The organism is Mangrovicoccus sp. HB161399 (genome assembly GCF_013184745.1).
Classification (GTDB): domain Bacteria; phylum Pseudomonadota; class Alphaproteobacteria; order Rhodobacterales; family Rhodobacteraceae; genus Mangrovicoccus.
This window is the reverse complement of sequence record NZ_JAATVU010000036.1, coordinates 1-56,018: the sequence shown is the minus strand read 5'-3', so window position 1 is coordinate 56,018 and position 56,018 is coordinate 1. Positions and strand designations below refer to the sequence as shown.

General features: G+C 68.5%; 50 protein-coding genes, 3 tRNA genes and 1 pseudogene. 35 read left to right on the top strand and 19 right to left on the bottom strand.

Annotation, left to right across the window (positions count from 1 at the left end; translation table 11 throughout):
* The 3 genes and pseudogenes from HCC78_RS34895 to HCC78_RS19175 all read right to left on the bottom strand — a co-directional run.
* Positions 1–328: pseudogene (locus HCC78_RS34895) on the bottom strand (transposase); the annotation flags it as partial.
* Between the two features lie 63 nt (positions 329–391).
* Complete coding sequence (locus tag HCC78_RS19180) at positions 392–1,294, bottom strand: bifunctional DNA primase/polymerase (RefSeq protein ID WP_172330399.1); 903 nt, start codon at positions 1,292–1,294, stop codon at positions 392–394.
* Positions 1,295–1,594: 300 nt separating this feature from the next.
* Positions 1,595–1,669, bottom strand: a tRNA-Glu gene (locus HCC78_RS19175).
* Between the two features lie 164 nt (positions 1,670–1,833).
* Here HCC78_RS19175 and HCC78_RS19170 point away from each other — a divergent pair.
* From HCC78_RS19170 to HCC78_RS19155, 4 genes are all read left to right on the top strand, one after another.
* Positions 1,834–2,313 (top strand): acyl-CoA thioesterase, encoded by a 480-nt coding sequence (locus HCC78_RS19170; protein WP_172330398.1) that lies wholly within the window; start codon positions 1,834–1,836, stop codon positions 2,311–2,313.
* A 124-nt stretch (positions 2,314–2,437) separates the two neighbouring features.
* On the top strand, positions 2,438–3,328 hold the full coding sequence (gene hemF, locus HCC78_RS19165; RefSeq protein ID WP_172330397.1) for an oxygen-dependent coproporphyrinogen oxidase: 891 nt from the start codon (positions 2,438–2,440) through the stop codon (positions 3,326–3,328).
* A gap of 84 nt (positions 3,329–3,412) precedes the next feature.
* Positions 3,413–4,114, top strand: a complete 702-nt coding sequence (locus tag HCC78_RS19160) for a GNAT family N-acetyltransferase (protein WP_172330396.1) — start codon at positions 3,413–3,415, stop codon at positions 4,112–4,114.
* A complete protein-coding gene (locus HCC78_RS19155) occupies positions 4,102–4,515 on the top strand; it encodes a gamma-glutamylcyclotransferase (protein WP_172330395.1) in 414 nt (137 codons plus the stop codon). Before HCC78_RS19160 ends, HCC78_RS19155 begins: the two co-directional genes overlap by 13 nt.
* 252 nt (positions 4,516–4,767) lie before the next feature.
* On the opposite strand, the gene tkt is transcribed toward HCC78_RS19155, so the two are convergent.
* Entirely contained in the window at positions 4,768–6,786 is a 2,019-nt protein-coding gene (tkt, locus tag HCC78_RS19150) for a transketolase (RefSeq protein ID WP_172330394.1), read from the bottom strand.
* 240 nt (positions 6,787–7,026) lie between these two features.
* Between tkt and HCC78_RS19145 the strand changes: the two genes are divergently transcribed.
* Together HCC78_RS19145 and HCC78_RS19140 are read left to right on the top strand one after the other, a co-directional pair.
* Positions 7,027–8,022: a hypothetical protein gene (locus HCC78_RS19145; RefSeq protein WP_172330393.1), complete on the top strand. Its 996-nt coding sequence runs from the start codon at positions 7,027–7,029 to the stop codon at positions 8,020–8,022.
* Positions 8,015–8,377, top strand: a complete 363-nt coding sequence (locus tag HCC78_RS19140; RefSeq protein WP_172330392.1) for a cell division protein ZapA — start codon at positions 8,015–8,017, stop codon at positions 8,375–8,377. The genes HCC78_RS19145 and HCC78_RS19140 overlap by 8 nt, the downstream gene beginning before the upstream one ends.
* A 492-nt stretch (positions 8,378–8,869) precedes the next feature.
* Here HCC78_RS19140 and hemE read toward each other — a convergent pair whose 3' ends face one another.
* The gene (hemE, locus tag HCC78_RS19135) at positions 8,870–9,910 is read right to left on the bottom strand and encodes a uroporphyrinogen decarboxylase (RefSeq protein WP_172330391.1); all 1,041 of its coding nucleotides are present in this window, start codon (positions 9,908–9,910) and stop codon (positions 8,870–8,872) included.
* Between the two features lie 134 nt (positions 9,911–10,044).
* Here hemE and hemC point away from each other — a divergent pair, with 134 nt between their 5' ends.
* The 3 genes from hemC (at position 10,045) to HCC78_RS19120 (ending at position 12,456) form a co-directional block, all read left to right on the top strand.
* Positions 10,045–11,004 (top strand): hydroxymethylbilane synthase, encoded by a 960-nt coding sequence (gene hemC, locus HCC78_RS19130; RefSeq protein WP_172330390.1) that lies wholly within the window; start codon positions 10,045–10,047, stop codon positions 11,002–11,004.
* Positions 11,005–11,097: 93 nt separating this feature from the next.
* Positions 11,098–11,610 carry a hypothetical protein gene (locus HCC78_RS19125; protein ID WP_172330389.1) on the top strand — a complete coding sequence of 171 codons (513 nt, stop codon included), beginning with the start codon at positions 11,098–11,100 and terminating at the stop codon, positions 11,608–11,610.
* 30 nt (positions 11,611–11,640) lie between these two features.
* Positions 11,641–12,456, top strand: coding sequence for an amidohydrolase family protein (locus tag HCC78_RS19120; RefSeq protein WP_172330388.1), 816 nt, complete (start codon positions 11,641–11,643; stop codon positions 12,454–12,456).
* Here the strand turns inward: HCC78_RS19120 and HCC78_RS19115 are convergent.
* The gene (locus tag HCC78_RS19115; RefSeq protein ID WP_305848697.1) at positions 12,429–12,959 is read right to left on the bottom strand and encodes a GNAT family N-acetyltransferase; all 531 of its coding nucleotides are present in this window, start codon (positions 12,957–12,959) and stop codon (positions 12,429–12,431) included. The genes HCC78_RS19120 and HCC78_RS19115 overlap by 28 nt on opposite strands.
* Positions 12,960–13,351: 392 nt before the next feature.
* Between HCC78_RS19115 and ppk2 the strand changes: the two genes are divergently transcribed.
* The 3 genes from ppk2 (at position 13,352) to HCC78_RS19100 (ending at position 15,214) form a co-directional block, all read left to right on the top strand.
* Positions 13,352–14,269, top strand: a complete 918-nt coding sequence (gene ppk2, locus HCC78_RS19110; RefSeq protein WP_172330403.1) for a polyphosphate kinase 2 — start codon at positions 13,352–13,354, stop codon at positions 14,267–14,269.
* Between the two features lie 108 nt (positions 14,270–14,377).
* The gene (locus HCC78_RS19105; protein ID WP_172330386.1) at positions 14,378–14,848 is read left to right on the top strand and encodes a GNAT family N-acetyltransferase; all 471 of its coding nucleotides are present in this window, start codon (positions 14,378–14,380) and stop codon (positions 14,846–14,848) included.
* Positions 14,849–14,923: 75 nt separating this feature from the next.
* Entirely contained in the window at positions 14,924–15,214 is a 291-nt protein-coding gene (locus HCC78_RS19100; RefSeq protein ID WP_172330385.1) for a putative quinol monooxygenase, read from the top strand.
* Here the strand turns inward: HCC78_RS19100 and HCC78_RS19095 are convergent.
* Genes HCC78_RS19095 through HCC78_RS19085 form a run of 3 tightly spaced genes read right to left on the bottom strand, consistent with a single transcriptional unit; the run spans position 15,189 to position 16,225 of the window.
* Complete coding sequence (locus tag HCC78_RS19095; RefSeq protein WP_172330384.1) at positions 15,189–15,638, bottom strand: DUF6314 family protein; 450 nt, start codon at positions 15,636–15,638, stop codon at positions 15,189–15,191. The two genes, HCC78_RS19100 and HCC78_RS19095, sit on opposite strands and share 26 nt — an antisense overlap.
* Entirely contained in the window at positions 15,635–15,805 is a 171-nt protein-coding gene (locus HCC78_RS19090; protein ID WP_172330383.1) for a hypothetical protein, read from the bottom strand. The genes HCC78_RS19095 and HCC78_RS19090 overlap by 4 nt, the downstream gene beginning before the upstream one ends.
* 3 nt (positions 15,806–15,808) lie before the next feature.
* Positions 15,809–16,225, bottom strand: a complete 417-nt coding sequence (locus HCC78_RS19085) for a hypothetical protein (RefSeq protein ID WP_172330382.1) — start codon at positions 16,223–16,225, stop codon at positions 15,809–15,811.
* Between the two features lie 106 nt (positions 16,226–16,331).
* Here HCC78_RS19085 and purB point away from each other — a divergent pair, with 106 nt between their 5' ends.
* The 3 genes from purB (at position 16,332) to HCC78_RS19070 (ending at position 19,877) form a co-directional block, all read left to right on the top strand.
* Complete coding sequence (purB, locus tag HCC78_RS19080) at positions 16,332–17,636, top strand: adenylosuccinate lyase (RefSeq protein ID WP_172330381.1); 1,305 nt, start codon at positions 16,332–16,334, stop codon at positions 17,634–17,636.
* 169 nt (positions 17,637–17,805) lie between these two features.
* Complete coding sequence (locus HCC78_RS19075) at positions 17,806–18,852, top strand: flagellar motor switch protein FliG (protein WP_253949259.1); 1,047 nt, start codon at positions 17,806–17,808, stop codon at positions 18,850–18,852.
* 98 nt (positions 18,853–18,950) lie between these two features.
* On the top strand, positions 18,951–19,877 hold the full coding sequence (locus HCC78_RS19070) for a lysophospholipid acyltransferase family protein (protein ID WP_172330380.1): 927 nt from the start codon (positions 18,951–18,953) through the stop codon (positions 19,875–19,877).
* A gap of 112 nt (positions 19,878–19,989) precedes the next feature.
* Here the strand turns inward: HCC78_RS19070 and HCC78_RS19065 are convergent, their stop codons facing one another.
* Positions 19,990–20,658 (bottom strand): thioredoxin family protein, encoded by a 669-nt coding sequence (locus tag HCC78_RS19065; protein WP_172330379.1) that lies wholly within the window; start codon positions 20,656–20,658, stop codon positions 19,990–19,992.
* 240 nt (positions 20,659–20,898) lie between these two features.
* Here HCC78_RS19065 and acnA point away from each other — a divergent pair, with 240 nt between their 5' ends.
* The 5 genes from acnA to HCC78_RS19040 all read left to right on the top strand — a co-directional run bounded on the left by acnA (position 20,899) and on the right by HCC78_RS19040 (position 29,258).
* Positions 20,899–23,649: an aconitate hydratase AcnA gene (gene acnA / locus HCC78_RS19060; RefSeq protein ID WP_172330378.1), complete on the top strand. Its 2,751-nt coding sequence runs from the start codon at positions 20,899–20,901 to the stop codon at positions 23,647–23,649.
* A 149-nt stretch (positions 23,650–23,798) separates the two neighbouring features.
* On the top strand, positions 23,799–24,149 hold the full coding sequence (locus tag HCC78_RS19055) for a hypothetical protein (RefSeq protein ID WP_172330377.1): 351 nt from the start codon (positions 23,799–23,801) through the stop codon (positions 24,147–24,149).
* Positions 24,150–24,489: 340 nt separating this feature from the next.
* Complete coding sequence (locus HCC78_RS19050; protein ID WP_172330376.1) at positions 24,490–25,272, top strand: peptidoglycan-binding protein; 783 nt, start codon at positions 24,490–24,492, stop codon at positions 25,270–25,272.
* A 149-nt stretch (positions 25,273–25,421) separates the two neighbouring features.
* Positions 25,422–28,298 carry an excinuclease ABC subunit UvrA gene (uvrA, locus tag HCC78_RS19045; protein ID WP_172330375.1) on the top strand — a complete coding sequence of 959 codons (2,877 nt, stop codon included), beginning with the start codon at positions 25,422–25,424 and terminating at the stop codon, positions 28,296–28,298.
* Positions 28,299–28,343: 45 nt separating this feature from the next.
* Positions 28,344–29,258 carry a patatin-like phospholipase family protein gene (locus tag HCC78_RS19040; protein ID WP_172330374.1) on the top strand — a complete coding sequence of 305 codons (915 nt, stop codon included), beginning with the start codon at positions 28,344–28,346 and terminating at the stop codon, positions 29,256–29,258.
* A 31-nt stretch (positions 29,259–29,289) separates the two neighbouring features.
* On the opposite strand, the gene HCC78_RS19035 is transcribed toward HCC78_RS19040, so the two are convergent.
* Positions 29,290–30,948: a BCCT family transporter gene (locus HCC78_RS19035; RefSeq protein WP_172330373.1), complete on the bottom strand. Its 1,659-nt coding sequence runs from the start codon at positions 30,946–30,948 to the stop codon at positions 29,290–29,292.
* Positions 30,945–31,394 carry a universal stress protein gene (locus HCC78_RS19030; protein ID WP_172330372.1) on the bottom strand — a complete coding sequence of 150 codons (450 nt, stop codon included), beginning with the start codon at positions 31,392–31,394 and terminating at the stop codon, positions 30,945–30,947. The genes HCC78_RS19035 and HCC78_RS19030 overlap by 4 nt, the downstream gene beginning before the upstream one ends.
* A 210-nt stretch (positions 31,395–31,604) precedes the next feature.
* Between HCC78_RS19030 and HCC78_RS19025 the strand changes: the two genes are divergently transcribed.
* From HCC78_RS19025 to HCC78_RS18985, 9 genes are all read left to right on the top strand, one after another.
* Positions 31,605–31,681 (top strand) — tRNA-Met (locus HCC78_RS19025).
* Positions 31,682–32,082: 401 nt separating this feature from the next.
* Positions 32,083–32,388 carry a hypothetical protein gene (locus HCC78_RS19020; RefSeq protein ID WP_172330371.1) on the top strand — a complete coding sequence of 102 codons (306 nt, stop codon included), beginning with the start codon at positions 32,083–32,085 and terminating at the stop codon, positions 32,386–32,388.
* Positions 32,388–32,855, top strand: a complete 468-nt coding sequence (locus HCC78_RS19015) for a hypothetical protein (RefSeq protein WP_172330370.1) — start codon at positions 32,388–32,390, stop codon at positions 32,853–32,855. Before HCC78_RS19020 ends, HCC78_RS19015 begins: the two co-directional genes overlap by 1 nt.
* A gap of 251 nt (positions 32,856–33,106) precedes the next feature.
* Positions 33,107–33,183, top strand: a tRNA-Met gene (locus HCC78_RS19010).
* Positions 33,184–33,430: 247 nt separating this feature from the next.
* Positions 33,431–34,918: a hypothetical protein gene (locus HCC78_RS19005; protein ID WP_172330369.1), complete on the top strand. Its 1,488-nt coding sequence runs from the start codon at positions 33,431–33,433 to the stop codon at positions 34,916–34,918.
* A gap of 187 nt (positions 34,919–35,105) precedes the next feature.
* Positions 35,106–36,185, top strand: a complete 1,080-nt coding sequence (gene recA / locus HCC78_RS19000) for a recombinase RecA (protein WP_172330368.1) — start codon at positions 35,106–35,108, stop codon at positions 36,183–36,185.
* Between the two features lie 135 nt (positions 36,186–36,320).
* Positions 36,321–38,981: an alanine--tRNA ligase gene (gene alaS, locus HCC78_RS18995; protein WP_172330367.1), complete on the top strand. Its 2,661-nt coding sequence runs from the start codon at positions 36,321–36,323 to the stop codon at positions 38,979–38,981.
* Positions 38,981–39,271 carry a DUF1330 domain-containing protein gene (locus HCC78_RS18990; RefSeq protein WP_172330366.1) on the top strand — a complete coding sequence of 97 codons (291 nt, stop codon included), beginning with the start codon at positions 38,981–38,983 and terminating at the stop codon, positions 39,269–39,271. Before alaS ends, HCC78_RS18990 begins: the two co-directional genes overlap by 1 nt.
* Positions 39,272–39,399: 128 nt before the next feature.
* Entirely contained in the window at positions 39,400–39,762 is a 363-nt protein-coding gene (locus HCC78_RS18985; RefSeq protein WP_172330365.1) for a DUF4345 family protein, read from the top strand.
* On the opposite strand, the gene HCC78_RS18980 is transcribed toward HCC78_RS18985, so the two are convergent.
* Positions 39,748–40,722 (bottom strand): hypothetical protein, encoded by a 975-nt coding sequence (locus HCC78_RS18980; protein ID WP_172330364.1) that lies wholly within the window; start codon positions 40,720–40,722, stop codon positions 39,748–39,750. The genes HCC78_RS18985 and HCC78_RS18980 overlap by 15 nt on opposite strands.
* 165 nt (positions 40,723–40,887) lie before the next feature.
* On the opposite strand from HCC78_RS18980, the gene HCC78_RS18975 reads away from it, so the two are divergent.
* The 6 genes from HCC78_RS18975 (at position 40,888) to HCC78_RS18950 (ending at position 48,652) form a co-directional block, all read left to right on the top strand.
* Positions 40,888–42,057, top strand: coding sequence for a substrate-binding domain-containing protein (locus tag HCC78_RS18975; protein WP_172330363.1), 1,170 nt, complete (start codon positions 40,888–40,890; stop codon positions 42,055–42,057).
* A gap of 46 nt (positions 42,058–42,103) precedes the next feature.
* Positions 42,104–42,883: an ATP-binding cassette domain-containing protein gene (locus tag HCC78_RS18970; protein WP_172330362.1), complete on the top strand. Its 780-nt coding sequence runs from the start codon at positions 42,104–42,106 to the stop codon at positions 42,881–42,883.
* A 1,567-nt stretch (positions 42,884–44,450) separates the two neighbouring features.
* Positions 44,451–45,212, top strand: a complete 762-nt coding sequence (locus tag HCC78_RS18965; protein ID WP_172330401.1) for an ABC transporter ATP-binding protein — start codon at positions 44,451–44,453, stop codon at positions 45,210–45,212.
* Positions 45,209–46,336 carry a branched-chain amino acid ABC transporter permease gene (locus tag HCC78_RS18960; RefSeq protein ID WP_172330361.1) on the top strand — a complete coding sequence of 376 codons (1,128 nt, stop codon included), beginning with the start codon at positions 45,209–45,211 and terminating at the stop codon, positions 46,334–46,336. The genes HCC78_RS18965 and HCC78_RS18960 overlap by 4 nt, the downstream gene beginning before the upstream one ends.
* Positions 46,333–47,439 (top strand): branched-chain amino acid ABC transporter permease, encoded by a 1,107-nt coding sequence (locus tag HCC78_RS18955; RefSeq protein ID WP_172330360.1) that lies wholly within the window; start codon positions 46,333–46,335, stop codon positions 47,437–47,439. Before HCC78_RS18960 ends, HCC78_RS18955 begins: the two co-directional genes overlap by 4 nt.
* Before the next feature lie 4 nt (positions 47,440–47,443).
* Positions 47,444–48,652 carry a hypothetical protein gene (locus HCC78_RS18950; RefSeq protein WP_172330359.1) on the top strand — a complete coding sequence of 403 codons (1,209 nt, stop codon included), beginning with the start codon at positions 47,444–47,446 and terminating at the stop codon, positions 48,650–48,652.
* Positions 48,653–48,655: 3 nt separating this feature from the next.
* On the opposite strand, the gene HCC78_RS18945 is transcribed toward HCC78_RS18950, so the two are convergent.
* The 6 genes from HCC78_RS18945 to HCC78_RS18920 form a co-directional block, all read right to left on the bottom strand.
* On the bottom strand, positions 48,656–50,758 hold the full coding sequence (locus HCC78_RS18945) for an exonuclease domain-containing protein (protein ID WP_172330358.1): 2,103 nt from the start codon (positions 50,756–50,758) through the stop codon (positions 48,656–48,658).
* Between the two features lies 1 nt (position 50,759).
* Positions 50,760–51,164: a response regulator transcription factor gene (locus tag HCC78_RS18940; RefSeq protein WP_172330357.1), complete on the bottom strand. Its 405-nt coding sequence runs from the start codon at positions 51,162–51,164 to the stop codon at positions 50,760–50,762.
* Between the two features lie 4 nt (positions 51,165–51,168).
* A complete protein-coding gene (locus HCC78_RS18935; RefSeq protein ID WP_172330356.1) occupies positions 51,169–51,690 on the bottom strand; it encodes a hypothetical protein in 522 nt (173 codons plus the stop codon).
* Positions 51,691–51,740: 50 nt separating this feature from the next.
* Positions 51,741–53,567, bottom strand: coding sequence for a DUF294 nucleotidyltransferase-like domain-containing protein (locus tag HCC78_RS18930; protein ID WP_172330355.1), 1,827 nt, complete (start codon positions 53,565–53,567; stop codon positions 51,741–51,743).
* Between the two features lie 120 nt (positions 53,568–53,687).
* Entirely contained in the window at positions 53,688–55,469 is a 1,782-nt protein-coding gene (locus HCC78_RS18925; protein ID WP_172330354.1) for a sodium:solute symporter family protein, read from the bottom strand.
* Positions 55,470–55,484: 15 nt separating this feature from the next.
* Complete coding sequence (locus HCC78_RS18920) at positions 55,485–55,739, bottom strand: DUF4212 domain-containing protein (RefSeq protein WP_172330353.1); 255 nt, start codon at positions 55,737–55,739, stop codon at positions 55,485–55,487.
* Between the last annotated feature and the right edge of the window lie 279 nt (positions 55,740–56,018).

Below are 56,018 nucleotides of genomic sequence, written 5' to 3'. Positions count from 1 at the left end.
TTCCACCACCAGCTGGCCGATCTTGGCGTGCGTTCGCCTGCTCCGCTCGGACCGGTGGCGCGGGCAGGCTCACTCTCGATCTCGCCCTCTTTCCCGGCGGCCTTCGCATCGGCCTTGCCAGAAATCACCCCGGTCATCCCCTCGATCGCCTGGGTTCGGGTCACGCCCTCGGACCGGTGGCGGGCGGACCCTCGCTCCAGGTGTTGACCACCGTCCGATGCACGCCATGCTTCGCCACCAGCTCGGCGACCGTCATCTCGCCCCTGATCGCCTCCACGGCCACCTTCGCCTTGAACTCCGCGCTGTAGTTCTTCCGTTTGCCAGCCAAGCTGTCAGTCCTCGTACTCGTTGGCGGCAAGCTTGGCAGGGTGTCCGGATTTTGGGAGCCACCTCAGTCGCGCGCCTCGGCGAATATGGTCCGCTCGGTTATCGGGTTCTCGACCGTCCCGAGTTTGCGGCAGTAGGAGTGCCATTTGCTGGTGACCTCCGAGATCGAGAAACCCTCGTATACAGCGGACCAGCCGAGGGCGAGACCCAGCCCGGTTTCGGAACCGCCGGTGGCATGGCAGAGACCGCGCAAAATAGAGCTCCAGTGGTGTTCGGAGCCGTCATGCGGTATGTAGCCGAGGGCGTCTTTCATCTCATCGATGTCCGCGTGACCGTGTGCCGACGCGACCGCGCCTTGCTTGCGTTCGGGCGCACGGAGCACCTTGGGAAAGCTCGGGAGCAAGTCCAGCATGATCCCCAGTTCCAGATCGCCGGAAAGGACCTTGTACTTGCCTCTGGCATCCATCGCTCCGGGAGCCACGATCCAGCCGCCTTCACCACGAATATCGCACCCCTCGGGCAGATGCATCGCCGAATTCGTCACGCCATTGGCATGTGCGAAGATCAGATGTCGACCGGTACTTGGCGTCTCGACCACCACTGCACCATCGGGCGGGGATTCGGCGTCGAGTCCGTGCGCCTCGCGGATCGCCGATACATCGTCCTTGCCACCCTTGCGGTCGAGGTCGAGACAGGCGAGTCCGCTGGCCGCTCCCATTGGCAGAGCAGGGACGGCAGAGGGGTGGCGTGTCCACCACCGCGAGATTTGCTCCTCGTCCATTGTGGCGTCGAGATGCCCGCGCTTGGTCCATGGCCGCCGGTCAGCCTTGCCGTTCCTGTCCTTGGTCGAGCCGTCCTTGGCGGGAAAGACCGGGATGCCCATCCTTGCATAGCTCAGGGCGAGGCCGAGATTGTTGGTTGGAACTTGCGATTGAGTCTCGAACCCGATGGCGCTATGATATGTCATAACGGCTGTCCTATTATTGATTGTGAGAATGGTCGTAGGTCGTCATGCGACCCCCCCCCTGCCGCTTGCCCTCGGCAGGGGGGTCTTGTTTCGGCGGATCGCCGCGCGGCAGCGGGATCAGGTACTCTGGCAGAGGGAAGGAGCTTGGCGAGCTCCGCCAGCACCAAGACATGCGAATCCCGGCTGCGGCAATCTCATCTGTGGGGTAGGCGAGTGGGACACTTCTCGCGAAAAGCATAGTGAACCGGCGGAAGACTGAGATGTCCCACCGGTGCGTAACGCATTGATATTCTGATATTTTGGCAGTCCGTAGGGGAATCGAACCCCTCTTTCCAGGTTGAAAACCTGGCGTCCTAACCGATAGACGAACGGACCGCGCTTGCGTAGGGCGGCTTCTAGAAAACCCGTGCCCCGGTTGCAAGCGGGAAATGCGTGGCTGCGCAAGATTTTTCGGCTGCCCGGCCCGCGGCCCCGCGGCGTCTTGCTCCCGGCGCGGAAGCGCCTAGATTGGCGGGGTTTCCGAGCCACGAGTGAGCCCCATGGACCCCCGCAAACTAGAAATGACCGTCCTCATGACCCCCGACATGGCCAATTTCAGCGGCAAGGTGCATGGCGGGGCGCTGCTGAACCTGCTCGACCGCGTGGCCTTTTCCTGCGCCTCGCGATTCTCCAAGCGCTACGCGGTGACGCTTTCGGTCGACCAGGTGACCTTCAAGCAGCCGATCAACGTCGGCGAGCTGGTGACCTTCAAGGCCAGCGTCAACCATGTCGGCCGCACCTCGATGGAGATCGGCATCCGTGTCGAGGCGCAGGACATCCGCTCGGGCGTGTCGCGCCACACCAATTCGTGCTACTTCACCATGGTCGCCGTGGATGAGGAGGGGAAATCCTCGCCCGTGCCCGAGCTGCAGGTCCTCACCGAGGAGGAACAGAAGCGCCACCGCGCCGCCGAAGTGCGCCGCGAGCTGCGCCGCCAGTTCCAGGCCGAGATGAAGAAGGCCTCCGAAGGCAAGCTCTGACGGCTTCCGGACCCGGTCCGCGGCGGCGCCCGCTGCCGCAATCGGGCGGGGCGGGCGGCGAAAGGTGATACACTCTCGGTCCGAAACGCTTTAGACCGAGCGGGCAGACGAGGAGTTGCCCGAGATGACCGAAGATTTCGCCCGCGAGAAAGCTGCCGCTTCCGCCTGGTTCCGCAGCCTGCGCGACAGCATCGTCGCGGCCTTCGAAGCACTGGAGGACAGCCAGGCCAGCGGCCCCTTCGCCGGCGAGCCCGCGGGCCGGTTCGAGGTGACCGAGACCCGCCGTGCCTCCGGCGACGGCTCGGATGCGGGCGGCGGGCTGATGTCGGTGATGCGCGGCGGCCGGGTCTTCGAGAAGGTCGGCGTCAATGTCTCCACCGTGCACGGGCATCTGGGCGAGAAGGCGCAGAAATCCATGGCGGCGCGAAAGGACCTGGACCTGTCGGAGGATCCCAGGTTCTGGGCTTCGGGCATCTCGCTGGTCGCCCACATGCAGAATCCGCACACTCCGGCCGTCCACATGAACACGCGGATGTTCTGGACGCCGAAGGCCTGGTGGTTCGGTGGCGGCGCCGACCTGAATCCCTGCCTCGAATACGGCGAGGACACCCAGCATTTCCACAAGTCGCTGGAAGCTGCCTGCAACCTGCACGACCCGGACTATTACGAGCGCTTCAAGCACTGGGCGGACGAGTATTTCTACATCCCCCACCGCAAGCGCGCCCGCGGCGTCGGCGGCATCTTCTACGACGACCTGAACACCGGAAACTGGGAAGCCGATTTCGCCTTCACGAAATCCGTGGGCGAGGCTTTCCTCCCGGCCTTCCTGCCGGTGACCGAGACCCGCCGCACCATGGCCTGGGGGCCCGCCGAGAAGGAGGCGCAGCTGGTGCATCGCGGCCTCTATGCGGAATACAACCTGGTCTATGACCGCGGCACCAAGTTCGGGCTGGAGACCGGCCATGATCCGAATGCCGTGCTGATGAGCCTGCCGCCGCTGGCCAAGTGGATCTGATCTGGCGCCATCTCTCCGGGCCTCTGGCTCTGTCCTTCCGGGCGGGGCCGTGCAGTCTGGTCCGGATGTGAAGGAGTGCGTGCGATGACGAGGATCAACGAATTCGGCCAGCCGGTCGGCGAGGACGTGGCGGTGGCGCTGCCCCGGCCGCGGCCGGAACCCATGGTGCTGGAGGGCCGCCATGTCCGGCTGGAGCCGCTGGCCATGGCCCATTCGGTGCCGCTCTTCGCCGAGGTCGGCGGGGCGGAGAACGCGGCGCTGTGGACCTACATGCCGCAGGGGCCCTTCGCCGATCCGGCCGGGCTGGAGGCCTGGATGGAAACTGCCGTAGCCAGCTGCGACCCGCTGTTTTCCGCCATCGTCGACCGCGCCACGGAGCGTCTGCTGGGCTTTGCCTCCTTCCTCAGGATTGCGCCGGAGGTTGGCTGCATCGAGGTGGGGTTCATCATGTTCTCCAAGGCCTTGCAGGGCACTGTTCATGCGACCGAGGCGATGGCGCTGATGATGTCCCACGTCTTCGACACGCTCGGCTACCGCCGCTACGAATGGAAATGCGACGCGCTGAACGCGCCGTCCCGGCGGGCAGCCGAGCGGCTGGGGTTCCGCTACGAGGGCATCTTCCGCCAGGCGACGGTGTACAAGGGCCGCAACCGCGACACCGCTTGGTTCGCCGCGACCGACGGCGACTGGCCCGCGCTGAAGGCGGGCTTCGCGGCCTGGCTCGCGCCCGAGAATTTCGATGCGGAGGGACGGCAGATCCGGAGCTTGGCGGCATGCCGCGGCTGAGCCGCGACCTTCCGGTCTTCGTCTACGGGACGCTGCGCCCGGCCGTCGCGCATGTCCCGGCGGCGAAGCGGCTGAAGCGCGAGGGCCGGCTGATCGGCCCCGCCACCTTCCCCGGGCGGCTCTACCTGATCCACTGGTATCCCGGGCTGGTCCCCAGCGCGGCGGCCGGCGAGCTGGTCCATGGCGAATTGTTCTCGCTGCCGCCGAAGCGCGGGCTGCTCGAGATGCTCGACGCCTATGAACGCTTCCGCCCCGCGCAGCCGAAGCGCTGCGACTTCCGCCGGGCGGAATGGACGGTGGAGGGTCCGGAGGGCGCGGTCCGGGCCTGGGTCTACACCTATCACGGCCCGCTGTCCGAAGACCGGCGCATCCGTTCGGGCGACTTCATCCGCGGCGAGTGAGGCAAGCCTCGGGCGGCGGGAATGTCTTGGGGAGAGGCTTGAGGTCCCGGGGCTCCGCGGCGTGGGGGCAATGAGGCTCGGCCCCGGGACCTGGTCGCTTGCTTGCGATGGAGAGGTTCTAGTCCCGCTGCGTGGCCGCAAGGAGGAGCTGAGGGGGCAGGTCCGGGATCATTTCGCGGCGGAAATGGGGCGGGAACGCAAAAGGCCCGGACGGGGGAACCGTCCGGGCCTTTCCATGCAGTCAGGGCGGCGTCAGGCCAGCAGGTCGCGCACCTTCTGGGCGGCTGCCTCGGCGGTGATGCCGAACTTCTCGTAGAGCACTTCGGCCGGGGCGGAGGCACCGAAGCCCTCCATTCCGACGAAGCCCGCCTTCTCGCGGCGGCCGCGCTCGTCGCAGAGCCAGCGGTCCCAGCCGAAGCGGACGCCTGCCTCGACGGCAACGCGGACCGGACCTGCGGGCAGGACCTTGCGGCGCCATGCTTCGTCCTGCTGCTCGAAGAGCTCCCAGCATGGCATGGAGACGACGCGGGTGCCGATGCCCTCGGCCTCGAGGATCTCGCGCGCCTTCATGGCGATGGCGACCTCGGTGCCCGTGGCCATCAGGATCGCCTGCCGCTTGCCGGTGGCTTCGGCCATGATGTAGCCGCCGCGGGCGGTCAGGTTCTTGGCCGAATAGCTGTCGCGCAGCGCGGGCGTGCCCTGGCGGGACAGCGCCAGCACCGACGGGGTGGCTTTCTGCTCCAGCGCGACTTCCCAGGCCTCTGCGGTCTCGGTGGCGTCGGCCGGGCGGAAGACCAGCGTGTTCGGCGTCGCACGCAGCATGGCCAGGTGCTCCACCGGCTGGTGGGTCGGGCCGTCCTCGCCGAGGCCGATCGAGTCATGGCTCAGCACATAGACCGCGGGAACGCCCATCAGGGCCGACAGGCGCATCGCGCCGCGGGCATAGTCGGCGAAGCACATGAAGGTGCCGCCATAGGGCTTCACGCCGCCATGCAGCGCTATGCCGTTCATCGCGGCGGCCATGCCGTGCTCGCGGATGCCGTAATGGATGTAGCGGCCCTTGCGGTTCGACGGATCGAAGACCTCGATGCCGCCCGCCTTGGTGTTGTTCGAGCCGGTCAGGTCGGCAGAGCCGCCGACGGTTTCCGGCGCGACCGGGTTGATCGCGTCCAGAGCCTTCTGGGAGGCGGCGCGGGTGGCGAGCTTCGGCATGTCCTCGACGAAGGACTTCTTCAGCGCGCGCACGGTGGCGCCGAGGCGCTTCGGCGGCTCGCCGGCCATGACGCGGGCGAACTCGGCCTGGCGGGCGGCGGAGGTGGCTTCGAGGCGCTCCGTCCACTCGGCACGGGCGGCGGCGCCTCGCGCGCCGATGGCTTCCCAGGCCGACTTGATGTCCGCGGGCACCTCGTAGGGGCCGTAGGTCCAGCCATAGGCCGCCTTGGCGTCGGCGACGACCTTCGGATCGGTCAGCGCGCCGTGGCCCTTGGGCGTGTCCTGCGCGGCGGAGCCGATGGCGATATGCGTCTTGCAGGCGATCATCGAGGGTTTCGAGGATTTCTTCGCGGCAGCAATCGCCTGGTCGATATCCTCGGGATCATGGCCGTCGCATTCGAAGACGGACCAGCCGGAGGCGCGGAAGCGGGCCATCTGGTCGGTCTTGTCGGCGATCTCGACGGTGCCGTCGATGGTGATGTTGTTGTTGTCCCACAGCACGATGAGCTTCGACAGCTCCTGCTTGCCTGCAAGGCCGATCGCCTCCTGGGAGACGCCTTCCATCAGGCAGCCGTCGCCGGCGATGCAGTAGGTGTAGTGGTCGACCAGCTTCCTGCCGAAGCGCGCGCGCAGGACTTCCTCGGCGATGGCGAAGCCCACGGCATTGGAGATGCCCTGGCCCAGCGGCCCGGTGGTGGTCTCGATCCCCGGCGCGTGGCCGTATTCGGGATGGCCCGCGGTCTTGGCGCCCCACTGGCGGAAATTCTTGATCTCCTCGATGGTCATCTCCGGCGCGCCGGTGAGATAGAGCAGCGAGTAGAGCAGCATGGAACCGTGGCCCGCCGACAGGATGAAGCGGTCGCGGTCGGCCCAGTCCGGCGCGGAGGCGTCGAATTTCAGGTGCTTCTCGTAGAGGACGGTGGCCACGTCGGCCATCCCCATCGGCATGCCGGAATGGCCGGAATTCGCGCCTGCAACGGCGTCGAGGGTCAGCGCGCGGATCGCGCTCGCCTTCTTCCAATGCTCGGGATGCGTCTCTTGCGCGGGCAAAATGGTCACGTGAGGTCTCCTCGTCCGGCAGTGTGGTTGGTCCGGCGGGGCGCGCGGCGCCCCGGGGCAGTTCGGACCGCCTCTTAGCAACACATCAGTAATGTGCAAGCGCTAACAAGGTCGGGATCGGGTGGTTGACGGCTGATTGCCGCCGCAACGCCGGGGCTCGGCCCTTGCTCCCCCCGGTCAAGTCTGTAGTCATGGGTGCAAGAATACGAAAACCGGGCGGCATCGCTACAGGACGGGCATATGAGCGATTTGGAGACTTTAGCCGGGCGTTTCGAGGCGGCCCTGGGGGCCATCGAACGGCGGCTGGCGGAAACCGCGGATGCGCTGGCGCAGGAACGCGCGCGGGCGGAGGCGGCCGAGGCGGCAGCCGCCGAGGCGCTGGACGCGCTGGAGGACGTCGCGCAGGACGGTGCGGCGGTTGCGGCGGCGGAAGCCCGCGCAGAGGCGGCCGAGGCGCGCGCCGCGGAACTCGAGGCCGAACTCGAGGCCGCTGCCGGGCAGGGCGGCGATCCCGAGGAGCTGGAGGCGGCACGGTCCGAGGCGGAGCGGCTGGCGGAGGACCTTGCCGCGGCACAGGAAGAGATCGCGCGGCTGTCGGCCGAGCTGGAGGCCGCCGGGGCGGCCGCGGCCGATCCCGAGGAGCTGGAGGCGGCACGGACCGAGGCGGAGCGGCTGGCAGCCGAGCTGGACGGCGCGCGGGCCCAGTCCGAGGGGCTGGCCAGCGAGGTCCAGCAATGGAGCGCCGAGGCGGAGCGCGTCACCGAGGAGCTGGAGCGGCGCCGCGGCGACGAGGAAGCCCTTGCGGCGGTGACCGGGGAACTCGAACAGCTGAAGCCGGAGCTCGGCTCCGCACGGGCGCGGGCGGAACAGGCCGAGGCCAACCTTGCGGCGGCACAGCAGGAATGCGCGGCCCTGGCCGCCCGGCTCGAGGAGCTGAAAAGCGGCGAGCGGGCGCTGACCATGGCTTCGCGCAACGAGGCGGAGGCGCTGCAGGCGGTGCTGAGCCGCTCCGAGGCGGCGGTGGCCGAACTGCAGCGGGTGAATGCCCAGCTCAGGACCAACAACGCGGCCCTGCGCGGCGCGATCGAGGCGGGGCTGTCCGAGGCCACGCTGGTCGACGAGGCGCTGAAGGCCGATCTGGCGGCGCTGGAGGCGGCCCGCGCGGCCGACCGCGCCGAACTCGACAGCATTCTCGCCGCGCTGGCCCCGGCGCTGAAGGAGGACGGACATGCCTGAAGTCACCATCAATATCGGCGGGCGCGGCTTCGACGTGGCCTGCCAGGAGGGCGAGCAGCCCTTTCTCGAAGCGGCGGCACGGCTGCTGGATGCCGAGGCGCAGATCCTGGCCGAGCAGATCGGCCGCATGCCGGAGCTGCGGATGCTGCTGATGGCCGGGCTGATGCTGGCCGACAAGACGGCAGGGCTGGAGGACCAGGTGGCCGAGCTGACCGGCCAGGTGGCGAGCCAGGAGGCGCTGATCGAGGAGCTGCGGGCGCGGGCGGCCGAGCCGTCGCCGTTGGGCGAGGACATGGCGGCACGGCTCGACGCGGCCGCCTCCCGCGCCGAGGCGCTGGCCGCTCCGGCGGAGTGAACGCGCCGGGACGGGCCGCGCGCCCGTCCCCTGCGTCTCCGGGCGCCTAGACCTGCCTGCCCGGCGGTGTCCCGCGCTCCGGTTTCGCGCCTGCCTCATTGGGCCGATGGCCGTGTGCCAGCCCTCAGCCCCTGCTGAATGCCGGGCAGATTTCCGCAAATGGTCGCTATGGCCCCGGCGGTTCTCCGGACCGCCTGCAAGGTCGGCATGTCCGTGACACGGGGGAAATGATCATCGGGCATGGTTGTCGGGCGGGCCGCGCCATCAGGCTCGCGCATGGTGCGTCCGGAAGCGGACGCAGGGCTGCGTGCCAAGAGGAAGTGCCGCGCGGCTCTCCCGTTGTCAGCGCCGGAGGGGGCGGGGCGCAAGCCATTTGGCCGGCCCCGGGGCTGGCGGCATGGACAGGCAGGCGGCGGCGCGGGGCGCGGCACCGGGGACCTGCGGGTCCCCGGGCCTTGCGGTATCCGGATGCGCCGGAGGCGCGGCGCCCTGTCAGAGGGTCTCGCGCAGGGTTTCGATCATCAGCGCGACATTCTCCGGATCCGCGTCCGGGGTGATGCCGTGGCCGAGATTGAAGATGTGCGGGCCGCCGGAGAAGGCGCTGCGTATGCGCCGCACGTCGTCGACCAGCGCCTGGCCGCCGGTGACCATGTGCCCGGGTGCGAGGTTGCCCTGCACGCAGACCAGCGGCTGCAGTTCCCTTGCTGCCCAGCCGGCATCGGCATGCTCGTCGATGGCGACGGCCTGCACGCCGGAATTCTTCGCGAAATTGACGTAGTTCTCGGGGCTGGTCCCGCGCGGGAAGGCGATGACCGGGATGCCGGGATGGCGGTCGTGCAGGGCGCGGGTGATGGCGCGGATCGGCGCGAGCGAATAGGCGGCGAAATCCGCGCCCTCCAGCGAGCCCGCCCAGCTGTCGAACAGCTTGATCACCTCGGCCCCGGCCTCGACCTGCGCCGAGAGATACTCGATCGTGGCCGCGGTCAGCCGCAGCATGAGCTGTTCGAAGAGCCCGCGGTTCTCGTCCTTGAGCTTGTGCGCCGGACCCTGGTCGGGCGTGCCGTGGCCCGCGATCATGTAGGTCGCCACCGTCCAGGGCGCGCCGGCAAAGCCGATCAGCGCGGTCTCGGAGGGAAGCTCCCGCTTTAGGATGCGCAGCGTCTCGTAGACCGGGGAAAGCGTTCCGTGGATGTCGCCGGGATCGCCGAGCTTCGCGAAATCGGCATCGCTGGTCACGGTCGACAGCTTCGGGCCCTCGCCCTTGACGAAGCCGACTTCGGCCCCGAGCGCATCGGGGATCAGCAGGATGTCGGCGAACAGGATCGCCGCGTCGAAGCCGTAGCGGCGGATCGGCTGGAGCGTCACTTCGGCGGCCAGCTCCGGCGTGTAGCAGAGGCTGAGGAAATCCCCGGCCTTCTCGCGGGTGGCCCGGTATTCGGGCAGATAGCGCCCGGCCTGCCGCATCATCCAGATCGGGGGCACGTCCAGGGTTTCGCCGTTCAGGCTGCGCAGCAGCTTCTTCATCTCTGCCATGGGGTCCTCTCGCTCGTCAGGGCGTGACTGCCGGGGCGGCGGGGCAAAGTCAATCCGTCCCGCCCGGCGGCCGCCCCGGTTCGGGCCCGCGCGGGCGATTGCCACCGATCGACGGGGGCGCTAAAGCGGGCGCCATGAAAAAGGACATGCCCACCCCCGCTGACCCCCTCAAACTCGGCACGCGAGGCTCGCCGCTGGCGCTGGCGCAGGCCAACGAGACCTGCGACCGGCTGGCCGCGGCGCACGGGCTGCCGCGGGAGGCCTTCGAGGTGGTGGTGATCCACACCACGGGCGACAACCGCGCGCTGATCGCCGCGGACCGGCCGCTCAAGGAGATCGGCAACAAGGGCCTGTTCACCCGCGAGATCGAGGAGGCGCTGAGCCGCGGCGACATCGACGTGGCGGTGCATTCGATGAAGGACATGCCGACCGAGCAGCCCGGGGGGCTGCTGCTGGATTGCTACCTGCCGCGCGAGGACGTGCGCGACGCCTTCGTCTCGCCGGCCGCGGCCTCGATTGCCGATCTGCCGGAAGGCGCGGTGGTGGGGTCGTCCTCGCTGCGACGCCGGGCGCAGCTGGCGAACCGCCGTCCGGACCTCAAGCTGGTGGAGTTCCGCGGCAACGTCCAGACGCGGATGCGCAAGCTGCAGGACGGGGTGGCACAAGCGACCTTCCTCGCCATGGCGGGGCTCAACCGGCTGGGCATGGAAGACGTCGCCCGCGGCGCAATCGACCCCGAGGAGATGCTGCCCGCCGTCGCGCAGGGCGCCATCGGGATCGAGCGGCGCAGCGCCGACATGGCCACGGCCGCGCTGCTGGAGGCGATCCATGACGGCCCCACGGCGGACCGGCTGGCGGCGGAGCGGGCCTTCCTCGCCGCGCTCGACGGCTCCTGCGAGACCCCGATCGCCGGGCTGGCGCTGCTGGAGGGCGGCGATGTCTGGCTGCGCGGCGAGATCCTGCGCCCCGACGGGTCGGAATCGATCTCCGGCGAGACGCGCGGACCGGTCGGCGATGCCGCGGATCTGGGCAGGGCGCTGGCGGCGGAGCTGCTGTCGCAGGCAGGGACCGGCTTCTTCGCCTGGAAGGGCTGACGGCCGGTCACGGAACCGGGAGGCCGGGGAACGCCCCGTGGGGACGCGCATTTCCGGACGAGCACCGGAACCGCGGCCCTGAAAGGACCTCTCTTGCGCTACCTTCCCCTCTTTCCCGCCATCGCCTTCCTGCCCGCCATGTCCGAAGCGCAGGAGGCCGATGCCCGCGCGGTCCTGCTGACCGGCTCCAGGGTCGTTACCATGCAGGGCGGCTGGACCGATCCCGAACCCATGGACATCCTGGTCGAGGACGGCCGCATTGCCGCGATGGACGAGGGGCTCGATGCAGGGGACGCCGAGGCGATCGACCTGTCGGACCACCTCATAGCGCCCGGCCTGGTCGACGGCCACTGGCACATGTGGAACTCCATCGCCCGCGGGCACGAACGGACCGATGACGGCGGCTTCGCCGACGCGATGAAGCCGCTCTCCGCCGCCTGGACGCCCGAGGCCTCGGCGCTGTCGGTGGAGCTGGCCGCCGCTTTGGCGGTCAATGGCGGCATCACCTGGGCGAACAACTGGGCGCACAACGTCAAGGCGCCGGAATTCGCCGAGGCCGGGATCGCCGCGATGGAGGCCTCCGGGCTGAAGGGACGGTTCAGCTAAGGCTATCCGCAGGCTGCTGCGGCGGACGAGATGATGGACCTCCCCCATCTGCAGGCGCTGGCCGCGCGCTGGGGCCGTGACCGGGTCGAGCTCGGCGTGGCGCTGCGCGGACCGGACCGGTCGGTGCGTGCGGTGTGGGAGGAGGAGATCGCCGCGGCCCGCAGACTCGGGCTGTCGGTCACCTTCCACATGGGCGGCAGCCGGGACGCGGCGGGGCAGGGCAATGTCGGGGTGCTGTCCGGCGCCGGGCTGCTCGGGCCGGACCTGCATGTCGTTCACATGACCTCGGCCTCGGAGGACGACCTGCGGCTGCTGGCCGAGGGCGGCGCGCCGCTGGTGATCTCGCCCTGGACCGAGATGGAGGTCGGCTACGGCGTGCCCGATCCCGGCAAGATGGCGGTGGCCGGGCTGAAGATGGGTCTGTCGGTCGACAACACGGTGCTGGCCGGGCAGGTCAACATGTTCGAGGTGATGCGCCTGGCCGCCGATCTGGCCGACGGCTTTGCGGAAGAGCGGCAGGCGCTGTCCGATGCCACGGTCTTCGACTGGGCGGCGCGGGCGGGGGCAGAGGCGATCGGCGCGCCCGAAGGCACCGGCACGCTGGCGGAAGGCGGCCCGGCCGACCTGATCGCGGTGGACATGGAAAGCCTCGGCACCCGGCCCGCGGTCGGCGCCGGTTTCGCGCTGACCCATGCTGCGGAGCCGCAGGACGTGTCCTTCGTCATGATCGACGGGGTCATCCACAAGCGGGACGGGGAGCTGACCCGCGTCGACCTGGACGATCTGCTGTCGCGGGCCGACGCGATGATCGGCGCGCTTCAGTCGGCAGCGGGCACCGAGGGCTGAGCCTCCGGGCCGCCGAGGACGCGCGTCATGAACACGAGGTCCAGCCAGCGGCCGAATTTCGTGCCGACCTGCGGCAGCCGCCCGGTCTCGGCAAAGCCGTGTCGGCGGTGGAGCGCGATGGAGGCGGCATTGCCCGCCTCGATCCCGCCGACCAGCACGCGGATGCCGCTGTCTTCCGCGATGCCGGTCAGCGCGGCCAGGAGGCGGCTGCCCGTGCCCTTGCCGCGCAGGCCGGAGCGGACATAGATCGACAGTTCGGCGGAATGGCGGTAGCCGTCATGCGGGCGGAACGGTCCGTAGGTGGCGTAGCCCATCAGGGTGTCGCCTTCGATGGCGACGAGAACCGGATAGCCCGCGCCCTGCCGCTCGGCCATCCAGGCGGCGCGCCCGGCCGCGTCCGAGACATGGTCGTTCCAGATCGCCGTCGTGTTCAGGACCGCGTCGTTGTAGATCTCGGCAATGGCGGCGGCATCCTCGGGCGTTGCGTTCCTGATCGTTTCCAATTCGCTCTCCATGTGCGGCTGGCCCGGCCCTTGCCGTCGGGACGGCGGGCCTGCGGGGGGAAGACAGGGCAGGGACCGGTCCAGGGAGGTTCCGGAACCCGATGCAGCGGAAATAGGCCGGCCGGCGGGGGGAACTCAACGGGGCATGCGCAGCGGCCCGGGTCAACTGGGTGGGGGTGGCGGACCGCTGCCGCTTGTCGCGCCGCATTCCGGGTCCGCGCCGCTTGGGCGCGCTTCTGCCCGGCGCTCCGGCCGGCGCCGCCGTTCGGGGGCGCCGGTTCTTGCCACCCAGCTGGCGCCGCGTCACAAATGTGTTGCAGAGCGCGCGCTATAGCGCGGCCTGAATCCCCTGCGCGCCCCGGTTGCGCGGGCCGAGCGGAGATGGATGGATGATGGACGGACAGAAGGACCCCAGGCAGATGGACTGGCTCGAGGCGGAACTCGCCGACACGCTGGACGAAGACTACGAGCTGGAGATGTCCGAACCGGCGCTGTCCCTGGAGATCCGCAAGATCTACGAGAAGGCGCATCCGCCGAGCCTGGAACGCAAGGACTATTTCCGCAAGCTGCTGTACCTGCAGTCCGAGCTGATCAAGATGCATGACTGGGTGCAGCACAAGGGCGAGAAGATCGTGGTGATCTTCGAGGGCCGCGACAGCGCCGGCAAGGGCGGGGTGATCAAGCGGATCACCCAGCGCCTGAACCCGCGCGTGTGCCGGACCGTGGCCCTGCCGGCGCCGTCCGAACGCGAGAAGAGCCAGTGGTACTTCCAGCGCTACGTGCCGCATCTGCCTGCCGCGGGCGAGATCGTCCTGTTCGACCGCTCCTGGTACAACCGCGCGGGGGTCGAGCGGGTGATGGGCTTCGCCGACGAGGACCAGGTGGAGCAGTTCTTCGAGGACGTGCCGGAATTCGAGAGAATGCTGGTGCGCTCGGGCATCCGGGTGGTCAAGTACTGGTTCTCGATCACCGACGAGGAGCAGCAGATGCGCTTCCTGATGCGGATCCACGATCCGCTGAAGCAGTGGAAGCTGAGCCCGATGGACCTGCAGTCGCGCGTGCGCTGGGAGGCCTATACCAAGGCCAAGGAAGAGATGATGGCGCGCACCAACATTCCCGAGGCGCCGTGGTACATCGTGCCGGGCAACGACAAGAAGCGCGCGCGGCTCAACTGCATCGACCACCTGCTGTCGATGATCCCCTACGAGCCTGTGCCGCACGAGGAGATTGCGCTGCCCGAGCGGAAGTACAACCCCGAATACGAGCGCGCGGTGCTGCCGCCCGAGCTCTACGTTCCGTCCAAGTACTGAATGTTACGGCTGCCCCGCGGGGACGTGATGCCGCGCGGGGTGCCGGGGGCTTGATCCGCGGCTGCGGGCGGGGATTGTGCAGGGCAATGCCGCTGCCGGAGCCTGCCGATGCCAGACCTCTCCTTTGACCGCCTCTCCGGGATCGATCCCGCCCTGATCGCCGCACATATGTCGGACCCGCGGATGGCAGAGCACATGCCGCTGCTGTCCGGCCCCTGGGACATCGGGGCCGCCCGGTCGTTCGTCGCCGCCAAGGAGGCCTGCTGGCACCGCGACGGGCTGGGCCATTGGGCCTTCCTTGCTGATGGCGCCTATTGCGGCTGGGGCGGTTTCCAGAAGGAGGGGGAGGAATGGGACTTCGGCCTGGTGCTGCGCCCCGACCGGTTCGGGCTCGGTCCGGCGATCGCGAGGAAGGCGCTGGCCTTCGCGCAGGCCGATCCGCGCATTCCCCGGGTCACCTTCCTGCTGCCGCCCTCGCGCCGCCATCTTGGCGCGCTCGCCCGGCTCGGCGCCCGGCCCGAGGGCGAGGTGGAACATTCGGGCGCACGGTTCCTGAAGTTCAGGCTCGAGACGGCGTGATCCCGTCCCGGGCGGTCCGGGACTTCACGCCCGCGGCCCCAGCCTGCTAGAGGAGGCCAAGAGGGAGACCTGCCGATGACCGCAATCCGCCTGACCGGCCGCCTGATCTGTTCCGGCGATGCCGAGGCTGCCGCCGTGCGGGCGCATCTGCCCGAGCATGTCCGCCTGACGCGGGCGGAGCCCGGCTGCCTGCGCTTCGAGGTCCTGCCGGCCGAGGACCCGCTGGCCTGGACGGTGGAAGAGCTGTTCCGCGACCGGGCTGCCTTCGAGGCGCACCAGGCGCGGGTAAGAGGCTCGGACTGGGGCCGGGCGACGGCCGGGATCGCGCGGGACTACGAGATCACAGAAGAACCCGGCGGTAGGTGATCAGGCTCTGCTGGTCCTTGCGCGGGCCCTTCACCCGCCATTCGGCCTCCCAGTGCTCCGCTGAGACACGGTAGCGCCCGCGGTAGAGGTCGCCGCCGCACAGATGCACGATCTCCGCCTCCGGTTCGGCGGGATCGAAGGCATGGAACAGCCGCCCATCCGCGAACAGCACCCGCGGCAGAGGATCGAAGCGCCAGAGATAGCTCTGCGCGGCGGCAAAGCTCTGCCCGGTCGGCAGGGTCAGCGTCCCGCTCTCCTCGTAGCGCAGGCCCTCGCCGTCGGGGGAGAAGACAGCCTCTCCTGCGAGCCGCGCCGTGCCGCCGGCCAGCGCGTCCTCGATCCGCCGCGTGACCTGCCATCGTCCCGCAAGCGCGCTGGGCGTGAAGAGTTCCGCCGCGGCGGGCAGGGCCTGGGCAAGGGTCATGGCATCGCGCCTTCCATGTAGCGGCGCAGCTTGGCGCGCGCGTCGTAGCCGGAGCTCAGGTCCACCGCGAATTCCGGGGTCCGCGCCGTCCCGTCGGGCGCGACCTGCACCGCCAGCAGGAACGGGCAGGGACGGACGAGATTCCATTGCAGCCCGCCGCCGCCCATCGGTTACTGCCCTGCCGCCGTCGGCCGGCCGTCATGGCGGATCTCGGGCAGCACCTTTGCCAGCCGGGCCGCGCCCGTCACTGCCTGCCTGGCCAGCGCGCCCTTCTGCAGGGCCACATAGGCGGGCCGGCCGCGCTCTTCGAGGATCAGGTCATGCACGCGGGGACGGGCGTCTTCGGCCGCGGCAGAGCGCTGCGGCAGCCCCAGCCTGCCGCCCGAGCGCAGCGTGGTGCCGTCGAACTCGAAATCCGCCGGGGTCGGCAGCACCGTCATCAGCGCGATCCAGTAGCCGCGCGCCAACCGCCCCTGCGCGTAGCCGAGGCAGGCCTCGGTATCGCGCTCGGCGCCGGGCTTGATCCAGTTGAGCGTGGTGACGTTGCCTGCAAGGTCCCGCATGCCGCCGAGGGCGAAGCCGCTCATGGCGCGGCTCCCTGCGCGCCGGAGAGGCGATCCGCCGCGGGCAGGCTTGCGTCGCCGCGCGCTTGCCCGTATGGGCGGGGCGCCAAGCCGCAGGAAAGGTCCGACGATGATCCCACGCTATTCCCGTCCCGACATGGTTGCCATCTGGTCCCCGGAGACCAAGTTCCGCATCTGGTACGAGATTGAAGCCCATGCCTGCGATGCGCAAGCCGAACTGGGCGTGATCCCGAAGGAAAACGCGGCGGCCGTCTGGAAGGCGAAGGACGTGGATTTCAACGTCGCCCGGATCGACGAGATCGAGGCCGTCACCAAGCATGACGTGATCGCCTTCCTGACCCACCTGGCCGAGATCATCGGCAATGACGAGGCGCGCTTCGTCCATCAGGGCATGACCTCCTCGGACGTGCTGGACACCACTTTCAACGTCCAGCTGGTGCGCGCCGCCGACATCCTGCTGGCCGACATGGACAAGCTGCTGGACGCGCTGAAGCGCCGTGCCTTCGAGCACAAGGACACCGTCCGCATCGGCCGCAGCCACGGCATCCATGCGGAACCCACCACGATGGGCCTGACCTTCGCGCGCTTCTACGCCGAGATGGACCGCAACAAGACCCGCCTCCAGGTGGCGCGCGACGAGATCGCCACCGGCGCGATCTCCGGCGCGGTCGGCACCTTCGCCAATATCGACCCGGCCGTCGAGGAGCATGTCTGCGCCAAGATGGGCCTGAAGCCCGAGCCGATCTCCACCCAGGTGATCCCGCGCGACCGCCATGCCGCCTTCTTCGCCGCGCTGGGCGTCGTGGCTTCGTCCATCGAGAACGTCGCCACCGAGATCCGCCACATGCAGCGCACCGAGGTGCTGGAAGCCGAGGAGTTCTTCTCCAAGGGCCAGAAGGGCAGCTCGGCCATGCCGCACAAGCGCAACCCGGTCCTGACCGAGAACCTCACCGGCCTGGCGCGGCTCGTGCGCATGGCCGTCGTTCCGGCGATGGAGAACGTGGCGCTGTGGCACGAGCGCGACATCTCGCACAGCTCGGTGGAGCGCAACATTGGCCCCGACACCACCGTGACGCTGGACTTCGCGCTGTCGCGCCTGACCACGGTGATCGACAAGCTGGTGGTCTATCCGGACAACATGCTGGCCAACATGAACAAGTTCCGCGGCCTGGTGATGTCGCAGCGCGTGCTCCTGGCACTGACCCAGGCGGGCGTGAGCCGCGAGGACGCCTATCGCCTGGTGCAGCGCAACGCGATGAAGGTCTGGGAAGAAGGCAAGGACTTCAAGACCGAGCTTCTCGGCGATGCAGAGGTGACTGCGGCGCTGAGCCCGGCCGAGATCGAGGAGAAATTCGACCTCGGCTACCACACCAAGCACGTCGACACGATCTTCGCGCGCGTCTTCGGCAGCTGAGCCGCCGCGCTGGTGCCGGGATTTCCGGCGCCGGTTCCGCGGGCCCTGTGCCGGGGCCCGCGCCGCTCCGGCGGCCGGTAACAATTCCTGATCGGGCGGAGTGCCGTAAACCCGCCCTTAAGCCCGCTCCATAAAGGTGGCCGCGTCGGCAGAAGTCGGAGGTCGTCCCATGAGCCAGATGCCATCTTTCGTCCGCTCCAGCAGCCCTGCGCCCGAGCTCACGCAGAAGCGCAAGGCGGCGATCATCGTGCGCGTGCTGATGCAGGAGGGCGCGGAGCTGCAGCTCGCCGAGCTGCCCGAATCGCTGCAGGAAGAGCTGACCCACGAGATGGGCGCCATCCGGCAGATCGACTCCGCCACGCTGGACGAGGTGATCGAGGAATTCCTCGAGGAGCTGGGCTCCGTCGGCATGACCTTTCCCGGCGGCCTGGCGGGCGCGCTCGACGCGCTCGACGGCATGATCAGCCCCTCGACGGCCGCGCGCATCCGCAAGCAGGCCGGCGTTCCGATCCACAAGGATCCCTGGGGCGCGATCCAGGGGCTGGAAACCGAGCGGCTGGTCGAGGTGATGGACGGCGAGGCCGAGGAAGTCGCGGCCGTGATCCTGTCGAAGCTGCCGGTGCCCAAGGCGGCGGAAATTCTCGGCAAGATGGAAGGTCCCAAGGCCAGGCGGATCGCCTTCGCCATTTCCCAGACCACCGGCATCGATCCCGAAACCGTTCAGACCATCGGCACGGCGATTGCCACCCAGCTGGCTTCGAAGCCGGCCATGGCCTTCAGCGACGGGCCGGTGCAGCGCGTCGGCGCGATCCTGAACTCGACCGCTGCGCTGACCCGCGACGACGTGCTCGAAGGGCTGGAGGAAAAGGACGCGGGTTTCGCCGAGGAGGTCCGCAAGGCGATCTTCACCTTCTCCAACATTCCCACCCGGATCGACCCGCGCGACATCCCGAAGATCACCCGCGCGGTCGACCAGTCGGTGCTGGTGACGGCGCTCGGCGGGGCGCAGGGCAACGACGCCAAGGCCGGGGAATTCATCCTCGACAACATGTCCCAGCGCATGGCCCAGGCGCTGCGCGACGAGGTCAACGAGCTCGGCAAGGTGAAGGCCAAGGACGCCGAGGAGGCGATGGGCAACATCGTCGCCGCCATCCGGGAGATGGAAGCGGCCGGAGAGCTGCTGCTGCTCGGCGACGAGGAGGATGACGAGGAATAGGCCTGTCCCCGCCGCCCGGCCGCCCCGCGATTGCCGGCCGGGGAGATCCCCGTTAAGACCTGCCCGGGACAGCCCCGCTGTCAGCACGGAGTAGGTCCATGGCGAAGAAGACGAAATCCGAAAGGCAGGCCGCACTCGAGGCGGCGGCGATCCGGGCGCTGACGACCTGGCCGCGCATCCTGCCGTTCCGGCTGCGCTGCCGCGTGGTGGCGGCGCTGATGGCCTGGGTCGTGGCGCCGGTCGCAGGCTACCGCGCGCGGATCCGCGCGAACCTCGCCCATGTCATGCCGGATCTGCCCGAAGCCGAGGTGAAGCGCCTGATGCGGCGCGTGCCCGCGAATGTCGGCCGGATGCTGACCGAGCTGGCGGCCGGGCAGGACTTTCTCGACCTGATCCGGGACGAGCCTTTCACAGGGCCGGGCGTGGCGGCACTGGACGCTGCCAGGGCGGAAGGACGGCCGGTCATCGTGGTTTCGGGCCATTTCGGCAATTTCGACGCGATGCGCGGGGCGATGGCGATGCGCGGCCACCAGATCGGCGCGATCTACCGGCCGCTGAACGACGAGGCGCTGGACGCCGATTTCCTTGCCATGCTGGAGGCCATCGCGGCGCCGATCTTCCCGCGCGGCCGCTCCGGTCTGGCGCGGATGATCCGCTTCCTTCGCCAGGGAAATGCGGTGGCGATCCTGCCCGACCAGTACGTCAACAAGGGCGAGATCCTGCAGTTCTTCGGCCAGCCCGCGCCGACGGCAATGTCGGCGGCGGAGATGGCGCTGAAATACCGCGCGCTTCTGGTGCCGGTCTACGGCATCCGCCGCGGCGACGGCGGTTTCGACCTGGTGGTCGAGGAGCCGGTGCCGCATTCCGATGCGAGGACCATGACCCAGGCGCTGAATGACAGCCTGGAGGCGCGGATCCGGCAGAACATGGACCAGTGGCTGTGGATCCACCGCCGCTGGAAGCCCGAGCGCCAGGCGAAGCGAGCGGCGCGCCAGCGGGCGAAGGCCGCCGCCGCGGACAGCTGACCGGCACAGGCCTGCGGGCAGGGGCCGATGCGGGGCGTTCAGCCGGGCCCGCCGTGCCGGTAGGGGAACCTGCAACGGCAGGCCGCCGGAAGATGGGGGATGGTGCCGCGGCTCAGCGGGCGAGGGCGGCGGCGACCACGGGGCCCTGGCCGCGCCTCTGCAGCAGCACGGCCACCGGCTGGTCGCCCATCACCGGCAGGTCGTATTCCTCGGGGCTGCTGCCGTCCCAGTACTCGGCCAGGTGCCAGTCGGTGACGATGTTCGAATAGGTGATCTCGCGCCCGGCATTCTCGCCCTTGCCGATCTTCACCGTCGCTTCGGGCTGGTAGCGCACCAGATAGAGCTCGGAAGCCGCCGCGGGCTGGGCGATCGGGGCTACGGTCACGCGCACCATGTCGCCGTCGCGCACCGCGTCGAGGCGCGCCTCGGGCTTGTGGCCGCGCAGCTTCTGGATCATCGCCTCGATTTTCTCGGCCTTGTGGCCGACCATCGCGGCCTGGCCCTGGATCACCAGCTGCGGGGTGTAGACCATCCGTTCGCCGAAGCCCTTGGCATAGACCTTCTGGCGCTGGCCGTTCTCGCGGCTGCCGAACGTGTCGGTCCAGCCGATATAGTCCCAGTAATCGACGTGGAAGGAGAAGGCGAGCACGCCGTCCTCGTCCGCCAGTTCGTTGAGCAGTTCGTCCGCCGGCGGGCAGGCCGAGCAGCCCTGCGAGGTGTAGAGTTCCAGAACCACCACCGGATCCGCGGCTGCAGGGAGTCCCGCAAGGGTCAAGCTCATGCAGGTCGCACCGATGATATGTCGCATCTCTGTCCCGTTCGTCCGCCAGTACAAGGAAGGGATAGGCCATCGACCTACGCCGCGCCAATCACCCTTTTGAGAGAGAAATTGCGAGTGTTGCGCGCGACGCAGTTTTTTTGCATGCAACGGTATGCAAAAGGCCGCACCCCCTTGCCGGACCGAGGTCAAAGGATACATACCGTCCGTGCATGGACCCACTTTATTGGAAGGCATGACCCCATGACCATTCAAGTTGGCAACGACAGCTCAAAGACCCGCAAGACCCTTGCGGTCGGCGGCAGCAGCATCGCCTATTATTCGATCCCCGCGGCAGAGGCGGCGGGGCTGGGCGATTTCTCCAAGCTTCCCGCGGCCCTGAAGGTGGTCCTCGAAAACATGCTGCGCTTCGAGGATGGCGGCCGCACCGTCTCCGTCGAGGACATCAAGGCCTTCGCGGAATGGGGCGCCAATGGCGGCCAGAACCCGCGCGAGATCGCCTACCGCCCGGCGCGCGTGCTGATGCAGGACTTCACCGGCGTTCCGGCCGTGGTCGACCTCGCGGCGATGCGCGACGGGATCGTGGCGCTCGGCGGCGATCCGGACAAGATCAACCCGCTGAACCCGGTCGACCTGGTGATCGACCACTCGGTGATGATCGACGAGTTCGGCAATCCGCGGGCCTTCCAGATGAACGTGGACCGCGAATACGAGCGCAACATGGAGCGCTATGTCTTCCTCAAATGGGGACAGAAGGCCTTCAACAACTTCCGCGTCGTTCCCCCGGGCACCGGCATCTGCCACCAGGTGAACCTCGAATACCTCGCCCAGACCGTCTGGACCGACGAGGACCAGAACGGCGAGACCGTCGCCTATCCCGACACGCTGGTCGGCACTGACAGCCACACGACCATGGTCAACGGCGCGGCCGTGCTGGGCTGGGGCGTGGGCGGCATCGAGGCCGAGGCGGCCATGCTGGGCCAGCCGATCTCGATGCTCATCCCCGAAGTCGTCGGCTTCAAGCTGACCGGAGCGATGGTCGAGGGCACCACCGGCACCGACTTGGTGCTGAAGGTCGTCGAGATGCTGCGCAAGCACGGCGTGGTGTCGAAATTCGTCGAATTCTATGGCCCCGGCCTCGACAACCTGCCGCTGGCGCAGCGCGCCACCATCGCCAACATGGCGCCTGAATACGGCGCGACCTGCGGCTTCTTCCCGATCGACGACGAGACCCTGCGCTACATGCGCACCACGGGCCGCGACGAGGAACGCATCGCGCTGGTCGAGGCCTATGCCAAGGAAAACGGCTTCTGGCGCGGTCCGGACTACGATCCGGTCTACACCTCGACGCTGGAACTCGACATGGGCACCATCGTTCCGGCGATTTCCGGTCCGAAGCGGCCGCAGGACTTCCTGCCGCTCGCCGGCGCGGGCTCCGCCTTCCGGAAGGTTGTCGCGGGCTTCCGCGGCATCGACATTTCCGGCGCGGCGGAGGAAATGGCGGCCGAGGGCGACACGATCGTCGCCGAGCGGCCGCTGATCAAGACCGCCAAGGTCGGGGGCGAGGAATACGAGCTGAAGGACGGCTCGGTCGTCATCGCCTCGATCACCTCCTGCACCAACACCTCGAACCCCTATGTGCTGATCGGCGCCGGTCTCGTCGCCCGCAAGGCGCGCGAACTCGGCCTGAACCGCAAGCCCTGGGTCAAGACCTCGCTGGCCCCCGGCTCGCAGGTCGTGACCGACTATCTGGAAGCGGCGGGCCTCCAGGAGGACCTCGACGCGGTCGGCTTCAACCTGGTGGGCTACGGCTGCACCACCTGCATCGGCAACTCGGGTCCGCTTCAGCCGGAGATCTCCAAGTCGATCAACGACAATGACCTGATCGCCACCGCGGTCCTGTCGGGCAACCGCAACTTCGAGGGCCGGATCTCCCCGGACGTGCGCGCCAACTACCTGGCTTCGCCGCCGCTTGTCGTCGCCTATGCTCTGGCGGGCGACATGAACATCGACCTCGTCAAGGATCCGATCGCCGAGACCCCGGACGGCAAGCCGGTCTATCTAAAGGATATCTGGCCGACCGACGCGGAAATCGCCGAACTGGTCGACAAGGTGGTCACCCGCGAGGCGTTCCAGTCGAAATACTCCGACGTGTTCAAGGGCGACGAGAAATGGCAGGCGGTGGAGACGACCGACGCCAAGACCTATGACTGGCCGCCGAGCTCGACCTACATCCAGAACCCGCCCTATTTCCAGGGCATGACCATGGAGACCCATCCGATCACCGATCTGGAGGGCGCCAAGGTCCTGGCGGTGCTGGGCGACATGATCACCACCGACCACATCTCGCCGGCGGGCTCCTTCAAGGAATCCACCCCGGCCGGCAAGTACCTGACCGAACGCCAGGTCGCCCCGCGGGAGTTCAACTCCTATGGCAGCCGCCGCGGCAACCACGAGGTCATGATGCGCGGCACCTTCGCCAACATCCGCATCAAGAACGAGATGCTGGACGGGGTCGAGGGCGGCTACACCAAGGGCCCCGACGGCGAGCAGACGTCGATCTTCGATGCGGCCATGGCCTATCAGGATGAGGGTACCCCGCTGGTGATCTTCGGCGGCGAGCAGTACGGCGCGGGTTCCTCGCGCGACTGGGCGGCCAAGGGCACGGCGCTGCTGGGCGTCAAGGCGGTGATCGCGGAGAGCTTCGAGCGCATCCACCGCTCCAACCTGGTCGGCATGGGCGTCATTCCCTTCGAGTTCACCGGCGGCGACACCCGCAAGACGCTGGGTCTCACCGGCGACGAGACGGTGTCGATCAAGGGGCTCGTCGGCGTGAAGCCGCTGCAGGAAGTGCCCTGCGAGATCACCTTCAAGGATGGCACGGCCAAGACGATCACGCTGAAATGCCGGATCGATACCGGGGTTGAGATCGAGTACATCGAGAATGGCGGCGTGCTGCACTACGTGCTGCGCAACCTCGCCAGGGCGTCGTGATCTCCGGGCGGACGCCCTGAAAAAGGACAGCGACAGGCCCGCCGGCACCGGCGGGCCTTTTCCGTCTCTGCGGCCTCACGGCAATTTCAGGGGAAATCCTCCGGGGAATCGGGCTAGGGTGTCTCCCGGATCAGACGGAGGACGGCGATATGCACCATGCCCGCCACAGCTTCGCGGACCTTGCCGCGACCCTTACCGGACGGCCCGCCCTGGACCGTCACGGCAGCCGCTGGAGAGAAGACGGACAATTCGAACTGACCGGCATCGTTGCCGATGCCCACCGGGTTGCCCCTGACGGCATCCTGAGCGTCGAGGCCGACGGCCAGATGTGGACGGCCGTGCTTGCCGGACCGCAGGGTCCGGCAAGCGACATGCTGGCCGAGGGCGCAGAAGTGACCCTGACCGGCAAGCGCTCGGCCAATGCGGAGCAGATGGAGATGCGCGCAGGGGCGGTGGAAATCAACGGCCGCCGCTACGTGGTCGATCCGGCTCTCGCATGAGGTGACGGCGGCCGGGAGGGGCAGGGCCGGGAAACGGCGCTGACCCGCGGCCGCACTTTTCGGTTGTCGAGATGCAGGGCCGGCCGGGCCCCTGCCGGCATTCGCATGTCCGGATCAGTGCGCTGACATGAGGGAAGGCGGATTGCAGGCATTGCCCGATGGTCCGGCTCCCGGCTTTCCTGCCGGATTTCGCCGGGCGCACCCGGGCGGCGGGAGCTATCATGCGGTCGGGTGGTCGGCCACGGCATGACGGCGCCGTCTTGATGCCAGATGATTTACCTGGCGTTAATGGCGTGGATGTGGTAGCTTCCGCGTATTTTGAAGACAGGAGATTTTTTCAATGCCTTTTGACAGCACAGTCCAATTCCGCGACCTGAGCATCGACCGCCGGACGATCAACGGCGACCTGCGCAGCGCGCGCAACTCCACCATGCTCCGGCTGATCGGCTCGCCCCGCGGGAATTACGGCTCCGATTGCCGCCATCCGACGAATTCGCGCATCCTTTCCCTGATCCGCACCGAAAGCGTCGGCCCGTTCCGCGTTACCGGGCTGATCCCGGCCATCGCCGTGCTGAAGACCGTCTTCGCCGAGATCGAGCGCGACAAGCCTGCGGTCGCGGCGGATGTCGGCACGGCGGGGATGCTCTGCTGCCGCAAGGTGCGCGGCTCCAGCACGGCGATTTCCAACCATTCCTGGGGCACGGCCATCGACCTGACCTTCGGCGGCGGCGTCGACGCGCGCGGCGACAACCGCGTTCAGAAGGGCCTGCTGGAGGTCTACGAGTATTTCATCCGCCACGGATTCTACTGGGGGGCGGCCTTCCGCACCGAGGATGCGATGCATTTCGAGGCCTCCGAGCAGCTGATCCGGAAATGGTCCGACGAGGGCCAGTTCGGCGGCGTCTCAGGTCCCGCCGCCAGCTCGGTTCTGGACTTCGGCGACCGCGGCCCGGAGGTCGAGGAGCTGCAATCCCGGCTCAGCCTGAAGCTCGGACTGGATCTCGACGTCGACGGCATCTTCGGCGGCGACACGCGGGCGGCGGTGATGGAATTCCAGCGCATGGCCGGGCTGAAGGTCGACGGCGTCGTCGGCCAGCACACCAGCAACGCGCTGATGGCCTGAGCCCCAGGCAGGCGCGGACCGGCCTTCTCCGGGCGGGCGGCATGCCAAGCCCGGAGAACCTTCGTGGGTTCACTTTTTGTTCGGCATTTCCCATTGGAGACTCAGCGCGACATGCCTATCTTACCGGGGTTGAAGCCGGAGGGTGTGGCATGGCCGAGTTGAAGAAGATCGAAGTCCGGGGCGCGCGGGAGCACAACCTCAAGGGCATCGACGTGGACATCCCCCGCGACGAGCTGGTGGTGATCACCGGCCTGTCGGGCTCGGGCAAGTCCAGCCTGGCCTTCGACACGATCTATGCCGAGGGCCAGCGCCGCTATGTCGAGAGCCTCTCGGCCTATGCGCGGCAGTTCCTCGACATGATGGAAAAGCCCGATGTCGACCACATCTCGGGCCTGAGCCCGGCGATCTCGATCGAGCAGAAGACCACCTCGAAGAACCCGCGCTCCACCGTCGGCACCGTCACCGAGATCTACGACTATCTACGCCTGCTCTTCGCCCGCGCGGGCACGCCCTATTCCCCGGCGACCGGGCTGCCGATCGAAGCGCAGCAGGTGCAGGACATGGTCGACCGCATCATGGAGATGGAGCAGGGCACCCGCGGCTACCTGCTGGCTCCCATCGTGCGCGACCGCAAGGGCGAGTACCGCAAGGAGATGCTGGAGCTGCGCAAGCAGGGCTTCCAGCGGGTCAAAATCGACGGCACCTTCCACGAGCTGGACGAGCCGCCGGCGCTGGACAAGAAGTTCCGCCACGACATCGACGTCGTGGTCGACCGGATCGTCGTGCGCGAGGGGATGGAGACGCGGCTGGCGGACTCCCTGCGCACCGCGCTGGACCTGGCGCAGGGCATCGCCATCCTGGAAACCGCGCCGCGCGCCGATGACGAGGGCAACGCGCCCGAGCCGGAACGCATCACCTTCTCGGAGAATTTCGCTTGCCCGGTCTCGGGCTTCACCATCCCGGAAATCGAGCCGCGGCTGTTCTCCTTCAACGCGCCCTTCGGCGCCTGCCCGGATTGCGACGGGCTGGGGGTGGAGCTGTTCTTCGACGAGCGGCTGGTGGTGCCGGACCAGACCCTGACGCTGGACAACGGCGCGCTGGCGCCCTGGCGGAAGGGCAAGAGCCCGTATTTCACCCAGACCATCGACTCCATCGCCAAGCATTACGAGTTCGACAAGAAGCTGCCCTGGAAGAAGCTGCCGAAGCATGTCCAGCAGATCTTCCTGTTCGGCTCGGGCAACGAGGAAATCCCCTTCCGCTATGACGAGGGCGGGCGCATCTACCAGGTGGAGCGCGTCTTCGAGGGCGTGATCCCCAACATGGAGCGCCGCTACCGCGAGACCGACAGCAACTGGGTGCGCGAGGAATTCGAGCGCTACCAGAACAACCGGCCCTGCCATACCTGCGGCGGCCACCGGCTGCGCCAGGAGGCGCTGGCGGTGAAGATCGGCGGGCTGCATGTCGGCGAAGTGGTGGAGATGTCGATCAAGGACGCCTTCGACTGGATCGGCACCGTGCCCGCGGCGCTGTCGAAGCAGAAGAACGAGATCGCCCGCGCCATCCTCAAGGAAATCCGCGAGCGGCTGGGCTTCCTCAACAATGTGGGCCTCGAATACCTGACCATGTCGCGCAACGCGGGCACGCTCTCGGGCGGCGAAAGCCAGCGGATCCGTCTGGCCTCGCAGATCGGCTCGGGTCTGACCGGCGTGCTCTACGTGCTCGACGAGCCGTCGATCGGCCTGCACCAGCGCGACAACGACCGGCTGCTGACCACGCTGAAGAACCTGCGCGACCAGGGCAACACGGTGATCGTGGTCGAACATGACGAGGACGCGATCCGCCATGCCGATTACGTGCTCGACATCGGCCCCGGCGCCGGGGTGCATGGCGGGCAGGTGATCGCCTCGGGCACGCCGGCCGAGATCATTGCCAACCCGGACAGCATCACCGGCGACTATCTTGCCGGCCGCCGCGAGATCGCCGTGCCCGCCGAGCGGCGTCCGGGCAACGGCAAGAAGCTGACCGTGGTGAAGGCGAGCGGAAACAACCTCAAGGACGTGACCGCCGAATTCCCGCTGGGCAAGTTCGTCTGCGTCACCGGGGTGTCGGGCGGCGGCAAGTCGACGCTGACCATCGAGACGCTCTACAAGAACGCGGCGATGAAGCTCAACGGCGCCCGCGAGACGCCGAGCCCGTGCGAGACCATCAAGGGCTTCGAGCATCTCGACAAGGTGATTGACATCGACCAGCGTCCGATCGGGCGCACGCCGCGCTCGAACCCCGCGACCTACACGGGGGCCTTCACGCCGATCCGCGACTGGTTCGCCGGGCTGCCCGAGGCGCAGGCGCGCGGCTACAAGCCCGGGCGGTTCAGCTTCAACGTCAAGGGCGGGCGCTGCGAGGCCTGCCAGGGCGACGGCGTCATCAAGATCGAGATGCACTTCCTGCCCGATGTCTACGTCACCTGCGAAACCTGCCACGGCAAGCGCTACAACCGCGAGACGCTGGAGGTGGAGTTCAAGGGCAAGTCGATCGCCGACGTGCTGGACATGACCGTCGAGGATGCCCAGGTCTTCTTCAAGGCGGTGCCCTCGATCCGCGAGAAGATGGATGCGCTTGTGCAGGTCGGCCTCGGCTACATCAAGGTCGGCCAGCAGGCGACGACGCTGTCGGGCGGCGAGGCGCAGCGGGTGAAGCTGTCGAAGGAGCTGTCGAAGCGCTCGACGGGCCGGACGCTCTACATTCTCGACGAGCCGACCACGGGGCTGCATTTCGAGGACGTCCGCAAGCTGCTCGAGGTTCTGCACGAGCTGGTGGAGCAGGGCAACACGGTGGTGGTGATCGAGCACAATCTCGACGTGATCAAGACCGCCGACTGGATCATCGACATCGGTCCCGAGGGCGGCGACGGCGGCGGCACGGTGGTCGCGGCGGGCACGCCCGAAGAAGTGGCCGAGGTCGAGACCAGCCATACCGGGCGCTACCTGCGCGACATGCTGAAGCCGCGCCGCGTGGCGGCCGAATGACCCCTCTCCCCGGCCCTCTCCCCGGCGGGGAGAGGGAGGGTCCGCGTGCCTGAACGGCGCGCGCTGGGGCTGGCGCTCGGCATGGGCGGCGCGCGCGGCTTCGGGCATGTCGGCGTGTTCCGGGCGCTGGACGACCTCGGCATTGCCGTCGACCGGGTGGCGGGAAGCTCGATGGGCGCGCTGGCCGGCGCGGTCTGGGCGGCGGGCCAGCTCGGCGCCTTCGAGGACTGGGCGCGCGGCCTGACCCGGACGAATTTCATGCGCTATGTCGATCTGCGCCTCTCGGGCGGCGGCATCGTGGCGGGGAACGAGATCCCGCGGCTCCTGGACATGTTCGGCCTGCCGGAGCGGATCGAGGAGCTGGAGCGGCCCTTCGGCGCGGTGGCCACGGATCTGCGGACCGGGCGCGTTGTCTGGTTCGCCAGCGGCCCGCTGCGCCCGGCAGTGCGCGCCTCGGTCTCCATCCCCGGCGTCCTGGCTCCGGTCCATCACGGCGGGCAATGGCTGGTCGACGGGGCGCTGTCGGATCCGGTGCCGGTTGCGGGGTGCCGCATGCTCGGGGACGGGCCGGTTCTGGCAGTGGATCCCAACGGGTTCGGCCCGGCGGGATTCTGGACGCCGCCGGAGCCCGCGGCGGCGCGGGGCCGGGCGTGGCTGGGACCCTTGAGGGCAGGCGGGCAGGCGGCAGGGCTGGGCGCCTGGCTCGGGGCGCCGGATGCGGCACTGCCTTCGGGGCCTTCCGCGCCGCACTACATGGACGTGGTCTGGGCCTCGGTGGACATCGTCGCGGCCTCGGTCATGCGGATGCGCCTGGCCGCCGCGCCGCCGGAGCTGATGCTGGAGCTGCCGCTGCGCGATCTCGGCATCCTGGAATTCGACCGGGCGGCGGAGGCAATCGACGCCGGGCATAGGGCGGTGATGGCGCGGGCGGGGGAGATCCGCGCCCTGGCCGGGATGTGAACGGAGGCACGGGCGGCGCCTCCGTCCGGGATCAGGCCCTGCGCTCGGAGGCGAGGCCCTTCCAGATCGCGACGCACATCACCAGCAGCACGACTGTGAAGGGCAGGCCGGTGGAGATCACCATCGACTGCAGCGAGCCGAGCCCGCCGGCCGACAGGAGCAGCACGATTGCGACCGCGCCCTCGAAGACCGCCCAGAAGACCCGCTGCGGCACCGGCGCGTCGACCTTGCCGCCCGCGGTGATGGTGTCGATCACCAGGGAACCGGAGTCCGAGGAGGTGACGAAGAACACGATCACCAGCACGATGCCCACCAGCGAAGTGATGCCCGCCAGCGGCAGCTGGTCCAGCATCTTGAAGAGCTTCAGCGGCAGGTCGGCATCCTGCGCAGCGGTGTAGCCGTCCTGGAGCACCTGCTGGATCGCCACGCCGCCGAAGACCGACATCCACAGGACGCAGACCAGCGACGGGATCAGCAGCACGCAGATCATGAATTCGCGCACCGTCCGGCCGCGGCTGACGCGGGCGATGAACATGCCGACGAAGGGCGACCAGCTGATCCACCACGCCCAGTAGAACGAGGTCCAGCCCTGCATGAAGTTCACGTCCTCGCGCCCGACCGGGTTCGAGAGCGCGGGCAGGTACTCGATATAGGCCCAGAGATAGTCGACGAAGCCGGTCAGCACCGCGACGGTCGAGCCTGCCAGCAGCACGAAGAGCAGCAGCACGATGGCGATGACCATGTTGATCTCGGAGAGGATTTTCACCCCGCCGTCGAGGCCGCGCACGACCGACACCAGCGCGATGGCGGTGATGCAGGTGATCAGGATCACTTCGGTTGTGTCGCCGATCGGGATGCCGAAGAGCTCGTTCAGGCCGGCATTGGCCTGGGTGGCGCCGAAGCCGAGCGACGTGGCCAGGCCGAAGAGCGTCGCGAAGACCGCGAGGATGTCGATGACATGGCCGGGCCAGCCCCAGACCCGCTCGCCCAGGATCGGGTAGAAGGCCGAGCGGATCGTCAGCGGCAGGCCCTTGTTGTAGGAGAACAGCGCCAGGGCCAGCGCCACGATGGCGTAGATCGCCCAGGGGTGCAGCCCCCAGTGGAAGATCGTCGCCGCCATGCCCAGCCGGATCGCGGCGGCTTCGTCGCCCTCGGCCGCGCCGAGCGGCGCCCAGTCGGTCCGCACGCCGTCCTCGCCCACGGAGATGCCGCCCAGCGAGGAGGAGAAATGGCTCATCGGCTCGGCCACGCCGTAGAAGACCAGACCGATGCCCATGCCCGCGGCGAAGAGCATCGCGAACCAGCCGACGTAGTTGTAGTCCGGGGTGGCCTCGGAGCCGCCGAGCCGGATGTTGCCCAGCGGCGTCACGATCAGCAGCAGGCAGAAGATCACGAAGATGTTCGCCGCGCCCAGGAAGAACCAGTCGAAGCCCTTGGTGACGAAGTCGAACATCGCCGAGAAGAGGCTGCCGGCCTGCTCGGGCAGGGCGAGGGTGTAGAAGACGAAGGCCACGATGGCGAGGCCCGAGACGGCGAAGACCGGGTTGTGGATGTCGAAGCCGAACGGGCCGAGCTGGCCCTCCAGGTTGTCCTGGCCGATCTCGTAATCGGTGTCGATCAGGTCGCTTACGCCCTCGGGTTCGGGGATGCCGGTTTCCGGAGTGACGGAGGGATCGGTGTTGTCGCTCACGTGGCGGTCCTTTCGTCAGGGTGGATTGGGTCCTGGCGGACGAGGAAGACGGAGCCGGGGAATCTCCGTGCGATCTGCTCGCCGTGCGAGGGCCAGATGCGGTCGGTGAAGGCCGGGCCATGCGTGGCCATGACGATCAGATCCGCCTCGATGTCGGTGGCGGCCCTGAGCAGGACCGCGGTCAGGTCGACGGCGGGGTCGTTGGCGACATAGGCGGTGCTGGCCGCCTGGTGCCCGTGTGTCTCGGCCTCGGATGCGGCGAAGGCCTCGAGCCGCTTGCCGTATTCGGCCGGGCTGTGCCCCAGCTTGCCCGGCGTGTCGGCCGTCACGCCGACATACCATGCGGTCGCCCCGTGCTCGCGTGCCAGACGCGCGGCAAGCTCGAGGCTGCGCGACAAGCTGGATTGATGTGCCAGATCGACCGGCACCAAGATTTTCTTGAACATCTCTCTTCCTGTTGCTGTCCCGGGTCGCGCGCCCGGGATGGTAAAACGCGCAGCCCGGCCCGTTGGTTCCATCAAATTTTCGCGTCGGCGGAAAACCGGTTGCTGAGGCGGTCCTGCGGGGACGGGCAGGGTGCCGGAATTTTCTCGCCGGAGGTCTGGTTTTTCCTCTTGACCCCTGCGCCGCATCACAATATCTCGCGGCCACTCCTTGGCGGAGTAGCTCAGTTGGTTAGAGCAGCGGAATCATAATCCGCGTGTCGGGGGTTCAAGTCCCTCCTCCGCTACCAAAAACTTCCCGTTGAAGCACAATGCGATGGCGGCCTTTGGGTCGCCTTTCTGTCATGGGCCTCAGGTCCGGACGGTGCCTGTGCGCTGCTAGTTCTTAGCACGCTTTAGGATTTGGTGCGTGGGCTGTTTCGGTCGAACGCGGCCAGGTTCGCAGGGCCTTCCAAGGATTTTTTCGTCGGATCAGAGGCTTGGCCAACGCTTGCGCGGCAAATGGAATGCGCGCGGAATAACGGGCAGGTCTTCCCTTTCCGGAAGATGCTTCGACAGGTTGACTACCCTTGATGCGGCGATGGCCGCGTGGCTCAAGGCGTTATTGCGCTTGAGAATGCGATCCCGGAGATCGCGGCGGGTATTTTGGGCGAGCCGAGCTCCTGGAAGCATGCAGTGAAAGGGACCCCTGGTGGGCGAGCGGATGCACGACGGATTGCGGCAGGTCCTCGAAAGCGACATGGCAATGTGGGTGCGGGACAGGTTCCCCCTGCTCCCGGACTTGGCCTGCCATCGGGCGCACAACGCGGTGCGGTCCCTCTATAGGGCAGGCGGGATCGCCACGCTCGAAGACATGAAGTACCGCGAAGGCGCGCGCGGGAATCGCCTGCCTGCGACCTTCCTGTTATCGCACGCGATGGAGGAGGCCGTGGCTGCGCTCGTGGAGAGCGCGAGGCGCGCAGGCTACGGCAAGCCGACTGGCTCTGCGAGCGCGTGATGGAGATGGTGCTGCACATGAAGCCATCGCTTGCGCTTGCACCGGTTCGCGACCAGAGCAGTCTGCGCATCGAGGCAAGCGGGAAGCATGTCCATCATGCTGCCACGCTCGGGCTGATCGACACGCATGAGGGCGTGGAAGACCGGCTCGGCCTGCTGTCTCGGACGGTCCGCGAACGCTTTGCCGATCTGGATGAGCTGGCGAAGATCCTCAAGGACAACGCCAAGGCGCGGGACAGGCTCATCTATGCCCAGCCGGAGGGATTGGAGCCTGGCCCCGAAGATATGGAAGCCCCTCTGCGCAAGTTGGCGGCGGCGACCATGGGGGTGCTCTGGGCAGCGGTCGATGTTACGCAGCATGCGGGAGAGCGCGCCCCGGTTGGCGAGATGCTCCTGAAGGCCACGGTCGCGCTGAACAACGATGCCAAGCCCCGGAAAAATTCCCCGCCGCAGCAGGGGGAGGGGTGAGCTGCCGAACTGTTCCTGCGGCGGGCACGCCGGGAACCAGCCGAGCGAAGGAGACCCCGGTCAGCCGCCCTGCCACTGTGGCATGATGCTGGCAGTCATCTGCTTGAGAGTCGTGACCTGCGGGGCAGGGACCAGGCTCGCCGGCCGGGGCGAACCGCGGTTGCCGCCACGTCTGCCCGGGAAAATCTCAGCCACCGCAAATCCCGGCCTTGACGCTGCCCGCCGGGCGCAATAGTGACGCCTCACTTCTTGGCGGAGTAGCTCAGTTGGTTAGAGCAGCGGAATCATAATCCGCGTGTCGGGGGTTCAAGTCCCTCCTCCGCTACCAAAATATCCTCCATCACAGGCTGTACCGAAACGCATCCGCAGTGCTGCGGGGATGCGGCTAGTGTTTCCGCCCCTGGTCCGGATGCCTGCCTGCCGAAGCGACAGCTGCCCAGGGGCCGGTCCCGGAAGAGCGGTTTTCCGGCGCAGGTCCTCGCTTGATGGTTGACGCAACGCGGGCGGACTTCTAGCCCGTTTGTGCCCCTGCCACGCTGCGGCTCGGGATTGGCTGGATTGCGGTGGATGGCGCCATGAACTCCCTCATGAACAAGAAGCTGGCGGAAATGCGGGAGCAGGACAAGGTGGCGCTCCTGAGGGCCCTGTCGGCCGGGGACATCGGGGTTGCGGCGGCACCGCGCGCGGCGGCCGGGCTCGGCATTCCGACGAACGAGTTCATGTCCCGTCCGATCCGGGTCGACGGGCGGCGCCCGTTCCAATGGGCCCCGGTGGCGCGCGGCGCCGCGCTGGAACTGGGAGGCAACGCCACCGCCGACCTGTCGCACGTTGTCGACGGTACCGATGCCGTCATCCTGGCGCAGCCAGGGGCGCGGATTGTCGCCGGGGGCGGGCGCACCTTCCTGGGCACCGTCGGACAGATGGCCACGGCCGGCAGCAAGCTGGCCCTGCGGGTCATGCGGATCGGCCAGGAGCTGATCCTCCAGCAGATGACGCAGGGCGATCTGGAGTACGGACCCGCGGCAAAGGTGACCCACGACCTGCGCTTCGTCTGCGGCGGGCAGTCGAACATGTCGCTGATGGAGGAGCGCGGCGGCTGGGGCGGCTTCTCGGCGGCACTGGCGCGCGGATTGCGGGGATCGCGCAACCTGTCGGTCGACTTCGTCAACGGCGCCACCGGCGGCACGCCGCTGGACCGCCGCTCGGCAGGACCGTCCTCCGGCCCGCATTGGTGGGACGCTGCCACCGGCAAGCCGGGCCCGGCTCTGGACTTCTTCATGGAGCAGCTCGCCATCGCGGCGGCGGATGGCCAGGACATCCCGATGCGCTGCTTCTGGACCCAGGGCGAGAGCGATGCCAACGCGCTGCAGAACCGCCGCCTGACCACGCCGGAATTCATCGACACGATCCTGGCAGTCTGGGACCACATCTGGGCGCGCTATCCCGAGATGGACTTCATCGTGAACATGATCGGCGGCTATGAATACCTGGTCGCGGAATGCGGCACCAATGCTGCACGGGTCGGCTATCTGCGCGCCATCGAGCAGCGCGAGAAGGCGCATCACGGCATCGAGATGTACGACCTGCCGCGCGACTGGTGGGACATCCACTACCAGTACGGCGGCTATGCCATCGCCGGCGCCCGGATGGCGGCGCATCTGCTCAATCTCGACCACGGCGCCGACAATGAGCTGGGACCGCGGGTGACCGGCGCCAAGCTGCAGGAAGACGGCAAGTCGGTGATCCTGTCGATCGACTGGGGCCGGACCCAGCCCTGCGCGCCACCGCAGGTGATGCTGCAGGAAAGCCGTCCCTATGGCATCTATTTCCTGCCGCCTGGCGGCAATCCGGCGGATCTGCCGATAGATGCCGTGGGGGCGCGGTTCCTCGGCCGCGATCTCATGGTGCGCTCAAAGCAGGAGCTGGCCGGCTGCTCCGTCGGCGGGCCCTACGGATGCTGCACCGATGCGCGGCGCGGCCATGTGCTGCACGACATGAGCTTCAACAATTTCAGCGGCGACCGAGGCCTGCCGCTGCGTTCGTTCCTGGTGGACATCACCTAGGACACCGGCAGCGGGAGGCCTTCTCGGCCTCCGCCGGTCCTGCTTAAGCCTGCCTTAACCGACTCGCCCGGATAGTTTCGGGAGAATTTGAGTTGAAATGTTCCGGTCTGTTCTTCATATTGAGAACAAGAGCAGAACATAACCGGCATTGCCGCCCTCTGACGGGCATGAGATAAGGACAGGCAGAATGGCTTCGGCAAACCTCCTCGATCTGGGCGGAACACGCACTATGGACAAGCAGAAGGCGCTGGATTCAGCTCTGGCGCAAATCGAACGGCAGTTCGGCAAGGGCTCGATCATGAAGCTCGGCCAGGACAATCCCGCACAGGACATCGAGGCGACCTCGACCGGCTCGCTGGGCCTCGACATCGCCCTCGGCATCGGCGGCCTGCCCAAGGGCCGGGTGATCGAGATCTTCGGCCCGGAAAGTTCGGGCAAGACCACGCTGACGCTGCACTGCATCGCCGAGGAACAGAAGAAGGGCGGGATCTGCGCCTTCGTCGACGCCGAACACGCGCTCGACCCGCAATATGCCCGCAAGCTCGGCGTCAATCTCGACGAGCTGCTGATCAGCCAGCCCGACACGGGCGAGCAGGCGCTGGAAATCACCGACACGCTGATCCGCTCCGGCGCCGTCAGCATGATCGTCGTCGACTCCGTGGCCGCGCTGACGCCGAAATCCGAGCTCGAGGGCGACATGGGCGATGCCCAGGTCGGCGCGCAGGCCCGTCTGATGAGCCAGGCGATGCGCAAGCTGACCGCCTCGATCAGCCGCTCGAAATGCATGGTGATCTTCATCAACCAGATCCGCATGAAGATCGGCGTCATGTTCGGCTCGCCCGAGACCACCACCGGCGGCAACGCGCTGAAATTCTACTCTTCGGTCCGTCTCGACATCCGCCGCATCGGTTCGGTCAAGGACCGCGACGAGGTCGTGGGTAACGCCACCCGGGTGAAGATCGTCAAGAACAAGGTCGCTCCGCCCTTCAAGCAGGTCGAATTCGACATCATCTACGGCGAGGGCATCTCCAAGATGGGCGAGCTGCTGGACCTGGGCGTCAAGGCCGGGGTCGTGGCGAAATCGGGCTCCTGGTATTCCTATGGAGACGAGCGGATCGGGCAGGGGCGCGAGAACGCCAAGACCTTCCTGCGCCAGAACACGAAGATCGCGCTGGAGATCGAGGACCAGATCCGCGCGGCCCACGGGCTGGATTTCCACATGGGCGAGAATGACGGCAGCGGCGACGACGAGGTGATGGAGGGCTGAGGCCCGCCGCAAGGCCCGGATTGCCGCCGAACCCCGCCTTTCCGGCGGGGTTTTTTCATGCGTGCCTGCGATGTGGACACCCCGCGCCTTGGGCGATAGAGAGGCGGGAACCGAACCGGCAAGAGACGCTGAGCCATGGCAAGCCTGAACGATATCCGCACGACCTTCCTCGACTATTTCGGACGCAATGGCCACGCAGTCGTTGACAGCTCGCCGCTGGTCCCGCGCAACGACCCGACGCTGATGTTCACCGCGGCCGGCATGGTCCAGTTCAAGAACGTCTTCACCGGCGTCGAGCACCGCGACTACAGCCGCGCGACCACCGCGCAGAAATGCGTGCGCGCCGGCGGCAAGCACAACGACCTCGACAATGTCGGCTATACCGCGCGGCACCATACCTTCTTCGAAATGCTGGGGAATTTCTCCTTCGGCGACTATTTCAAGGAAGATGCGATCCCCTTCGCCTGGGAATTGCTGACCAAGGATTTCGGCATCGACAAGAGCCGCCTTCTGGTCACTGTCTACCATACCGACGAAGAGGCGGTGAATATCTGGAAGAAGGTCGCCGGGCTGCCGGACGACCGGATCATCCGCATCGCCACCGACGACAATTTCTGGTCCGCGGGCCCGACCGGCCCCTGCGGCCCCTGCACCGAGATCTTCTATGACCACGGCGACCATGTCTGGGGCGGCCCGCCCGGCTCGCCGGAAGAGGATGGCGACCGGTTCATCGAGATCTGGAACCTCGTCTTCATGCAGTACGAGCAGTTCGAGGACGGCCGCCGCGAGAACCTGCCGAAGCCGTCGATCGACACCGGCATGGGTCTGGAGCGGATCGGCGCGCTGCTGCAGGGCAAGCACGACAACTACGACACCGACCTGATGCGCGCGCTGATCGAGGCCTCGGCCAACGCCACCAGCGTCGATCCGGACGGGCCGGGCAAGGTGCATCACCGCGTGATCGCCGACCACCTGCGCTCGACCTCCTTCCTGATCGCCGACGGCGTGACCCCGGCCAATGACGGCCGCGGCTACGTCCTGCGCCGGATCATGCGCCGCGCCATGCGCCATGCGCACCTGCTGGGCGCGCAGGATCCGCTGATGCACCGTCTTGTGCCGGCTCTGGTCCAGCAGATGGGCCAGGCCTATCCGGAACTCGGCCAGGCGCAGTCGATGATCGAGGAAACGCTGCGGCTGGAAGAGAACCGCTTCCGCCAGACGCTCGACCGCGGCCTGAAGCTGCTCGACGACGCGCTGGTCGACCTGCCCGAAGGGGCGGAGCTGCCCGGCGAGACCGCGTTCAAGCTGTACGACACCTACGGCTTTCCGCTCGACCTGACCCAGGACGCGCTGCGCGAGAAGGGCCACACGGTCGACACCACCGGCTTCGATGCCGCGATGGAAGAGCAGAAGGCCAAGGCGCGCGCCGCCTGGGCTGGCTCGGGCGAGACCGCCGACGCCGCCATCTGGTTCGACATTGCCGAGAAGAGCGGCGTGACCGAGTTCCTCGGCTACGATGCGGAATTCTCCGAAGGCCAGATCCAGGCGATCGTCAAGGACGGTGCGGCAGCGAAAGAGGCGGCCAAGGGCGACACGGTGCAGATCGTCGTCAACCAGACGCCCTTCTATGCCGAAAGCGGCGGCCAGGTGGGCGACTCGGGGCGGTTGCAGACTGCAACCGGTGCCGCGGCCATCACCGACACCAAGAAATCTGCGGGTGTTTTCATCCACTTCGCCGAAGTGACCGAGGGCACCATCGCCTCCGGCCAGGGTGCCGAGCTGATCGTCGACCATGCCCGACGTTCGGCCATCCGCGCCAACCACTCGGCGACGCACCTGCTGAACGAGGCGCTGCGCGAGGTTCTGGGTTCCCATGTGGCGCAGCGCGGCTCGCTGAATGCCGATGACCGGCTGCGCTTCGATTTCAGCCATGCCAAGGCGGTGACGCCCGAGGAGCTGGCCCGCGTCAATGCCGACGTCAATGCGATGATCCGCCAGAACGGCGCGGTCGAGACCCGCATCATGACGCCGGACGAGGCGCGGGAACTGGGCGCGCAGGCGCTGTTCGGCGAGAAATACGGCGACGAGGTCCGGGTCGTTCAGATGGGCCAGCAGAAGGGCTCGGGCAAGGGCGTCACCGGCGATGTCTATTCGCTGGAACTCTGCGGCGGCACGCATGTCAAGCGGCTGGGCGAGATCGGCATGTTCGTGACGCTGGGCGACAGCGCGTCCTCGGCCGGCATCCGCCGCATCGAGGCGCTGACTGGCCAGGCGGCCTTCGACTATCTCGCGGGCCAGGCGGCGACGCTGACCGAGGCCGCGGGCGTGCTGAAGGCGCAGGCAGATGACGTGCCCGCGCGCCTGCAGGCGCTGCTCGACGAGCGCAAGGCGCTGCAGAACGAGGTGGCGCAGCTGCGCCGCGATCTCGCCATGGGCGGCGGCTCGGCTGCGGGTCCCGAGACCAAGGCGATCAAGGGCGTGACCTTCCTCGGCCAGAGCCTGTCCGGCGTCTCGGGCAAGGACCTGCGCCCGCTGATCGACGCCCACAAGGAGCGCCTGGGTTCGGGCGTCATCGTCCTGATCGCCGATGCCGACGGCAAGGCGGCCGTGGCGGCGGGCGTGACCGAGGACCTGACGGGCCGCATCTCGGCCGTCGATCTGGTGAAGGCGGCGGCGGCCGAGCTGGGCGGCAAGGGCGGCGGCGGCCGTCCGGACATGGCCCAGGCCGGCGGTGCCGATGCCTCGAAAGCGCCCGAGGCGCTGGCGGTTGTAGAACGCATGCTGGAGGATTTGTGATGGCTGCGCTGTGGATCACTCATGTTTCCGTGACCAATGACGAGGAATACGGCAAGTACGCCAAGCTTGCCGGTCCCGCCATCGAGAAGCACGGCGGCACGTTCCTTGCCCGCGGCACCCGCTACAAGTGGATCGAGGGCACCGAGCGCCCGCGCAACGTCGTGGTCCGCTTCGACAGCATCGAAGCGGCCGAGGCCTGCTACAACAGCCCGGAATACCAGGAGGCCCTGTCCTTCGCGAAGGGCGCATCGGAACGCGACATGGTCTTCGTCGAGATCGCCGAAGCCTGATGTCGGCGCTGCCGGAATGACCGAGGCCCGGTCCCGCAAGGGAGCGGGCCTTTTCCGTTTCCGCGGTTTTTTCCGATCCGCTCCGGCTGTGCCGCCGTATCTCCTGCAAAGCAGCAAGGAGCAGGCGCATGCGACGCATCTTCAACATGGCCGCAATGGCGGCGACCATCCTCTTCGGTCTGGTGGGCTTCCTCGCCCCGGGCTACACGCTGCAGGTGCTGAGCCTCGCCACCGTCGACGGCAGCACCATGGGGATGAGCGAGATCCGCGCCGCCAATGGCGCGCTCTTCGTCGGGCTCGGGCTGGCGGGGCTTCTGGTGAAGTCGCCCGTCGCGCTTCAGGTGGTGGGGGCCGCCTATGCGGGAGCTGCGGCCGGGCGCCTGGCAGGCATCGTGATCGACGGCGCGGGGATGCAGGCGGTCTGGTTCTTCGCGGTCGAGGCGGCCTTCGCGGCCTGGCTGATCCTGGGCAACCGCTCAGCGCAGCCATAGCCCGGCAGCGCGCAGCCGGTTGCGGATCACGGCCTCCGACGCGGGCAGCCGGTCGCGCCGGAACAGCGCCCGCGCCCTTGCCCCGTCGCCGCGCCAGATCGCGCGGTGGAAGGATTTGTGCCGCTTGAGGTGCTTCTTGATCCGGTTCGGCGCGGCGGCGCGCTCCAGCAGGTCGACAACCGGCTCGGGAGCAGTGGCGTAGAGCAGCGCGAGCGTGCGGTAGTGCCAGAGCCGCGTGCCGTCGAGGGGCTCGCGCGGCCGTCCGCCGCCGAGACGGGCCAGCACCACGGGCAGGGCGATCTGGTCGAGCCACGGGTCCAGCGCCTGCGCGGCAAGCTCGGGCGGGGTGCGGTCGCGGATCGCCGTGGCCACCTCCGCCCAGAGCAGGCCGAAGCGCCGCGCGCAGGGACCGGCGACCCAGCCTGCATTGAGGTAGAGATCGCGCCGGGGATGGCCGGGCGGAAAGCGGGGGTCCAGCGTCGACGCGCGGTCCGTGCCCGAGAGCGCGAAGACCGCGTCCCAGATCGCCGTTCGGTCCGGACCGAAGGGCGGCGGTTTCGGCCAGGTGTCGCGCACCCGGTCCGAGGCCGTCGGCCGGACGCAGCCGATGCCGGACAGGGGGGGCAGGACAAGCATGTCGCTGTCGAGGAACAGGAAGGGGCGGCCTGCAGGCAGGGCGGCGAGCGCCTCGATCTTGTTGCCCTGCGGATAGGCCGCGCCGAAATGGCGGCTGTCGAAGGGCAGGAGCTCGGCGCCCAGCTCCAGGCAGGCGGCGCGAAGGTCGCCTTCCATCCGCGGATCGGCGGGCCAGAGCGGTCCCGGCTGCGGCTCGGCCAGCCAGATCTGCCCGGCGAAACCGGGATCGCTCGCGCGCAGCGAGGCCAGGCACAGCAGCGCCTCGCATCCGACCCGGCCCTTCTGGCCGACCAGCACCAGATCCGGCGCCGCGGAACCTGTCATCGCCTCCTCCGTCCTCCGCTGTCCAAGCCTTATGCATCAGCGGGTTAACAAACGCTCTCGTTGCGGCAAGACCGTCTCCGCGCTGTTGACCGGCCGCCCGTTCCGCGCCTAGCCTCTGGCAGGAGGCCGCAGCGGGAATGCCCGCGCGGAACAGGGAGAGACAGCATGAAAACGGGAATCGCGGCCGGGCTTTGCGCCGGGCTGATGGCGACGACTGCCATGGCCGACATCACCATCGCCCATGTCTACGGCAAGACCGGCCCCTACGAAGCCTATGCCAAGCAGTCCCATGACGGGCTGATGCTGGGGCTGGAATATGCCACCGGCGGCACGATGGAGGTGAACGGCGAGAAGATCGTGGTGATCGAGAAGGACACCCAGCTGAAGCCCGAGCTCGGACGCGCCATGCTGGAGGAGGCCTACGGCGATGACGAGGTCGATCTTGCCGTCGGTCCGGTCAGCTCGGGCGTGGCGCTGGCAATGCTGCCGGTAGCGCAGGATTACGAGAAGATCCTGATCGTCGAGCCTGCCGTCGCGGATTCGATCACCGGTGAGAACTGGAACCGCTACATCTTCCGCACCGGGCGGAATTCCTCGCAGGATGCCATCGCCAACGCGATCGCGATCGGCGGCGAAGGGGTGAAGGTGGCCACGCTCGCGCAGGACTACGCCTTCGGCCGCGACGGCATTGCCGCCTTCCGAGAGGCGCTGGAGACCACCGGAGCGGAGATCGTCCACGAGGAATACGTCCCCACCGACACGACCGACTTCACCGCGGCGGCGGAGCGGATCTTCACCTCGATGGAGGGCATCGAGGGCGAGAAGAAGCTGTTCCTGCTCTGGGCGGGCGGCGGCAACCCGATGGGCAAGATCAATGCGATGGAGCCCGGCCGCTTCGGCATCGAGATCGCCACGGGGGGCAACATCCTCGCCGCGCTGACCGCCTACAAGGAGCTGCCCGGCATGGAGGGCGCGACCTACTACTACTACGACATCCCGCAGAACCCGGTGAACGACTGGCTGGTGAAGACGCATCAGGAGCGTTTCGGCGCGCCGCCGGACTTCTTCACCGCGGGCGGCATGGCTGCGGGCATCGCCGTGGCGGAGGCCGTGAAGGCGGCGGGCTCGGCCGATACCGAGGACCTGATCGCGGCGATGGAGGGCATGACCTGGGAGACGCCGAAGGGTCCGATGACCTTCCGCCCGGAAGACCACCAGGCGCTGCAGTCGATGTACCATTTCCGCATCAAGGTCGATCCTGAGGTCGACTGGGGCATCCCGGAACTGGTACGTGAACTTGACACGGACGACCTGCCCGTGCCGATCCGCAACTGAGACCTCACCGGGCGCGGCCTCCGCGCCCCCCGATCCGGGACCGAGCGTGCGCCGAGACGAGACAGAGACCGCCCTTCTGGAAACCCGCGGGCTGACCGTGCGCTTCGGCGGCCATGTCGCCGTGGACGGGGTCAGCTGCCGCTTCCGCGAGGGCGAGCTCACCGCGATCGTCGGGCCGAACGGCGCAGGGAAGACCACCTATTTCAACCTGGTCTCGGGCCAGATCCGCGCCAGTGCCGGGCGGGTCCTGCTGGAAGGCCGCGACGTCACCCGGCTGAGCGCCTCGGCCCGGACGCGGCGCGGGATGGGGCGGGCCTTCCAGCTGACCAACCTGTTTCCCGGGCTCAGTGTCCTGGAAAATGTCCGCCTCGCCATGCAGGCGCGCGAGGGCCGCGGATTCCGCATGTTCTCCCGCGCGATGGGCGACTGGGAACTGCTCGACGAGGCGGAGCGCCTGCTGCAGCAGGTGCGGCTGCTGAGCCTGGCGGAAATGCCGGTGACGGCGCTGTCGCATGGCGACCAGAGGAAGCTGGAGGTCGCTCTTCTGATGGCGCTGGAGCCGCGGGTCTTCATGTTCGACGAACCGACCGCCGGGATGAGCGCCGACGAGGCGCCGCATGTGCTCGATCTCGTCGCCGGGCTGAAGGGGCAGCCGGGACGCACGGTGCTTCTGGTGGAACACAAGATGGACGTGATCCGCGAGCTCGCCGACCGGATCATCGTGCTGCATAACGGCGTGCTTCTGGCGGACGGACCGCCGGACGAGGTGATGGACTCGGAGATCGTCCAGGAGGTCTACATGGGGCAGGCGCTGACCGATGTCTGACGACGGCAAGCAGGAGTCCGGCCAGATGGCCGAGCGGCTGGTCCGCGCCATGGCGCGGGTGCGCCGCAGGCTGGAAGAGGGCGGAGAGGCGGAGCTGCCGCTGCCGCCGGACAGCGCCGGGGCGCAGCCCGGTGACCGCCTGCCGCCGCGGCCGCCGCCGCCGTCGCCCGACGAACTCGGCGAGCTCGGCATCGGCATGGCGCCGGTCCCGCGCGGACATGCCGGCTGGCAGCCGCCGGAGCCGGAGAACCCCGCCACGGCAGCCGGGCAAGCGTCCGGCACCGGCACGCCGATGCAGCAGGACGCTGCGCAGGCGGACGTCCCGTCCTGGCAACCGTTCGCGCCGGGCGGAGCCTGGAATGCCGATGCGCAGGAGCATGGGACGCCGCCTGGCATTTGGCAGGGTGGAGACGTGCCGCCAGTTGCGGAGCCGCAGGGGATGCTGCCGAGCGGCTGGCAGGGCGGCGACGTGCCTCCGCTTCCCGATGGTCAACAGCCGGGTTTTCCGCCCGGCGGCCAGCAACCGGGAAACTTTGCGGGGTCTCAGGGCAGGGAGGACGGCGCGCGGGGGCAGGCGCCCCTGTCCGGCCCGCAGCCTCAGGAGATGCAGACGGGCGGCTGGCAAGGCGGAGACGTGCCGCCGTCTTCCGACGATCAACAGCCAGGTTTTCCGCCCGGCGGCCAGCAGCCGGGCGACGTCACGGGGTCCCAAGGATCAGAGGATCGCTCGCGGGGGCAGGCGCCCCTGTCCGGCCCGCAGCCTCAGGAGTTGCAGCCGGGCGGCTGGCAGGGCGGAGACCTGCCGCCGCCGTATCCCGCAGATCAGCAGCCGGGCGATTTCGCGGGGTCTCAGGGGCACGGTGACGGAACTTGGGGACAGGTGCCGCCCTTCGCGGAACCGCAGGACGCGCAGCCGGGGAACTGGCAGGGCGGAGACCTGCCATCGCCCGAAGCGCCTTTGCCGGTCTTTCCGGCCAACGAGGCCCAGCCGCAGGATTTTGCGGGGACGCAGGAGCCGGATGGAGGTTTGGGCGCGCTGCAGCAGGACGCCTGGCAACCTGATCCGTTTGGCAGCAGCATCCCTCCGGCACAGGACGGCGGCGGGGCTGCAATGCCGCCGGTGCCCTCGGTCGGCGGAGCGCCGGAGGATGGCGAACTTGCCGGGCCGCCGGACGGGAACGGGACGCCTCCGCCCTCGCGCGGACGGCTGCCGCCGCGGCCGCCGCCGCCGTCGCCCGAGGAATTGCGCGAACTGGGCATTCCGGCGATGCGGATGGCCGGCTTGTCTGCGTCCGGCGGCGGCGCGTCGCTTCCGCCGGAGGTGGCGCCCGAGGATGCCGTCTCGGTGCCGCGTCTTGCCGGGCGCGCGCCGGAGCCGCCGCCGCCGGTCCGGACGCCCGGCCGCCTGCCGCCGCGCCCGCCTGCGCCCAGTCCCGACGAGCTGCGCGAGCTGGGCATCGCGATGCCGCCGGGAGCCGGGCTGTTCCGTCCGCAGGCAGCAGGCAATGCGGAGCCGCCCCATCGCCGTCCGCTCTTCGGCCGCCCCTCGGACGCCGCGGCCGCGGACATGCCCGGGGCCGCGGCGGAGGAAGAGGCGGGGCCGGGCCATCCGCCGCTCCTGACGCTGTCGGAGGTCCATGCCGATATCGGCCGCTACAAGGTGCTGCAGGGCGTCGATCTCGACGTGCCCGCGGGCGAGGTGACCATGCTGCTCGGCCGCAACGGTGTCGGCAAGACCACCACGCTGCGCACGGTCATGGGGCTGTGGAAGCTGCGCCAGGGCCGGATCGGCTTTGCCGGGCAGGAGCTGGGCGGGCTCGGCCCCTCGGCCATCGCGCGGGCAGGCATCGGCTATGTCCCCGAGGAGATGGGCATCTTCGGCGATCTCACGGTGGAGGAGAACATGCGTCTCGGCGCGCGCACCCGGCACATGCGGCAGGACCGGCTCGACTGGCTGACCGCGGCCTTCCCGGCGCTGGCGACCTTCTGGCACCGGCCGGCGGGGACGCTGTCGGGCGGGCAGAAGCAGATGCTGTCCCTGGCGCGGGTCATGGTGGAGCCGCGCCAGCTCTACCTGATCGACGAGCCGACCAAGGGGCTGGCCCCGGCCATCGTCTCGGTGCTGGTCGGCGCGCTGAGGCAGCTGAAATCGGAAGGGGCGACGATCCTGATGGTTGAACAGAATTTCGCGGTGGCCAGGGCGCTCGGCGACCACGCGGCAGTGATGGATGACGGCCGCACGGTCTGGGCCGGGCGGATGGCGGAGCTGGCGGGCGATGCCGCGCTGCAGGACCGGCTGATGGGCCTGCACCTGGAGGCGCGCCGATGAGCCATGCCGCCGCGCCCGCGCACCGCCCCCGCATCGAGCGGGCCGGGCTGTCCGAGCGGCTGCGCCCGCTGATCCCCTGGCTGCTTGTCCCGGCGGCCATCCTGCTCGGCTACCTAGCGATCTGGGCGCAGGCCTCCTGGCCGCTTCTGGAGCCGGTGCTGAACGAGGACGGCTCGCTGCGCACCCGGATCTTCGACCTCGCGCCCTTCGACATCCGCCTGTCCTCCTGGCTGACGCTGACCGTCTCGGGGCTGGCGATGGGGATGATGATCTTCGTCATGGCCTCGGGGCTGACGCTGGTCTTCGGGCTGATGGACGTGATCAATTTCGGCCATGGCGCCTTCGTCTCGATCGGCGCCTTCGTCGGCATCACCGTGCTCCTGGCCTTTCCCGGACTTGCAGGCGCAGAGAGCCTTGCCGCCAACCTGGCGCTGATCGGGCTGGCTGCGCTTGCCGCAATGGCGGTGACCGGCATCCTCGGCGGGGTGTTCGAGCGCGTCATCGTCCGCCCGGTCTACGGCGCGCATCTCAAGCAGATCCTCGTCACCATGGGCGGGCTGATCGTGGCGGAGCAGATGATCCACGTGGTCTGGGGCCCGGCGGAAATCTTCATTGCGCGGCCCGAGATGCTGAAGGGCGCGCTGACCTTCCACGGCGCGGCGATCGAGACCTACCGGCTGATGGCGGTGGGCGTCGGGCTGGCGATCTTCCTCGCCATCCGCGCGGTGATGCGCCACACGACCGTCGGGCTGATCGTGCGCGCGGGCGTGCAGAACGGCGAGATGGTCGAGGCGCTCGGCTACCGGCTGCGGCTGGTCTTCGTCGGCGTCTTCGTTGCCGGCTCGGCGCTTGCCGGGCTCGGCGGGGTGATGTGGGGGCTCTACCAGGAGGTCGTGACCGCCTCGATGGGGGCCGAGATCATGGTGCTGGTCTTCATCGTGGTGATCATCGGCGGTCTCGGCTCGGTGGAGGGCTGCTTTCTCGGCGCGCTGCTGGTCGGGCTCACCCAGAACTATGTGGCCTTCCTCGAGCCCAAGGCAGCGCTGGTCAGCGACATCGGCCTGATGGTGCTGATCCTGATGTGGCGTCCCGAAGGGATGATGCCCGCCGGAGGCCGCAAATGACGGCGCGCCGCTCCTGGCTGCTGGCTGCCGTCGTGGCGGCGATCCTTGCCGCGCTGGCGGCGGCGCCCTTCCTGTTTCCCGGCGTCCGGGCCATGGACACGGCGGCGCGGATCTGCGTCTTCATCGTGCTCGCTGCCTCCTATGACCTGCTTCTGGGCTATGCCGGAATCGTCAGCTTCGCCCATGTGATGTTCTTCGGCATGGGCGCCTATGGCGTGGCGCTGGCCTCCACGCATCTCGGCCGCGAGGCGCCGGGGCTGGTCCTCGGCGCCGGGGCGGGCATGGCGGTCGCGGTGGTGCTGGCGGCGCTGATCGGGCTGTTCTCGCTCAGGGTCCGAGCGATCTTCTTCGCGATGATCACCCTCGCCGTGGCTTCCGCCGTTGCCGTGCTGGTCAGCCAGCTTTCCGGGCTGACGGGGGGCGAGGACGGGCTGAGCTTCCAGATCCCCCGCGCGCTGAGCCCGGCGGCGAAATACCTGTCCGAGCCGCTGACCGGGATCGACCCAGCGGCGCTGCCCGGAGCGATCTTCGGCGGCGGGGAAACCGGCGGCCTGTTCACCGAGGTGAAGGCCAACGGCAAGCTCGCCGCCTATTACCTTGTCTTCGCCTCCATGCTGGTGCTGCTGGCGCTGATGCGGCGGCTGACTGTCTCGCCCTTCGGCTCGGTGCTGATGGCGATCCGCGAGAACGAGTTCCGCGCCGAGGCGATCGGCTACCGCGTGGTGCGCTACCGCATCGCCGTCACCTGCATCTCGGCCGGGATCGCGGCGCTGGCGGGCGCACTCTACGCGGTCTGGCTGCGCTATGTCGGGCCGGACACGGTGCTAGGCTTCCCGATCATGGTCGACCTTCTGCTGATGGTGGTGATCGGCGGCATGGGCACGATCTGGGGCGCGGTGATCGGCGTGACGCTCTTCATGCTGGCGCGCGGCTACCTGCAGGACCTGATGGCGGCTGCGCAGGGCGCGGTGGCCGCCGACCTTCCGGCGCTCGCGGTGTTCCTGGAACCCGACCGCTGGCTGATGTGGCTGGGCATCCTCTTCATCCTCAGCGTCTATTTCTTCCCCTCGGGAATCGCCGGGCGGCTGAAGGCCGGACGCTAGGGCGATGGATCTGACCGAAATCCTCGTCGCCGCCGTGCTGGCGGCGGTCTTCGCCGTCCTCGCCTTCGGGCCGCTCCGGGCCAGCACGGCCTGGCGGGCGATGCTGACGCCCCTGGCGTCGATCATCGGCAGCGGCTTCCTGGTGTCGGTGCCGCTGGTCTCGGGCCGGGTGGGACTCTGGGCGGTGCCCGCGATGGCTGCGCTCGCGGGCATCGCCTGGCTGATCGGCGGCGCGATCCGCTACAACATCCGCCATGGCGAGGCGCGCTGCGCAGAGGCGCCGCGCGGCCACCACATCCCGTCGATCGAGACCCTGTCGCATCTGGTGCTGACCGGCGCCTATTTCATCTCGGTCGCCTATTACCTCGTGCTGCTCGGCAGCTTCCTGGCGAAGCTCGCAGGCATCTCCGATCCGCGCTTCGCCGCGCTCGTCGCCACGGCGCTAGTCGCGGGGATCGCGCTGACCGGGGTGACGCGCGGGCTGAAGGGCGTGGAGCGGGCCGAGCGCTTCACCGTCAGCGCCAACCTCGCCGCCATCGCCGCGCTTCTGGCGGCGCTGGGGCTGTTCGCGGCGCGGCTGCCCGGGGGCTATGGCTGGAGCGATCCCGGCGCGGCGCCGGAATTCGATTGGGACACGCTGCGCTTCCTCATGGGGCTCTTGATCGTGGTGCAGGGCTTCGAGACGACGCGCTTCATGGGATCGCTCTATGACGGAGCGACAAGGGAGAGGGCGATGAAGCGGGCGCAGGCCCTGTCCTCGGCGGTCTATCTGGTGTTCTTCGCGCTGATGATCCCGCTCTATCCGTTCTTTCCCGAAGGCGCCGATGTGGCCGGGGTGATCGAGGTGATCGGGCGGGTCTCGCCGATCCTGCCCTTCGTCGTCGCCTTCGGCGCCATCGCCAGCCAGTTCAGCGCGGCGGTGGCGGACTCGCTGGGTGCCAGCGGGCTGATCTCGGACACGACCCATGGCCATGTCACGCCGCGCCATGCCTATATCGCCATCGGCACGGTGGCCGTCTCGGTGATCTGGGCGACGGATGTCAACGCGCTGGTGGCGCTGGCCTCGCGGGCCTTCGCGCTATTCTACGCGCTGCAATGCCTCGTCGCCATGCTGATCGCCCGGGAACAGGGCGAGAAGCGCCGCGCCGCCTGGCACGGGGCGCTTTCGGCGCTCTGCCTCGGCGTGGCCGTGCTGGGCATTCCCGCGGGCTGAGGCTCAGGCCCCGACCCGCGCCTTCATCTCCCGCATCAGCCGGGAATTCCGCGCCATCGCGTCGAGCACGTCGCCGAAGGTGAAGAGCCCCTTGGCCTCGAGCATCGGGATCATCCGCAGGAAGACCTCGGCCGTGGCCCGCGTGTCGCCGAGCGCGGTATGGCGCGCCTCCTCGGGGATGGTGACGCCGAAGCGCGCGGCCAGCGCGTCGAGCGTGTGTTCCTCCTGCTGGCCGAAGAGGATCGCCGACAGCAGCACCGTGTCGAGCACCGGATTGTCGAAGGCGGCGCCGATCGCGGGCGCGTGGCGGTGGAAGAAGGCCATGTCGAAGGGCGCGTTATGCGCGACCAGCACGGCGCGATGGGCGAAGCGGTGGAAATAGGCCCCGGCCTCGGCAATGCCGGGCTGGCCGCGGACCATCTCGTCGGTGATGCCGTGGATCCTGGTCGAGCCGGGCGGGATCGGGCGGCCGGGATCGACAAGCTTGTCGATCACCTCGCCGGGCACCAGCCGTCCGTTGACCGCGCGCAGGGCGGCGATCTGGACGATCTCGTCGCCGCCATTCGGGTCCAGCCCGGTCGTCTCGGTGTCGAAGATCACGTAGGTCAGGCGCGACAGCGGCGTCGCGTCCACCGCGGCATGGTCGGTATGGGCCAGCAGATCGAAATCATAGACCGCGTTTCGCTCGGGCACGAAGCCCTCCGGCGGCGCCACCGGCGGCACCGGACGGGCGGCATGGATCGGGATGGTCAGCCAGGACGTGCCGTCATGGTCCCATTCCGGCCAGATCTCGCTGCCGTGGCGGTCAAGCACCTCGCGCCCGGTCAGCGTGTCGGTCTCGGGTTCCAGCGGCTGGGCGAGGGCGCGCTCCAGCACCGAGACGCTCATCGGCTCGCCGCGCCAGCTCAGCCGGATCTCGGCGCCGGGCTCGTCGGGCTCCATGGCAAGCGACACGACCGTGGCCAGCTCCTCGGCCGCGACGGCGCGGGCCAGCACGGTCAGCAGGTCGACCATCGCCACCCCGTCGCAGGTCAGCAGCAGTTCGGGCGGCCGCGCCTCGAGCGCCGGGCCCGCCTCGTCCAGATGGGCGCGCAGCCCGTCGATCAGCTCGGCGGCGCGCACTTCGCGCAAGGGCCACCAGCTGCGCCAGTTGGCGTCATAGGCATCGACCGCCTCCTGCACCTCGTCGGTCAGCTCCAGCGCGCCGTGGCGGATATCGGCGGGCAGGGCCGTGCCCGTGCGGTCGGCCTCCACCTCGATCAGTGCCTTCAGCCGCCCGGCCGGGCGGCGCAGCCGGTCGACCAGGTCGTGCAGCAGCCGCTCGCGGTCGCGATGCGCCGACAGCTCGGCCGTCACGTCGCGCAGCGTCAGCACGTAGCCCGGATGTTCGTGGGTCATGCCCAGATCCTTGCGGATCAGCCGGATATGGGCGGACAGCGCGCGGGCGCAGCCGGTGGTGGAAACCAGGAGTTCGGCATCGTCGTCATGGGTGCCGGTTGCGCGCAGCCGTTCGTAGGTCTTGCGGATCGGGCCCTCGCGCAGGAGGTCGAAGACCGGGCGGCCCAGCCGCGGACGGCCGGTTCCGGCCAGCATCTCGCGCGCGGGCGTGTTGTAGAAGACGATCTGGTGCGCCGGGCTGACGACGATCAGCCCGACCGGCACGTCGGAGACAAGCGCCTTGAGCTTCTCGGTCTGCATGGTCAGCGCGGCTGTCTGCTCTTCCACGGCGCGGGCGACGGAACCGCGCGCCTCCGCCAGGGTCCCGGCCACGGCCGAGGCGGCAGGGGCAAGATCGCCGAGATAGATCGCGACCTCCGGTTCAAGCTCGTCATGCACGCCGCCATGGGCGCGGGCGCGCAGCGCGGCGGCGACGGTTCCGATCGGCCGCGCGACATTCTCGTCGAAGAGGCGCCAGACGAAGGCGACCAGCGCGAAGATCCCGAATCCCGCCATCAGTCCGGCGGTCAGGAGCACCTGCGCCGCGCTGCCGTCGGGGCCGCGCGAGAGGGCGAAGGCTCCGGCGCCGCCGAGGATGGCGAGGCTGCCGAAGCCGAGCAGGGCGAAGAACAGCAGGATCCTCAGCCGCAGGGAGAGCTTGGCCAGCATGTCAGTGGACCGGCTGCTCCGCGAGAAGGCGGCGCATCTCGGCGCGCAGGTCCTCCAGCCGGAAGGGCAGTGAGACCACGCCGTCGGCGCCGAGCGCGCGTCCGCGGCGGCGGTCGAGCGAGCTGCCGCCCTTCTGCAGCATGAGGATGCGCACCCCGTCGAGCGACCGGTCGCGGCGGATCGACTGGCAGGCGTCGAGCAGCGCGGCAGTCTCGCCATGGGTGAGGTCCAGCATCACCAGGTCGGGATGCTCGCGGGCGATGCGCTCGACGATCCGGTCGCCGGGGGCGAGCCGGGCGCAGGCATGGCCGTCGGCGGTCACCACGTGGTCCATGGCGCGGGCGAGGCTGTCCTCGGATTCGACAAGCATCACCTTGCGGGCGGCGGGCAGGGCCATCTCCGTCATGGTTTCATCCCCTCGCGCAGGTTGCAGCGAGCAGCGGGTCGCTGGCCGGGACATCGGTCCATTGCGCGCCCTCGACGGCGCCGGAGGCGTCGAAGCCCGCATCCTCGACCAGCGCGGCGCGGCGGTGGCCGTCGCAGTCGATCGCGACCGGGAAGCTGCGCACCGGCTGCCAGCGGCCCATCAGGTAGATGTTGGCGATATGCTGCCCCGGCTGGTCCGGGTTGCTCTGCATCCGCGCCACGTCGACCGCCATGAAGCGGTCGACCATCGGCGCCGCATAGGTCCAGGGACGGTAGAACTGGCGCGCCTCGTTGACCTGCGCGACCTCCAGCCCCTCCGGCATGCCCGCGACGGTGCGGTCGTACCAGTTGTATTCCGACCAGACCGTCATGGCGATCATGCCGATCCCGGCCGCGACCGGCATCGTCCAGCGCGGCAGCCGCCCGCCCGAGATCCAGTTCAGCGCCAGCGCAAGGCCGGCCGCGCCGACGCCTGCAAAGACGGTGGCGATGAGTTCAAAGAACATGTGTCCTCCCTTCCTGCCCCCGCCGGGGGCAAAGCCGCCTCCTCAAGCGGCTAGGTAATCATTCCCTTGCCCTGGCCGATGGCGGACTGCATCGTCCTGACCACCACGAAGGCATCGCGCAGGTGGCTGCGCTCGAAATCCGAAAGTTCCGTCGGCGCCAGGTAGTTGTCCGGCTTCTCCCCGCGCCGCACCAGCGCCGCCTGATGGTCCAGCCGCGACTGCGCGACCAGGTCATAGGCGTCGATCAGGTCGCCGGCGCCGGCCTTCGACAGGACGCCGCGGTCGCGCGCCGCCTCCAGCCGGGCGCGGGTGTTGACCTCGGACAGGCGGCCCTGGAGCGCATACACGCGGCCGAGATCGACGATCGGAACCACGCCGTTCAGCTTCAGGTCGAGCCGGTTCTTGTGCTCGCCCGAACGGATGGTGGCGAAGCCGCGGATCAGTCCCAGCGGCGGCGTGTGCTTCAGCGAGTTGCCGATCATGTGCGCGGTGAAGATCGAGTTCTCGCTGGCCATCTGAAGCGTCTCGGCTTGCAGCGCGCGCCACAGGCTTTCGGTGCCGCCGATCGGGCGCAGGTCGAACATCACCGAGGACAGCATCTGCGCCTCGGGATTCGGCTTCGAGATCCAGCCGCGGAAATACTCGCGCCAGACCTTCAGCGGCTGGCGCCAGCGGTCGGCGGTCGCCATCATGTCGCCCGGGCAGTAGTAGTAGCCGCAGTCGTTCAGCCCGTCGCAGACGAAATCGGCGAGCTTCAGGAAATAGGCGTCGTCTCCCTCGGCCATGCGGTCGTCGATGATCAGGCAGTTGTCCTGGTCCGATACGCCGGTCTGCTCGCGCCGGCCCTGGCTGCCGCAGGCGCACCAGACATAGGGCACGGGCGGCGGGCCGAGCTTGTCCTCCGCCAGCCGCAGCAGCCGCCGCGTGCAGGCATCGGCGATGTCGGTGATCAGCCTCGTGACGACATCGTGGCGGTTGCCGCCGCCGACCAGCTGCACCAGAAGCTGCGGGATTTGCGCGGTGACCTTGGCCAGTGCAGCGACCGAGCGGCCGCGGGCGATGTCCGAGACGAACTGCGCCGAGGTCACGGCCTGCAGCCGGGTCAGGTCGGTCTGGGTGACCATGCCGACCAGCATGTCCTTCTCGACGATCGGCAGATGGCCGATATGCCGTTCATGCATGACGTGCAGCACGTCGGTGCCGAGGCTGTCCGGCGAGAGCGTCACCGGATCGGCGGTCATGATGTGCTTGACCGGCAGCTTGGCGTCGATGCCCTCGGCCAGGCAGCGGTTCGACAGGTCGGACGTGGTCAGGATGCCCGCCAGCCGGTCGCCCTCGACCACGGCGAGGCTCGATATGTTGCGGTCGCGCATGATCCGCGCCGCCTCGATGATCGGCGTCGAGGGCGGGCAGGTGATCGGCGGACCGGCGAGGATCTGGCGCACGGGCATGGTGGCCAGCGAGGTGCCGCGCTCCTCGCGTTCGGCGCCGGAGCGGCGGAAGAAGCGCGAGAAGGCCGCGTTCTCCTTCATCAGCCTGGAAAATTCCGCGGCAGGCAGCAGGAGGAGCGTCGCCTCCTCGATCGCGTAGGCGGAGGTGGCGGCCAGGCCGTCGCGCATCAGGCCGCGCTCGCCGAAGGAGTTGCGGCAGCCGAGGATCGACACCTTGGCGCCGCGGTGGTCGCGGACGTCGACGGTGCCCTGGTAGATCAGGTAGATGCCGGGCAGCTCCGCGCCGAGCGCGTAGATCTCGGAATCCTTCGCGAAGGGGACGGGCTGGAAGCAGCCGGCGGTGCGGGCAAGATCGCCGCGCTCGAAACTGTCATAGGGGTGGACGGAAACCAGGAAGGCCTCGATCTCGTCGCGGGTCAGGGTCATCGGATGGTCTCGCTATCCGCTCGGTGCCAGTACAGGGCAGGGTAGCACATCGGAACCTTGATGCAGATCAGGCCGGTACGGAACCGGCCTGATTTTTTGTCGCTATGTCCGTCGCGGAACTCAGTGGTCGACGGCTGCGCCTGCACCGCGGGGGATGCGGACGGAGGCCACCAGGTCCTGGATTTCCTGCGGCGGCTCTTCGGTCGCCCGGGACACCGCGATGGCGGTCGCGAAGTTCAGCAGCGCCCCGACGGCCCCGAAGGAGGTCGACTTGATGCCGAGGAACAGCGGGTTCGCATCGGTGAAGGAGTTGGTGTCAGGAATGAAAAACCAGCCCTTGTGCAGGAAGATGTAGACCAGCGTCACCCCGATGCCGACCAGCATGCCGGCGACGGCACCCTTGTCGTTGATGCGCTTCGAGAAGATGCCCATCATCAGCGCCGGGAAGATCGACGATGCCGCCAGGCCGAAGGCAAGCGCCACGGTCTGTGCCGCGAAGCCGGGCGGGTTGATGCCCAGATAGGTGGCGACGGCGATCGAGACGGCCATGGCGATCCGCGCGGTCAGCAGTTCCGACTTCTCCGACATGTCCGGGGTCAGCTGGCCCTTGAACAGGTCGTGCGAGACGGCGGAGGAGATGGCCAGAAGCAGGCCCGCTGCGGTGGAGAGCGCGGCGGCGAGACCGCCCGCGGCCACCAGGCCGATCACCCAGCCGGGCAGGTTGGCGATTTCCGGGTTGGCGAGAACCAGGATGTCGTTGTTGATGGTCAGCTCGTTGCCGGACCAGCCCGCGGCAGCGGCCTTTTCCTGCATCGCGGCGGACTTGTCGTTGTAGTACTGGATCTTGCCGTCGCCGTTCTTGTCGTCGAAGGCCAGCATGCCGGTCTTGGACCAGGTCTTCATCCAGTCATAGGCCGGATCGTTCTCGATCTGGTCGAGGGTCACGGACTCGGCCTGGGTGCCGTTCGGCCACATCTGGTCGGTGATGTTCATCCGCGCCATGGCGCCGACGGCCGGAGCGACCAGGTAGAGCAGCGCGATGAAGACCAGCGCCCAGCCGGCGGACCAGCGGGCCGCGGCCACGGTCGGCACGGTGAAGAACCGCATGATGACGTGCGGCAGGCCGGCCGTCCCGATCATCAGCGACAGGGTGAAGAGCACCAGGTTCAGCAGGTCGCCGTGACGCTCGGTGTAGCTGGCGAAGCCCAGCTCGGTGACGATCTGGTCGAGGCGGGTCAGCAGCGGCTCGCCCGAGGCCAGGTGGTCGCCGAACAGGCCCAGCGGCGGCAGCGCGTTGCCGGTCAGCTGCAGCGAGATGAAGATCGCCGGGATGGTGTAGGCGGTGATCAGCACGCAGTACTGGGCCACCTGGGTGTAGGTGACGCCCTTCATGCCGCCGAACACGGCATAGGCGAAGACGACGACGGCACCGATCAGCAGGCCGGTGGTGTTGTCGACTTCCAGGAAGCGGCCGAAGGCCACGCCGACGCCGGTCATCTGGCCGATCACGTAGGTGATCGAGGCGATGATCAGGCAGAGCACGGCCACGAGGCGCGCCGTCTTCGAGTAGAAGCGGTCGCCGACGAATTCCGGAACGGTGAACTTGCCGAACTTGCGCAGGTAGGGCGCGAGCAGCAGCGCCAGCAGCACGTAGCCGCCGGTCCAGCCCATCAGGTAGGCCGAGTTGTCATAGCCGACGAAGGCGATGAGGCCTGCCATGGAAAGGAAGGAGGCTGCCGACATCCAGTCCGCGCCGGTGGCCATGCCGTTGACGACCGGGTGGACGCCGCGGCCGGCCGCGTAGAATTCCGACGTGGAGCCCGCGCGGGCCCAGATCGCGATGCCGATGTAGAGCGCGAAGGACGCGCCCACGAACAGCAGGTTGAGGGTGAACTGATCCATCTGTCCCCGGTCCCCTTACTCTTCGACGCCGAACTTGCGGTCGAGCGCGTTCATCCGCCAGGCGTAGAAGAAGATCAGCGCCAGGAAGACGAGGATCGACCCCTGCTGGGCGAACCAGAAGCCCAGGTCGGTGCCGCCGACGGAAATGCCTTTCAGAAGCGGCCGCAGCAGGATGCCGAAGCCGAAGGAAACCAGTGCCCAGATCACCAAGCACATCTTGATGAGGCCGAGATTGGCCTCCCAGTATTCATTGTCAGAATTGTCCGCCATGGCGGTCTCTCCCTTCGCGGTTGCTCCTTGCGGCGCCCTTGCGGGCGTCGCGTCTCCCTTGTCTCGGACCGGGCGGGCGGGGGTCTTCTTCTTGGTGTTCTCGAACGAGCCCGCACCGGCACCGATGCTCGGCGCGGCGCGATGACCGCCGCGTCAAAGCCGTCCCGGCCCCTTCGGGCCGGTTCCGGGCGCATTGGCGCCCTTTTCCGGTCCCTGGCTGCGGGGGGCTTCTGCCTCCCGGGGCCGGGGACAACCGTCTCAGCGGTTCCTGCGGTTCTC

What these genes read in the sequence shown, in the direction of transcription:
- HCC78_RS18985 (WP_172330365.1), top strand. Translation starts at nt 39,400, where the DNA reads ATGCGACGCATCTTCAACATGGCCGCAATGGCGGCGACCATCCTCTTC.
- HCC78_RS19095 (WP_172330384.1), bottom strand. Translation starts at nt 15,638, where the DNA reads ATGACCCTTGCCCAGGCCCTGCCCGCCGCGGCGGAACTCTTCACGCCC.
- hemF (WP_172330397.1), top strand. Translation starts at nt 2,438, where the DNA reads ATGACCGAAGATTTCGCCCGCGAGAAAGCTGCCGCTTCCGCCTGGTTC.
- HCC78_RS18990 (WP_172330366.1), top strand. Translation starts at nt 38,981, where the DNA reads ATGGCTGCGCTGTGGATCACTCATGTTTCCGTGACCAATGACGAGGAA.
- HCC78_RS18980 (WP_172330364.1), bottom strand. Translation starts at nt 40,722, where the DNA reads ATGACAGGTTCCGCGGCGCCGGATCTGGTGCTGGTCGGCCAGAAGGGC.
- HCC78_RS19155 (WP_172330395.1), top strand. Translation starts at nt 4,102, where the DNA reads ATGCCGCGGCTGAGCCGCGACCTTCCGGTCTTCGTCTACGGGACGCTG.
- HCC78_RS19090 (WP_172330383.1), bottom strand. Translation starts at nt 15,805, where the DNA reads ATGGGCGGCGGCGGGCTGCAATGGAATCTCGTCCGTCCCTGCCCGTTC.
- hemE (WP_172330391.1), bottom strand. Translation starts at nt 9,910, where the DNA reads ATGGCAGAGATGAAGAAGCTGCTGCGCAGCCTGAACGGCGAAACCCTG.
- purB (WP_172330381.1), top strand. Translation starts at nt 16,332, where the DNA reads ATGATCCCACGCTATTCCCGTCCCGACATGGTTGCCATCTGGTCCCCG.
- HCC78_RS19120 (WP_172330388.1), top strand. Translation starts at nt 11,641, where the DNA reads ATGATGGACCTCCCCCATCTGCAGGCGCTGGCCGCGCGCTGGGGCCGT.
- HCC78_RS19030 (WP_172330372.1), bottom strand. Translation starts at nt 31,394, where the DNA reads ATGTTCAAGAAAATCTTGGTGCCGGTCGATCTGGCACATCAATCCAGC.
- acnA (WP_172330378.1), top strand. Translation starts at nt 20,899, where the DNA reads ATGACCATTCAAGTTGGCAACGACAGCTCAAAGACCCGCAAGACCCTT.
- HCC78_RS18930 (WP_172330355.1), bottom strand. Translation starts at nt 53,567, where the DNA reads ATGACCCTGACCCGCGACGAGATCGAGGCCTTCCTGGTTTCCGTCCAC.
- alaS (WP_172330367.1), top strand. Translation starts at nt 36,321, where the DNA reads ATGGCAAGCCTGAACGATATCCGCACGACCTTCCTCGACTATTTCGGA.
- HCC78_RS19100 (WP_172330385.1), top strand. Translation starts at nt 14,924, where the DNA reads ATGACCGCAATCCGCCTGACCGGCCGCCTGATCTGTTCCGGCGATGCC.
- HCC78_RS19145 (WP_172330393.1), top strand. Translation starts at nt 7,027, where the DNA reads ATGAGCGATTTGGAGACTTTAGCCGGGCGTTTCGAGGCGGCCCTGGGG.
- HCC78_RS18950 (WP_172330359.1), top strand. Translation starts at nt 47,444, where the DNA reads ATGGATCTGACCGAAATCCTCGTCGCCGCCGTGCTGGCGGCGGTCTTC.
- ppk2 (WP_172330403.1), top strand. Translation starts at nt 13,352, where the DNA reads ATGGACGGACAGAAGGACCCCAGGCAGATGGACTGGCTCGAGGCGGAA.
- HCC78_RS19055 (WP_172330377.1), top strand. Translation starts at nt 23,799, where the DNA reads ATGCACCATGCCCGCCACAGCTTCGCGGACCTTGCCGCGACCCTTACC.
- HCC78_RS19015 (WP_172330370.1), top strand. Translation starts at nt 32,388, where the DNA reads ATGGAGATGGTGCTGCACATGAAGCCATCGCTTGCGCTTGCACCGGTT.
- HCC78_RS19005 (WP_172330369.1), top strand. Translation starts at nt 33,431, where the DNA reads ATGAACTCCCTCATGAACAAGAAGCTGGCGGAAATGCGGGAGCAGGAC.
- HCC78_RS19070 (WP_172330380.1), top strand. Translation starts at nt 18,951, where the DNA reads ATGGCGAAGAAGACGAAATCCGAAAGGCAGGCCGCACTCGAGGCGGCG.
- HCC78_RS19180 (WP_172330399.1), bottom strand. Translation starts at nt 1,294, where the DNA reads ATGACATATCATAGCGCCATCGGGTTCGAGACTCAATCGCAAGTTCCA.
- recA (WP_172330368.1), top strand. Translation starts at nt 35,106, where the DNA reads ATGGCTTCGGCAAACCTCCTCGATCTGGGCGGAACACGCACTATGGAC.
- HCC78_RS18945 (WP_172330358.1), bottom strand. Translation starts at nt 50,758, where the DNA reads ATGCTGGCCAAGCTCTCCCTGCGGCTGAGGATCCTGCTGTTCTTCGCC.
- HCC78_RS18935 (WP_172330356.1), bottom strand. Translation starts at nt 51,690, where the DNA reads ATGTTCTTTGAACTCATCGCCACCGTCTTTGCAGGCGTCGGCGCGGCC.
- HCC78_RS18920 (WP_172330353.1), bottom strand. Translation starts at nt 55,739, where the DNA reads ATGGCGGACAATTCTGACAATGAATACTGGGAGGCCAATCTCGGCCTC.
- HCC78_RS18960 (WP_172330361.1), top strand. Translation starts at nt 45,209, where the DNA reads ATGAGCCATGCCGCCGCGCCCGCGCACCGCCCCCGCATCGAGCGGGCC.
- HCC78_RS19050 (WP_172330376.1), top strand. Translation starts at nt 24,490, where the DNA reads ATGCCTTTTGACAGCACAGTCCAATTCCGCGACCTGAGCATCGACCGC.
- HCC78_RS18940 (WP_172330357.1), bottom strand. Translation starts at nt 51,164, where the DNA reads ATGACGGAGATGGCCCTGCCCGCCGCCCGCAAGGTGATGCTTGTCGAA.
- HCC78_RS18955 (WP_172330360.1), top strand. Translation starts at nt 46,333, where the DNA reads ATGACGGCGCGCCGCTCCTGGCTGCTGGCTGCCGTCGTGGCGGCGATC.
- uvrA (WP_172330375.1), top strand. Translation starts at nt 25,422, where the DNA reads ATGGCCGAGTTGAAGAAGATCGAAGTCCGGGGCGCGCGGGAGCACAAC.
- HCC78_RS19085 (WP_172330382.1), bottom strand. Translation starts at nt 16,225, where the DNA reads ATGAGCGGCTTCGCCCTCGGCGGCATGCGGGACCTTGCAGGCAACGTC.
- HCC78_RS19140 (WP_172330392.1), top strand. Translation starts at nt 8,015, where the DNA reads ATGCCTGAAGTCACCATCAATATCGGCGGGCGCGGCTTCGACGTGGCC.
- HCC78_RS19105 (WP_172330386.1), top strand. Translation starts at nt 14,378, where the DNA reads ATGCCAGACCTCTCCTTTGACCGCCTCTCCGGGATCGATCCCGCCCTG.
- HCC78_RS18965 (WP_172330401.1), top strand. Translation starts at nt 44,451, where the DNA reads ATGCCCGGGGCCGCGGCGGAGGAAGAGGCGGGGCCGGGCCATCCGCCG.
- HCC78_RS19170 (WP_172330398.1), top strand. Translation starts at nt 1,834, where the DNA reads ATGGACCCCCGCAAACTAGAAATGACCGTCCTCATGACCCCCGACATG.
- HCC78_RS19160 (WP_172330396.1), top strand. Translation starts at nt 3,413, where the DNA reads ATGACGAGGATCAACGAATTCGGCCAGCCGGTCGGCGAGGACGTGGCG.
- hemC (WP_172330390.1), top strand. Translation starts at nt 10,045, where the DNA reads ATGAAAAAGGACATGCCCACCCCCGCTGACCCCCTCAAACTCGGCACG.
- HCC78_RS18975 (WP_172330363.1), top strand. Translation starts at nt 40,888, where the DNA reads ATGAAAACGGGAATCGCGGCCGGGCTTTGCGCCGGGCTGATGGCGACG.
- HCC78_RS18925 (WP_172330354.1), bottom strand. Translation starts at nt 55,469, where the DNA reads ATGGATCAGTTCACCCTCAACCTGCTGTTCGTGGGCGCGTCCTTCGCG.
- HCC78_RS19075 (WP_253949259.1), top strand. Translation starts at nt 17,806, where the DNA reads ATGAGCCAGATGCCATCTTTCGTCCGCTCCAGCAGCCCTGCGCCCGAG.
- HCC78_RS19065 (WP_172330379.1), bottom strand. Translation starts at nt 20,658, where the DNA reads ATGAGCTTGACCCTTGCGGGACTCCCTGCAGCCGCGGATCCGGTGGTG.